Annotated in this window: 58 protein-coding genes and 4 tRNA genes (2 of these 62 only partly in view); 29 read left to right on the top strand and 33 right to left on the bottom strand. The window is 69.6% G+C overall.

Features of this window, described 5'->3' with window-relative positions:
* A protein-coding gene (locus ACZ3OF_RS12995) for a hypothetical protein (RefSeq protein ID WP_467304422.1) crosses the window boundary here: on the top strand, window positions 1-476 show its 3' portion. The gene continues 310 nt to the left of window position 1, outside the view; only the last 476 of its 786 coding nucleotides appear in the window; its start codon lies beyond the left edge, outside the window; the stop codon is at window positions 474-476.
* A 31-nt stretch (window positions 477-507) separates the two neighbouring features.
* Here the strand turns inward: ACZ3OF_RS12995 and ACZ3OF_RS12990 are convergent, their stop codons facing one another.
* A complete protein-coding gene (locus ACZ3OF_RS12990; protein ID WP_361667403.1) occupies window positions 508-1,752 on the bottom strand; it encodes an APC family permease in 1,245 nt (414 codons plus the stop codon).
* Window positions 1,753-1,821: 69 nt separating this feature from the next.
* Between ACZ3OF_RS12990 and ACZ3OF_RS12985 the strand changes: the two genes are divergently transcribed.
* Window positions 1,822-2,091, top strand: coding sequence for a GlsB/YeaQ/YmgE family stress response membrane protein (locus tag ACZ3OF_RS12985; protein WP_361667406.1), 270 nt, complete (start codon window positions 1,822-1,824; stop codon window positions 2,089-2,091).
* Here ACZ3OF_RS12985 and ACZ3OF_RS12980 read toward each other — a convergent pair.
* From ACZ3OF_RS12980 to ACZ3OF_RS12970, 3 genes are all read right to left on the bottom strand, one after another.
* Window positions 2,088-2,714: an alpha-ketoglutarate-dependent dioxygenase AlkB family protein gene (locus ACZ3OF_RS12980; protein ID WP_467304419.1), complete on the bottom strand. Its 627-nt coding sequence runs from the start codon at window positions 2,712-2,714 to the stop codon at window positions 2,088-2,090. The genes ACZ3OF_RS12985 and ACZ3OF_RS12980 overlap by 4 nt on opposite strands.
* Entirely contained in the window at window positions 2,714-3,208 is a 495-nt protein-coding gene (locus ACZ3OF_RS12975; RefSeq protein WP_467304418.1) for a methylated-DNA--[protein]-cysteine S-methyltransferase, read from the bottom strand. The genes ACZ3OF_RS12980 and ACZ3OF_RS12975 overlap by 1 nt, the downstream gene beginning before the upstream one ends.
* An 88-nt stretch (window positions 3,209-3,296) precedes the next feature.
* On the bottom strand, window positions 3,297-3,785 hold the full coding sequence (locus ACZ3OF_RS12970) for a YajQ family cyclic di-GMP-binding protein (RefSeq protein WP_147980723.1): 489 nt from the start codon (window positions 3,783-3,785) through the stop codon (window positions 3,297-3,299).
* Window positions 3,786-3,966: 181 nt separating this feature from the next.
* On the opposite strand from ACZ3OF_RS12970, the gene ACZ3OF_RS12965 reads away from it, so the two are divergent.
* A tRNA-Tyr gene (locus ACZ3OF_RS12965) sits at window positions 3,967-4,048 on the top strand.
* Between the two features lie 59 nt (window positions 4,049-4,107).
* On the opposite strand, the gene ACZ3OF_RS12960 is transcribed toward ACZ3OF_RS12965, so the two are convergent.
* Together ACZ3OF_RS12960 and ACZ3OF_RS12955 are read right to left on the bottom strand one after the other, a co-directional pair.
* On the bottom strand, window positions 4,108-4,764 hold the full coding sequence (locus ACZ3OF_RS12960; RefSeq protein WP_361667465.1) for an NAD(P)H-binding protein: 657 nt from the start codon (window positions 4,762-4,764) through the stop codon (window positions 4,108-4,110).
* Between the two features lie 2 nt (window positions 4,765-4,766).
* Window positions 4,767-6,044 carry an amidohydrolase family protein gene (locus tag ACZ3OF_RS12955; protein ID WP_361667468.1) on the bottom strand — a complete coding sequence of 426 codons (1,278 nt, stop codon included), beginning with the start codon at window positions 6,042-6,044 and terminating at the stop codon, window positions 4,767-4,769.
* A 252-nt stretch (window positions 6,045-6,296) separates the two neighbouring features.
* Here ACZ3OF_RS12955 and ACZ3OF_RS12950 point away from each other — a divergent pair.
* The 8 genes from ACZ3OF_RS12950 to ACZ3OF_RS12915 all read left to right on the top strand — a co-directional run bounded on the left by ACZ3OF_RS12950 (window position 6,297) and on the right by ACZ3OF_RS12915 (window position 10,477).
* Window positions 6,297-6,369, top strand: a tRNA-Thr gene (locus ACZ3OF_RS12950).
* 44 nt (window positions 6,370-6,413) lie between these two features.
* Window positions 6,414-6,486: transfer RNA gene (locus ACZ3OF_RS12945), tRNA-Met, on the top strand.
* A gap of 88 nt (window positions 6,487-6,574) precedes the next feature.
* Window positions 6,575-6,739 carry a 50S ribosomal protein L33 gene (gene rpmG / locus ACZ3OF_RS12940; protein ID WP_003956487.1) on the top strand — a complete coding sequence of 55 codons (165 nt, stop codon included), beginning with the start codon at window positions 6,575-6,577 and terminating at the stop codon, window positions 6,737-6,739.
* A gap of 83 nt (window positions 6,740-6,822) precedes the next feature.
* Window positions 6,823-7,275, top strand: a complete 453-nt coding sequence (locus ACZ3OF_RS12935) for a MaoC family dehydratase N-terminal domain-containing protein (RefSeq protein ID WP_361667471.1) — start codon at window positions 6,823-6,825, stop codon at window positions 7,273-7,275.
* A gap of 3 nt (window positions 7,276-7,278) precedes the next feature.
* The gene (locus tag ACZ3OF_RS12930) at window positions 7,279-7,707 is read left to right on the top strand and encodes a MaoC family dehydratase (RefSeq protein WP_361667474.1); all 429 of its coding nucleotides are present in this window, start codon (window positions 7,279-7,281) and stop codon (window positions 7,705-7,707) included.
* A gap of 166 nt (window positions 7,708-7,873) precedes the next feature.
* Entirely contained in the window at window positions 7,874-8,932 is a 1,059-nt protein-coding gene (locus tag ACZ3OF_RS12925; RefSeq protein ID WP_467304414.1) for a UDP-N-acetylmuramate dehydrogenase, read from the top strand.
* 91 nt (window positions 8,933-9,023) lie between these two features.
* Window positions 9,024-9,542, top strand: coding sequence for a SigE family RNA polymerase sigma factor (locus ACZ3OF_RS12920; RefSeq protein WP_361667479.1), 519 nt, complete (start codon window positions 9,024-9,026; stop codon window positions 9,540-9,542).
* Window positions 9,542-10,477: a hypothetical protein gene (locus ACZ3OF_RS12915; RefSeq protein WP_467304412.1), complete on the top strand. Its 936-nt coding sequence runs from the start codon at window positions 9,542-9,544 to the stop codon at window positions 10,475-10,477. Before ACZ3OF_RS12920 ends, ACZ3OF_RS12915 begins: the two co-directional genes overlap by 1 nt.
* Here the strand turns inward: ACZ3OF_RS12915 and ACZ3OF_RS12910 are convergent.
* Window positions 10,471-11,103, bottom strand: a complete 633-nt coding sequence (locus tag ACZ3OF_RS12910) for an NAD(P)-dependent oxidoreductase (RefSeq protein WP_467304410.1) — start codon at window positions 11,101-11,103, stop codon at window positions 10,471-10,473. The genes ACZ3OF_RS12915 and ACZ3OF_RS12910 overlap by 7 nt on opposite strands.
* A gap of 87 nt (window positions 11,104-11,190) precedes the next feature.
* Here ACZ3OF_RS12910 and ACZ3OF_RS12905 point away from each other — a divergent pair, with 87 nt between their 5' ends.
* Both ACZ3OF_RS12905 and ACZ3OF_RS12900 read left to right on the top strand, forming a co-directional pair.
* Entirely contained in the window at window positions 11,191-11,796 is a 606-nt protein-coding gene (locus tag ACZ3OF_RS12905; protein WP_361667486.1) for a TetR/AcrR family transcriptional regulator, read from the top strand.
* Between the two features lie 39 nt (window positions 11,797-11,835).
* Window positions 11,836-12,555, top strand: coding sequence for a hypothetical protein (locus tag ACZ3OF_RS12900; protein ID WP_361667488.1), 720 nt, complete (start codon window positions 11,836-11,838; stop codon window positions 12,553-12,555).
* Here ACZ3OF_RS12900 and ACZ3OF_RS12895 read toward each other — a convergent pair.
* Both ACZ3OF_RS12895 and ACZ3OF_RS12890 read right to left on the bottom strand, forming a co-directional pair.
* Window positions 12,500-13,555 carry an adenosine deaminase gene (locus ACZ3OF_RS12895; RefSeq protein ID WP_467304408.1) on the bottom strand — a complete coding sequence of 352 codons (1,056 nt, stop codon included), beginning with the start codon at window positions 13,553-13,555 and terminating at the stop codon, window positions 12,500-12,502. The genes ACZ3OF_RS12900 and ACZ3OF_RS12895 overlap by 56 nt on opposite strands.
* A gap of 121 nt (window positions 13,556-13,676) precedes the next feature.
* A complete protein-coding gene (locus tag ACZ3OF_RS12890; RefSeq protein ID WP_361606923.1) occupies window positions 13,677-14,903 on the bottom strand; it encodes a pyridoxal phosphate-dependent aminotransferase in 1,227 nt (408 codons plus the stop codon).
* 202 nt (window positions 14,904-15,105) lie between these two features.
* Between ACZ3OF_RS12890 and ACZ3OF_RS12885 the strand changes: the two genes are divergently transcribed.
* From ACZ3OF_RS12885 to ACZ3OF_RS12840, 10 genes are all read left to right on the top strand, one after another.
* Window positions 15,106-15,178, top strand: a tRNA-Trp gene (locus ACZ3OF_RS12885).
* Between the two features lie 103 nt (window positions 15,179-15,281).
* Entirely contained in the window at window positions 15,282-15,569 is a 288-nt protein-coding gene (secE, locus tag ACZ3OF_RS12880; RefSeq protein WP_137993978.1) for a preprotein translocase subunit SecE, read from the top strand.
* 43 nt (window positions 15,570-15,612) lie between these two features.
* Entirely contained in the window at window positions 15,613-16,518 is a 906-nt protein-coding gene (nusG, locus tag ACZ3OF_RS12875; protein ID WP_361667492.1) for a transcription termination/antitermination protein NusG, read from the top strand.
* 185 nt (window positions 16,519-16,703) lie between these two features.
* Window positions 16,704-17,138, top strand: coding sequence for a 50S ribosomal protein L11 (rplK, locus tag ACZ3OF_RS12870; RefSeq protein WP_030318720.1), 435 nt, complete (start codon window positions 16,704-16,706; stop codon window positions 17,136-17,138).
* An 81-nt stretch (window positions 17,139-17,219) separates the two neighbouring features.
* The gene (rplA, locus tag ACZ3OF_RS12865; RefSeq protein ID WP_361445285.1) at window positions 17,220-17,948 is read left to right on the top strand and encodes a 50S ribosomal protein L1; all 729 of its coding nucleotides are present in this window, start codon (window positions 17,220-17,222) and stop codon (window positions 17,946-17,948) included.
* Window positions 17,949-18,090: 142 nt separating this feature from the next.
* Complete coding sequence (locus tag ACZ3OF_RS12860) at window positions 18,091-19,005, top strand: SCO4651 family lipoprotein (protein ID WP_467304402.1); 915 nt, start codon at window positions 18,091-18,093, stop codon at window positions 19,003-19,005.
* 267 nt (window positions 19,006-19,272) lie between these two features.
* Window positions 19,273-19,803, top strand: coding sequence for a 50S ribosomal protein L10 (gene rplJ / locus ACZ3OF_RS12855; RefSeq protein ID WP_361667498.1), 531 nt, complete (start codon window positions 19,273-19,275; stop codon window positions 19,801-19,803).
* 111 nt (window positions 19,804-19,914) lie between these two features.
* On the top strand, window positions 19,915-20,295 hold the full coding sequence (rplL, locus tag ACZ3OF_RS12850) for a 50S ribosomal protein L7/L12 (protein ID WP_361667501.1): 381 nt from the start codon (window positions 19,915-19,917) through the stop codon (window positions 20,293-20,295).
* A gap of 542 nt (window positions 20,296-20,837) precedes the next feature.
* Window positions 20,838-24,320 (top strand): DNA-directed RNA polymerase subunit beta, encoded by a 3,483-nt coding sequence (rpoB, locus tag ACZ3OF_RS12845; protein WP_361445298.1) that lies wholly within the window; start codon window positions 20,838-20,840, stop codon window positions 24,318-24,320.
* Window positions 24,321-24,427: 107 nt separating this feature from the next.
* Window positions 24,428-28,327 carry a DNA-directed RNA polymerase subunit beta' gene (locus tag ACZ3OF_RS12840; RefSeq protein WP_361667504.1) on the top strand — a complete coding sequence of 1,300 codons (3,900 nt, stop codon included), beginning with the start codon at window positions 24,428-24,430 and terminating at the stop codon, window positions 28,325-28,327.
* A gap of 73 nt (window positions 28,328-28,400) precedes the next feature.
* On the opposite strand, the gene ACZ3OF_RS12835 is transcribed toward ACZ3OF_RS12840, so the two are convergent.
* The 14 genes from ACZ3OF_RS12835 to ACZ3OF_RS12770 all read right to left on the bottom strand — a co-directional run bounded on the left by ACZ3OF_RS12835 (window position 28,401) and on the right by ACZ3OF_RS12770 (window position 40,675).
* Window positions 28,401-28,664 carry a hypothetical protein gene (locus tag ACZ3OF_RS12835; RefSeq protein ID WP_361445304.1) on the bottom strand — a complete coding sequence of 88 codons (264 nt, stop codon included), beginning with the start codon at window positions 28,662-28,664 and terminating at the stop codon, window positions 28,401-28,403.
* The gene (locus tag ACZ3OF_RS12830; protein ID WP_361667506.1) at window positions 28,651-28,884 is read right to left on the bottom strand and encodes a hypothetical protein; all 234 of its coding nucleotides are present in this window, start codon (window positions 28,882-28,884) and stop codon (window positions 28,651-28,653) included. Before ACZ3OF_RS12830 ends, ACZ3OF_RS12835 begins: the two co-directional genes overlap by 14 nt.
* 64 nt (window positions 28,885-28,948) lie before the next feature.
* A complete protein-coding gene (locus ACZ3OF_RS12825) occupies window positions 28,949-29,860 on the bottom strand; it encodes a peptidoglycan-binding protein (RefSeq protein WP_361667509.1) in 912 nt (303 codons plus the stop codon).
* Window positions 29,861-30,018: 158 nt separating this feature from the next.
* Window positions 30,019-30,390: an ATP-binding protein gene (locus ACZ3OF_RS12820; RefSeq protein ID WP_467304395.1), complete on the bottom strand. Its 372-nt coding sequence runs from the start codon at window positions 30,388-30,390 to the stop codon at window positions 30,019-30,021.
* Between the two features lie 31 nt (window positions 30,391-30,421).
* A complete protein-coding gene (locus ACZ3OF_RS12815) occupies window positions 30,422-30,994 on the bottom strand; it encodes a hypothetical protein (RefSeq protein WP_467304393.1) in 573 nt (190 codons plus the stop codon).
* Entirely contained in the window at window positions 30,994-32,124 is a 1,131-nt protein-coding gene (locus ACZ3OF_RS12810; RefSeq protein ID WP_361667515.1) for a hypothetical protein, read from the bottom strand. Before ACZ3OF_RS12810 ends, ACZ3OF_RS12815 begins: the two co-directional genes overlap by 1 nt.
* Before the next feature lie 10 nt (window positions 32,125-32,134).
* Entirely contained in the window at window positions 32,135-33,274 is a 1,140-nt protein-coding gene (locus ACZ3OF_RS12805; RefSeq protein WP_361667517.1) for a hypothetical protein, read from the bottom strand.
* A 50-nt stretch (window positions 33,275-33,324) separates the two neighbouring features.
* Window positions 33,325-34,512, bottom strand: a complete 1,188-nt coding sequence (locus tag ACZ3OF_RS12800) for a hypothetical protein (protein WP_361667519.1) — start codon at window positions 34,510-34,512, stop codon at window positions 33,325-33,327.
* Between the two features lie 60 nt (window positions 34,513-34,572).
* Entirely contained in the window at window positions 34,573-35,772 is a 1,200-nt protein-coding gene (locus ACZ3OF_RS12795) for a hypothetical protein (RefSeq protein ID WP_361667522.1), read from the bottom strand.
* 56 nt (window positions 35,773-35,828) lie between these two features.
* Window positions 35,829-36,755, bottom strand: a complete 927-nt coding sequence (locus tag ACZ3OF_RS12790) for a phage distal tail protein (protein ID WP_361667524.1) — start codon at window positions 36,753-36,755, stop codon at window positions 35,829-35,831.
* Window positions 36,756-36,811: 56 nt separating this feature from the next.
* The gene (locus tag ACZ3OF_RS12785) at window positions 36,812-38,065 is read right to left on the bottom strand and encodes a phage tail protein (RefSeq protein WP_361667526.1); all 1,254 of its coding nucleotides are present in this window, start codon (window positions 38,063-38,065) and stop codon (window positions 36,812-36,814) included.
* A complete protein-coding gene (locus tag ACZ3OF_RS12780; protein WP_361667528.1) occupies window positions 38,062-39,264 on the bottom strand; it encodes a phage tail protein in 1,203 nt (400 codons plus the stop codon). The genes ACZ3OF_RS12785 and ACZ3OF_RS12780 overlap by 4 nt, the downstream gene beginning before the upstream one ends.
* Window positions 39,265-39,293: 29 nt before the next feature.
* Entirely contained in the window at window positions 39,294-40,364 is a 1,071-nt protein-coding gene (locus tag ACZ3OF_RS12775) for a hypothetical protein (protein WP_361667530.1), read from the bottom strand.
* Between the two features lie 98 nt (window positions 40,365-40,462).
* Window positions 40,463-40,675, bottom strand: coding sequence for a hypothetical protein (locus ACZ3OF_RS12770; RefSeq protein ID WP_361667532.1), 213 nt, complete (start codon window positions 40,673-40,675; stop codon window positions 40,463-40,465).
* Window positions 40,676-40,973: 298 nt separating this feature from the next.
* Here ACZ3OF_RS12770 and ACZ3OF_RS12765 point away from each other — a divergent pair, with 298 nt between their 5' ends.
* Window positions 40,974-41,792, top strand: a complete 819-nt coding sequence (locus ACZ3OF_RS12765; protein ID WP_361667534.1) for a hypothetical protein — start codon at window positions 40,974-40,976, stop codon at window positions 41,790-41,792.
* 34 nt (window positions 41,793-41,826) lie between these two features.
* Here the strand turns inward: ACZ3OF_RS12765 and ACZ3OF_RS12760 are convergent, their stop codons facing one another.
* From ACZ3OF_RS12760 to ACZ3OF_RS12725, 8 genes are all read right to left on the bottom strand, one after another.
* Entirely contained in the window at window positions 41,827-42,123 is a 297-nt protein-coding gene (locus ACZ3OF_RS12760; RefSeq protein ID WP_467304386.1) for a hypothetical protein, read from the bottom strand.
* Between the two features lie 113 nt (window positions 42,124-42,236).
* Entirely contained in the window at window positions 42,237-42,527 is a 291-nt protein-coding gene (locus tag ACZ3OF_RS12755; RefSeq protein WP_361667539.1) for a hypothetical protein, read from the bottom strand.
* Window positions 42,528-42,615: 88 nt separating this feature from the next.
* A complete protein-coding gene (locus ACZ3OF_RS12750; protein ID WP_361667542.1) occupies window positions 42,616-43,227 on the bottom strand; it encodes a phage tail tube protein in 612 nt (203 codons plus the stop codon).
* A 127-nt stretch (window positions 43,228-43,354) separates the two neighbouring features.
* Window positions 43,355-43,762, bottom strand: coding sequence for a hypothetical protein (locus ACZ3OF_RS12745; protein WP_389568698.1), 408 nt, complete (start codon window positions 43,760-43,762; stop codon window positions 43,355-43,357).
* A 300-nt stretch (window positions 43,763-44,062) separates the two neighbouring features.
* A complete protein-coding gene (locus ACZ3OF_RS12740) occupies window positions 44,063-44,407 on the bottom strand; it encodes a hypothetical protein (protein ID WP_361667547.1) in 345 nt (114 codons plus the stop codon).
* A 150-nt stretch (window positions 44,408-44,557) separates the two neighbouring features.
* Complete coding sequence (locus tag ACZ3OF_RS12735) at window positions 44,558-44,761, bottom strand: MerR family transcriptional regulator (protein WP_361667550.1); 204 nt, start codon at window positions 44,759-44,761, stop codon at window positions 44,558-44,560.
* Window positions 44,755-45,531 (bottom strand): hypothetical protein, encoded by a 777-nt coding sequence (locus ACZ3OF_RS12730; protein ID WP_467304381.1) that lies wholly within the window; start codon window positions 45,529-45,531, stop codon window positions 44,755-44,757. Before ACZ3OF_RS12730 ends, ACZ3OF_RS12735 begins: the two co-directional genes overlap by 7 nt.
* Window positions 45,524-45,802: a WhiB family transcriptional regulator gene (locus ACZ3OF_RS12725; RefSeq protein WP_361667556.1), complete on the bottom strand. Its 279-nt coding sequence runs from the start codon at window positions 45,800-45,802 to the stop codon at window positions 45,524-45,526. Before ACZ3OF_RS12725 ends, ACZ3OF_RS12730 begins: the two co-directional genes overlap by 8 nt.
* Window positions 45,803-46,040: 238 nt before the next feature.
* Between ACZ3OF_RS12725 and ACZ3OF_RS12720 the strand changes: the two genes are divergently transcribed.
* The 5 genes from ACZ3OF_RS12720 to tuf all read left to right on the top strand — a co-directional run bounded on the left by ACZ3OF_RS12720 (window position 46,041) and on the right by tuf (window position 51,311).
* On the top strand, window positions 46,041-46,490 hold the full coding sequence (locus ACZ3OF_RS12720; RefSeq protein WP_361667559.1) for a helix-turn-helix transcriptional regulator: 450 nt from the start codon (window positions 46,041-46,043) through the stop codon (window positions 46,488-46,490).
* Window positions 46,491-46,955: 465 nt separating this feature from the next.
* Complete coding sequence (gene rpsL / locus ACZ3OF_RS12715) at window positions 46,956-47,327, top strand: 30S ribosomal protein S12 (protein WP_003948652.1); 372 nt, start codon at window positions 46,956-46,958, stop codon at window positions 47,325-47,327.
* Window positions 47,328-47,329: 2 nt separating this feature from the next.
* On the top strand, window positions 47,330-47,800 hold the full coding sequence (gene rpsG / locus ACZ3OF_RS12710) for a 30S ribosomal protein S7 (RefSeq protein ID WP_003966970.1): 471 nt from the start codon (window positions 47,330-47,332) through the stop codon (window positions 47,798-47,800).
* Window positions 47,801-47,838: 38 nt separating this feature from the next.
* On the top strand, window positions 47,839-49,968 hold the full coding sequence (gene fusA / locus ACZ3OF_RS12705) for an elongation factor G (protein WP_355105089.1): 2,130 nt from the start codon (window positions 47,839-47,841) through the stop codon (window positions 49,966-49,968).
* 149 nt (window positions 49,969-50,117) lie between these two features.
* The gene (gene tuf, locus ACZ3OF_RS12700; protein ID WP_361445373.1) at window positions 50,118-51,311 is read left to right on the top strand and encodes an elongation factor Tu; all 1,194 of its coding nucleotides are present in this window, start codon (window positions 50,118-50,120) and stop codon (window positions 51,309-51,311) included.
* 140 nt (window positions 51,312-51,451) lie between these two features.
* Here the strand turns inward: tuf and ACZ3OF_RS12695 are convergent, their stop codons facing one another.
* On the bottom strand, window positions 51,452-53,506 hold the full coding sequence (locus tag ACZ3OF_RS12695) for a PIG-L family deacetylase (RefSeq protein ID WP_467304375.1): 2,055 nt from the start codon (window positions 53,504-53,506) through the stop codon (window positions 51,452-51,454).
* A 233-nt stretch (window positions 53,507-53,739) separates the two neighbouring features.
* Window positions 53,740-54,564: the 3' portion of a hypothetical protein gene (locus tag ACZ3OF_RS12690; RefSeq protein ID WP_467304372.1), read on the bottom strand. It continues 51 nt past the right edge of the window; only the last 825 of its 876 coding nucleotides appear in the window; its start codon lies beyond the right edge, outside the window — the gene reads right to left on this strand; the stop codon is at window positions 53,740-53,742.

The raw sequence follows: 54,564 nt of genomic DNA, 5'->3' as shown, positions 1-54,564 counted from the left end.
CCCGTCCCACCGCCCACGGCACGCGCTGGTACCGGATCGCGGTCGTCGCGGTCATCGCCATCGCCTACGCCGGCTACGGCATCTGGGCCGACGACTCCCCCGGTACGCGCGACCTCGGCGTGACCACCGGGCTCCTCCCGCTCTTCGTCGGGCTGTCCGTGTTCCTCCTCGCCGTCGAGGAGGTGCTCCGCCGGACCCGTCTCGCCCGGCACGGCGTGACCACGGACGCCGAGCCGGTCGGGACCGGCGACGCGCGTCCCCGGTACTACTTCAACGACTCCGCCGGCATCCCGCGCCCGTACGCCGGCGGTTCCGGTGCGTCCACCGTCACCGTCGTCTACGACCCGCGCCGGCCCGGCAGGGTCGCCCACGAGGCCCGGCCCGCCACGGTGATCCGCAAGGTGGCGCTGCTCCTGACCGGCGGGGGCCTCCTGCTCTGGCTCGGGGTGTGGCTGGCCTTCGGCCGGCTCTGGTGACCTCCGGCGTCCCACGGGGGGATCGCGCCCCTCACGTGCCGGTGTGCCGCCCCCGGCTGACCGCGTACGCGACCGTGCCCACCGCGAGGACCCCGACGCCGGCCAGGACGGACCCGGGGGGCAGCGCGAACGCCAGCGCACCGCAGCCGGCCAGGCCGGTCGCCGCGAGCACCCGGTTCGCGCGTCCCTGCGAGGGTCCCAGCGTCCACGCCGAGGCGTTGGCGATGCCGTAGTAGGCGAGTACGCCGAAGGACGAGAAGCCGATCGCGCCCCGCACGTCCGCCGTGGCCGCCACCACGGCCACCACCGCGCCCACCGCGAGCTCCGCCCGGTGCGGCACCCGGAAGCGCGGGTGCACGGCGGCCAGCCCGGACGGCAGATGGCCGTCCCGGGCCATCGCCAGGGTCGTACGGGAGACCCCGAGGATCAGCGAGAGCAGCGAGCCGAGGGCCGCGACGGCCGCGCCGACCGTGACGACGGGCACCAGCCATCCGGCGCCGGCCGCCCGGGCCGTGTCCACCAGCGGGGCGGGGGAGGCCGCGAGGGCCTGCGGCCCGAGGACGGCCAGGACGCTCACCGCCACCGCCGCGTAGACGGCCAGCGCGATCCCGAGGGCGAGCGGCACGGCCCGGGGGATGGTCCGGGCCGGATCGCGTACCTCCTCGCCGAGCGTGGCGATCCGCGCGTACCCCGCGAAGGCGAAGAACAGCAGCCCCGCCGCCTGGAGCACCCCGCTCGCCGTCACCTCCGCGTCGAGCGCGAGCCGTCCGAAGTCGACGGCGTCCGCGCTCAGCGAGGCGACGACGACGGCCGCCAGAACGGCCAGGACCAGCGCCACGACCACCCGGGTCAGCAGGGCGGACTTCTGCACACCGCCGTAGTTCACGGCCGTCAGCGCCACCACGGCGGCGACCGCCACCGCGTGCGCGTGCTCCGGCCACACGTACGCCCCGACCGTCAGCGCCATCGCCGCGCACGAGGCCGTCTTGCCGACGACGAACGCCCAGCCCGCCATGTACCCCCAGAACGGCCCGAGACGTTCGCGACCGTACACATAGGTGCCACCGGACGCGGGGTACAGCGCGGCGAGCCGGGCCGAGGCCATGGCGTTGCAGTACGCGACGATCGCCGCGATCCCGAGCGCGGGGAGCAGCCCGGCTCCGGCCGCCTCGGCCGCCGGGCCGAGCGCGACGAAGATCCCGGCGCCGACCATCGAGCCGAGCCCGATGACGACGGCGTCGAACACCCCGAGGGAGCGGCGCAGGCCCTGTGTCATGCACGGCACACTACGGGGCCCCGCGACCGCGACCGCAACCGCACCCGGCGCCCAGGCGTCCTCCCAGGCATGAACGTCATCAGCTGGATCGTCCTGGGCCTCATCGCGGGCGTCATAGCCAAGGTCCTGCTCCCGGGCCGCGACCCGGGCGGGCTCATCGGCACGACCGTCATCGGCATCGCCGGCGCCTTCGTCGGCGGCTGGCTCTCGTCCACGTTCCTGGACCGCCCGATCACCACCGGCTTCTACGACACGGCCACCTGGCTCTCGGCCGTCGGCGGCGCGCTGGTGCTGCTGATCGCGTACCGGATCCTCTTCGGCCACTCGCGCTCGCGCTAGAGCCCCGTCTCGCGCAGGGTGATGTTCAGGCGGCCCGTCAGTCCGAGCTCCGGATCGGCGGTGTCCGGAAGCACCTTGGGCACGCCGTGGTACGCGAAGCGCGAGGGCCCGCCGAAGACGAAGAGGTCACCGGACGCCAACTCCACGTCCGTGTAAGGCTTCCCCCGGGTTTCGGTGTTCCCGAACCGGAACACGCAACGGTCGCCGAGGCTCAGCGACACCACCGGCGCCCCGGACCGCTCCTCCTTGTCCTGGTGCAGCCCCATCTTCGCGCCGGCGCCCGCGTCGTAGAAGTTCACCAGGGCGGTGTCCGGCGCGAAGCCGCCGTCGTCCCCATAGGCCTCGGCCACGGCGTCACGTCCCAACTTGCCCAACCATCCGGGCAGTTCGACCTCGACCGTGTCGAGATACCGGTACGGAACCCAGCGTCGGCCGAGGCAGAGCGACCGCACCGACATCACCCCGCCGCCCGGCAACACGGTGTGCCGGTACGGGACGGGCCCGCGCCCCCACTCCCGGCAGGCGACCACCAACTCCCGCTGCCGACCGGGGGAGAGCCACCCGGGGACATGCACGGCGCCGGGGGCGATCTCCGCCCGCTCACGCGGAAACAGCGCGTCCATCACACGGCCCGCTCCAGGCCGAGCAGCCGCTCCTTGCGCTCCAGGCCGGCCGCGTACCCGCGCAGACTGCCGTCCGCGCCGATGACGCGGTGACAGGGCCGCACCACGAGCAGCGGGTTGCGTCCGATCGCGGTGCCGACGGCCCGCACCCCGGCCCCGGAGGACCCGACCGTCCGGGCGATGTCCCCGTACGAGAGGGTGGCGCCGTAGGGGATCTCCTCCAGGGCGCGCCAGACGCGCCGCTGGAAGTCCGTACCGCTCTGGGCGAACGGGATCTCGAACCGCTCCCGGCGCCCCGCGAAGTACTCGTCGAGCTGCCCGGCGATCTCCTCGAAGGCCTCGGGCGCGTGCCGCCAGCCGTCCTCGACGGCGGCACCGCCCTTCTGCCCGGGCAGCGACAGCGAGACCAGCTCGGTCCGTCCACCGTGACCGGCGCCCCGCCCGACGAGCAGCATCGGGCCCAGGGGCCCCTCGACGTATGCGTAGACCGTCATGACGGTTCCTTTCCTCGCGCTCACCTGTCGTCCAGTGTGCGAGGCCCGCCCGCCCGGAGCTGGCGGTTTTCGGACGCGCAGCTGGTGACTAGCGGTAGTTCACGAACTGGATCGCGAAGTCGAAGTCCTTGCCCTTGAGCAGCGCCTGCACGGCCTGAAGGTCGTCCCGGCTCTTCGAGCTGACCCGCAGCTCGTCACCCTGCACCTGCGCCTTGACGCCCTTGGGGCCCTCGTCGCGGATGGCCTTCGCGACCTTCTTGGCGTTCTCCTGGGAGATGCCCTCCTCGATCGTGGCGAAGATCTTGTACTCCTTGCCGGACAGCTGCGGCTCACCCGCGTCCAGCGACTTGAGCGAGATCCCGCGCTTGATCAGCTTGGTCTCGAAGATGTCGAGGATCGCCTTCACGCGCTCCTCGCCGTTCGCCTGCATCAGGATCTTCTCGCCCGACCAGGAGATCGAGGCGTCGGTGCCCTTGAAGTCGTAGCGCTGCGAGATCTCCTTCGCGGCCTGGTTGAGGGCGTTGTCGACCTCCTGCCGCTCGACCTTGGAGACGATGTCGAAACTGGAGTCGGCCATGACGTGTGGCTCCTTGCTCGGATGCGATGCGGTTGCGTGGCGTACGGCGCCAAGCCTAGTCATCCGATCGTGCCCGGACCGCTGATCAATCCGGTGGCGAAGCACCCCGGGGGATCAGGTATCGTTTACGTCGTTGCCACGGAGCACCGCCGAAAAGCGGCTCCGAGCAGCGACATCCCATGGCGGTGTGCCCGAGTGGCCAATGGGAGCGGACTGTAAATCCGTCGGCTTAGCCTACCCAGGTTCGAATCCTGGCGCCGCCACGCGATAGAGAAGGTCCCCGGTGTTCGCACCGGGGACCTTCTTCGTTCCGCGGGTGGGGCTACTCGCCCGCCACCGCCTTCACCGCCACCGTCACCGGCGTCGAGCCGCTGATCAGCTCCAGGGTCAGGCCCGCCGTGCCCGGGGTCTCCAGGAGTTCGGCCAGGACCGCCGCCACGTCGTCGCGGGGGATCGGGCCGCGGCCCGTCGAGGCCTCCAGACGGACCAGGCCCTTGCCCGCGTCGTTCGTGAGCATGCCGGGGCGCAGGATCGTCCAGTCCAGGGCCGTACGGGCGCGTACGGCGTCGTCGGCCGCGCCCTTGGCGCGGAGGTAGGCGTCGAAGACCTCGTCGCCCCGGTGGGCGGAGTCCGCGCCCATCGAGGAGACGACGATGAACCGGCGTACGCCCGCCCGTTCCGCCGCGTCGGCGAAGAGGACCGCCGCCGCGCGATCCACCGAGTCCTTGCGGTCCGCGCCGCTGCCCGGGCCCGCGCCGGCCGCGAAGACGGCCGCGTCGGCGCCCCGCAGGGCCGCGGCGACCTCGTCCACCGTGGCCGACTCCAGGTCCAGGACGATCGGTTCCGCGCCCGCCGCACGCAGGTCGTCGGCCTGTTCCGGTCTGCGGATGAGCCCCACCGGCTCGTGCCCCGCCGCCGAGAGCAGGCGCTCCAGACGCAGGGCGATCTGACCATGTCCTCCAGCGATGACAATGCGCATACTCACGACCGTACGACGGGACCGGCCGGAGGGCTTCCCGGATCGGGGCGTTCCGGCCGGGCCTGGCGCGGCAGATCGAGCGCCGCCGCCGAGTCGCAGTACTCGCGGACCGCGCTCGTCCGGGCCACCACCCGCCCCCGGTGCACGACGATCCGGCTGTACGCGAGGGACAGCACGCCCGAGAGGCGTTCGCCGCGCACGGCGAGCAGTTCGGCGGGGAACCCGGCCTCGACCCGTACCTCGGTCAGCCCCATCGCCGTACGCGCCGCCGCGCTCACCGCCCCGTACGCCTCCTCCGCCGGCAGCCCGCCGAGCGACGCCAGCAGATACGCGGCCTCCAGCGGGTCCCCGCGCCCCACCGGGTTGGCCACGTCCCGCAGCGCCCCGCTGCCGGCCGCGAGCCGTACCCCCGCGGCGCGCAGCAGCCGGACCGGTGCGGCGCCGCGCTGCTCCGTCGCCTCGCAGCCGCCCTGCGGCAGGCAGACCACCGTCACGCCGGCCGCCGCCAGCTGGTCCGCGGCCCGTCGCGCCGCGTCCGAGGGGAGCCGCGCGAGCCCCGCGCACGGGCCGATCGTCACACCGGGCCGCAGCCCGCCCGCCATGGCGGCGAACCGGGCGAGCCGCGCCGGGTCGTCCGCGTCCGTGTGCAGGTCCACCGGACAGCCCTGCTCGGCCGCCACCTCCAGGACCGCCTCCACGTACCCGGTCGGGTCGGGGTCCAGGTCCGGGCAGCCGCCCACCACGCTCGCGCCCATCTTCACCGCGTCCCGCAGCATCGCGAGCCCGTCCGCGCCCGCCACGCCGGTGAGCAGCCGGGGCACCGCGACCGTGGTCAGGTCCACCAGGCCGCGCAGCGAACGCCGGGCCTGGAGCACGGCTTCGAGCGGGCCGAGGCCGTGGACGTCGCCGATCCTGACGTGCGCGCGCTGCGCGGTGGCGCCGTGGCCGAGCTGGAGCAGCGCGGCCTCGGTGGCCCGCCGCTGCACCTCCTCGGGGGCGTACGAGACGGGGCCCGGGGTGTCGGCGCTGAGGGCGGTGTCGGCATGGGCGTGCGGCTCGGCGGGGGCGGGGAGCAGCAGATAGCCGGCGAGATCGACGCGGGCGCCGACGGCCGTGAGGCTGCCCGCCGTTCCGACGGCCTCGATCCGGCCGCCGACGAGCCGGACGTCCACCGTCCGGCCGTCGGTGAGGCGGGCGTTGGAGAGCAGGAGCGAGGTGGAGTCGGCGGTGGCAGCGGACCGGTCGTCGGGCGGCTGGGGCTGCTTGCTGTCGGCTGACATCGGGCTCCTCAAGGCTCCTCAAGTTCAAGCTCAAGATCAAGATCACGCAGCGTGGGGCCGAGCCTAGGGGCGGTCAGGCCGCCCTTCGAGGAGGAGCGCAATAGTCGTACTGATGAGGCCACGTGTGGCGTACCTGTGGCATACGAGTGGCGCACGGGACGGGGGTGACGGGTGCGCGCGCGTGCCCGCCCGAGGGGGCCGCGAAACGGATTTGGGCGATCGGCGGAGGACCGTGTAATGTCTTCATCGCTCGCCCCAATAGCTCAGTCGGTAGAGCGTCTCCATGGTAAGGAGAAGGTCTACGGTTCGATTCCGTATTGGGGCTCTGGTGAGAGGGAACCCGCCTTCGGGCGGGATCCGGATCATCAAAGCGGTGTAGCTCAGTCGGTAGAGCAAGCGGCTCATAATCGCTGTGTCACCGGTTCAAGTCCGGTCACCGCTACACACGGTAGCCGATTGTGGGGTCGGTCCTTCGATCGGCTACTCTTTTATGCGTTCATCCGTCCATCCGTCCGTCAAGGAGCACTCACGTGGCTGCCACCGACGTCCGCCCGAAGATCACGCTGGCCTGCGTGGAGTGCAAGGAGCGGAACTACATCACCAAGAAGAACCGGCGTAACAACCCGGACCGTCTTGAGATGAAGAAGCACTGCCCTCGCTGCAACTCGCACACTGCACACCGCGAGACGCGTTAATCAGGCTCGTACACGAGGCCGTCCCCGCTCAGGGGGCGGCCTCGTGTCGTTTGTCGGCAACAAATCCAGGAGGTATCGAGTCCATGGCGCTCGACCAGTCCTTCGTGGGCCGGACCTATCCGCCCACCGCGCCCTACGAGGTCGGACGCGAGAAGATCCGCGAGTTCGCCGAGGCGATCGGCGACGCGAATCCCGCCTATGCCGATCAGGAAGCCGCGAAGGCGCTCGGCCACCCCGATGTGATCGCCCCGCCGACCTTTGTGTTCGCGATCACGTTCAAGGCGGCCGGCCAGGTCGTCGAGGACCCGCAGCTGGGCCTGGACTACAGCCGCGTCGTGCACGGCGACCAGAAGTTCGCGTACACCCGGCCGGTGCGGGCGGGTGACCGGCTCTCGGTCACCTCGACCATCGAGGCGATCAAGACGATGGCCGGCAACGACATCCTGGACATCCGCGGTGAGGTCCACGACGAGACCGGCGAGCACGTCGTGACCGCCTGGACCAAGCTCGTCTCGCGCGCGCCCGAGGAGGCCTGAGTCATGGCAGCGAAGATCGCTTACGACGAGGTCGAGGTCGGCACGGAGCTGCCGGCGCAGTCCTTCCCCGTGACGCGCGCCACGCTGGTGCAGTACGCGGGCGCCTCCGGGGACTTCAACCCGATCCACTGGAACGAGAAGTTCGCCCGCGAGGTCGGCCTGCCGGACGTCATCGCGCACGGCATGTTCACCATGGCCGAGGCGATCCGCGTCGTGACGGACTGGGTCGGTGACCCGGCCGCTGTCGTCGAGTACGGCGTGCGCTTCACCAAGCCGGTGGTCGTGCCCAACGACGACGAGGGCGCGGTGATCGAGGTCGACGCCAAGGTGGCGGCGAAGCTGGACGACGGTCTGGTCCGGGTGGACCTGCTCGCGAAGTCGGCGGGGCAGAAGGTCCTGGGTGTGTCGCGGGCCGTGGTCAGGCTTGCGTAGCGTCACGATCGCTGATCGCTGATCGCTGATCGCTGAACGCGTGGGGACGGGTGGCCGCTGGGAGCGGCTGCCCGGCCTCCTTGGGCACGGGGGTGGCGGCGTCCCCGTTCTCCCGGGGTCGGGGCGTGGCCCGGGGCGGACGGGGGGAGCCCGTACTCTTGAGCGCGTGCAGGAACTCCACGACGCTCCCCTCGCTCCCCTCACCACCTTCCGGCTCGGCGGCCCCGCCGGGCGGCTTGTCACGGCCGGTACCGATGACGAGGTGATCGCCGTCGTCCGCGAGGCGGATGCCGCCGGGACACCGCTGCTCGTCGTCGGCGGTGGGTCCAATCTGGTCATCGGTGACAAGGGGTTCGACGGGACCGCCCTGCGGATCGCGACCAAGGGCTTCGCGCTCGACGGGACCACGCTCGAGCTCGCCGCCGGTGAGGTCTGGACGGACGCCGTGGCGCGGACCGTCGAGGCCGGACTCGCCGGGATCGAGTGTCTCGCCGGGATCCCCGGATCGGCCGGCGCGACCCCGATCCAGAACGTCGGCGCGTACGGCCAGGAGGTCTCCGCGACCATCACCGAGGTCGTCGCCTACGACCGCCGGGCCGACGAGACCGTCACCCTCTCCAACGCCGCATGTGACTTCTCCTACCGCCACAGCCGCTTCAAGGCCGACCCGGATCGCTACATCGTGCTGCGCGTCCGCTTCGAGCTGGAGGACGCGGCGGGGCTCTCCGCGCCGATCAAGTACGCCGAGACCGCCCGCGCCCTCGGCGTCGAGGCCGGTGACCGTGTCCCGCTCGCGCAGGCCCGGGAGACCGTCCTGAGGCTGCGGGCCGGGAAGGGCATGGTCCTGGATCCCGACGACCACGACACCTGGTCGGCCGGCTCCTTCTTCACCAACCCGATCCTCGGCGCGGCGGAGTACGAGACCTTCCTCGCCCGTGTCGCCGAGCGGCTCGGCGCCGACGTGACCCCGCCGGCGTTCCCCGCCGGCGCGGACGGCGCCGTGAAGACCTCGGCGGCCTGGCTCATCGACAAGGCCGGTTTCACCAAGGGCTACGGCTCCGGTCCCGCGCGTATCTCCACCAAGCACACCCTCGCCCTCACCAACCGTGGCGAGGCCACCACCGAGGACCTCCTCGCACTCGCCCGCGAGGTCGTCGTCGGCGTGCGGGACGCCTTCGGGATCACGCTCGTCAACGAGCCCGTCACCGTGGGCGTCAGCATCTGAGCATGTCCGTGGAACCCTCCGGGTTCCCCAGGTTGTCGAGTGGGTGACAGGCTCCCGGGAAGCGGGGCCGCACGCTCGTCGAGGGGGAGCCGTGGAGGGGACGGGCCCACCGGAGTTCGCCGCGTTCGCGGAGTCGGCGTACGCCTCACTCCTGCGCACCGCCCGGCTCCTGACCGGTGACCCGCACGCCGCCGAGGACCTCGTCCAGGCCGCGCTGGTCAAGGTCTATCTGCGCTGGGGCGGCTCGGCCGGCTGGGACTCGCCCCAGGCGTACGCCCGCAAGGTCGTCGTCAACCTCTACGCGACCTGGCGCCGCCGCCGCTGGCACACCGAGATCGTGCGCCCCGCGCACGACGGCGCGCCCTCGCCCGACCACCACGACATGGCCGGGGGCGCCGACGCCCGCCTCGAACTGGCCCGCGCGCTCGCCGCGCTGCCCCGCGCCCAGCGCGCGGTCGTGGTGCTCCGCTTCTACGAGGACCTGTCCGTCGAACAGACGGCCGAGCTGCTCGGCTGCTCGCCCGGGACGGTCAAGAGCCGGACCAACAGGGCCCTGGCACGGCTGCGCGCCGGGGGCGCGCTCGCCGGATACGCGGGAAGGGGTGCGTGATGGACGACTCCGAGGACTTCGTGAGGCTGCGACGCGGCCTGCGCGATCTCGCCGATGATCCGGTACGGGAGTCCGCGCCCGTCACGGCCGTCGTGGCACGCGGGCGGCGCATCCGGCACGTACGGCGATCGCTCGCGGCGGGGGCGGCCACGCTCGTGGTCGCCGGTGGCTCCGTCCTCGGCGTGAGCGGGAAGGACCGACCGGCCCCGCCCTCGGGCCCGACCGCCGGGCCGGTCACCCCCACCTACCCGTACCAGGGGAAGTACGCGCCCCAGCCCCCGTCCGGACCCCACGACCCCCTGGACACCGGGCCCGGGAGGCCGGTCGAGAACGTCCGCTACCGCTACGACCTCTCCGCCGTCTGCGACCTCCGCTACGCCGTCTTCGGCGGCCGGGTCTGGGAGCGGACCGACGGCGGCTCGTCGGTCACGGTGCGGTGGGCGGTCGACCGTATGCGCGGCTTCATGAGGTGGACGGACGGCGTCCGCTCCCGCTCCGAGCCCGACAAGGCCGTCTTCGAGACGGAGACCCCCGCCGCCCTGCCCGCGCTCCGCTTCCGCCCGCTGGCCGGACCCGCGCCGGAGTGCCTGGGCCAGGAGCCGGAGCGGCGGTACCGGGACGCCCCCGCCGCCACCCTCGGCCCCGAGCGCCCGGAACGGGGCGTCCGGTACCCGTACGACATGACCAAGGAGTGCGAGACGCGCTACGCGGTCTTCGCGGGCCGTCTGTGGCGGGCCGACGGCGAGGGCGACGGGCGGACGCAGACGATCGTCGACTGGGTGAACGACCTTCCGCTGGCGGGCTTCATGACCCTGACCTCGGAGCGGACCGCGGTCCTGGAGTGGCCGGGTGGCGCGTCGGCGGTCGGCCCGCGGACGACCACGTACCGCCCGGTTGAGAAGCGCGGCGACGACTGTCCCGGCGCCGGTCAGTAGGCGACCCCGACGCCCTGCTTCACCGTCGCCGGGTCGTCGACCATCGCCAGCATGGCGTGGGCGACGTCGGCCCGGGAGAGGGAGCGACCGCGGCGCGGGTTCCCGCCGACGACCGTGCGGTAGCGACCGCTGACCGGGGCGTTCGTGAGCTTGGGCGGGCGTACGGAGGTCCAGTCCGTGGCGCTCGACGCCAGGTCGCGCTCCATCACGCGCAGGTCGTCGTAGATGTCCTTCAGGACCGCGTTGACGATCCCGAGCACGGCCCTGTCGAGGACGGACTGCCCGTCCGGGGTGGGGCCGAGCGGGGCGGCGCTGACCACCAGCAGGCGCCGGACGCCCTCGGCGTCCATCGCGGCGAGGACCGAGCGGGTCAGCTTCGCGGCGATCCCCGCGTCCGCGCGGCCGCGGGCACCGAGGCCGGAGAGCACGGCGTCCTTGCCGGCGACCGCGCCGCGCAGCGTGTCCGGGTCGGTGAGGTCCGCGCGGTGGACCTCCAGGCGTTCGCCGGTGACCGTGAACCGTGCCGGATCGCGGACGACGGCCGTCACGTCGTGGCCGCCGGCCAGTGCCTGGCGGACGATCTCCTGGCCGATTCCGCCGGTCGCGCCGAAGACGGTGAGCTTCATGTCGCACCCTCCTAGGGGTGGGTAAGTGTTCACTCACCCCTAGAGTGAGTGTGTACTCACCCCTCCGTCAAGCCGGTTGGAGAACCCATGGAGCAGAAGCCCACGCGGGAACGGATCCTCGACGCGGCGCACGAGCTGTGGACCACCGTGGGCCTCGCCCGTACGACGACCAAGGAGATCGCGCGGGGAGCCGGCTGCTCGGAGGCGGCGCTCTACAAGTACTTCGCGGGCAAGGAGGAGCTCTTCGTCGCCGTCCTGTCCGAACGGCTCCCCAAGCTGGCGCCGCTGCTCGAATCGCTGGCCGCCGAACCGGGGCGGCGATCGGTGGAGGAGAACCTCACCGAGATCGCCCGCCGCGCCACCCTCTTCTACGCGGAGAGCTTCCCGATCGGCGCGTCCCTGTACGCCGAGACCCGGCTCAAGGCCCGTCACGACGCGGCGATGCTGCGGCTCGGCACCGGACCGCACCGGCCGCTGGAGAGCCTCGACGCGTATCTGCGCGCCGAGCAGGAGGCGGGGCGGGTCGGCCCCGGCGTCGACACGTTCGCGGCGGCGTCCCTGCTGCTGGGCGCGTGCTCGCAGCGGGCGTTCGCCTACGACGCGAAGGTCGGCAAGGAGCCTCCGCAGGACCTCGACACCTTCGCGAGCTCCCTCGCCCGCACCCTGCTGGCCGGGATCGCCGCACCGCAATGACGTTGCCGCGCGGGGTCCCGCCGGGTCACGCTGACGCCCATGCGTCTACGAGTCCGTGAATTCAGGCCCCGTACCGGCCCGTTGGAGCACCGGGTCGTACAGCCCTGGCACCCGCTGCGGCACACCACGCTCAACGACCCGCTCGGTGACCGCTGGGGCTATCTCCTCGGAGACCACGACGGGCTGTCCCGGCTCGCCGCCCTGTTCTCCTTCGCGGCCTTCTCCCGGCACACGATCGTCCACGTGCCGCTGCGCGAGAGCCTTCCGCGCACCTTCTCCCCCGGGGTGCCGGTCGACCTCGTCCTCGCCCACCCCTCGGCAGGCCTGCGTCCCTCCGCGTGGCCACGGCTCAGGGGCCGCCTCCGGGACGGCCGCCCGCTGACCGTCCGTACGAGCGAGGAGCGCACCGCCGCCCACGCGGCCGCCTGGCACGCGGAGTGGGAGCGGCGCCACCGGCGCGCGACGGAATGGCTCCGGCCCGAGGCGCACGCCCACACGCTCTTCCTCTTCGGCGGCCGGGACGTCTTCGCCGCCGCTGCCACGGCGGTCGGGACGGCGGCCGGCTTCGGGCCGCTGGAGAAGCGCGCACGGCAGGGGCACGACGCCCTCGTCGCCTCGCTCACCCCCTACCTGGAGCCCGACCACCGATGGGACCGGCCCGAGATCGACATCGGCTTCCAGGCCCACCCGCCCCTGCACCGCTTCACGCCGCCGGGGCGGCCAGCCAGTCGTCGACGCCCGCGAGCAGCTTCCGCCTGACGTCCTCCGGCGCCGCCGAGCCGTGGATCGACTGACGGGCCAGGGACGCCAGTTCCGCGTCCGTGAAGCCGTGGTGACGGCGGGCGATCTCGTACTGGGCCGCGAGCCGCGACCCGAAGAGCAGCGGGTCGTCCGCGCCCAGGGCCATCGGGACGCCCGCCTCGAAGAGCGTGCGCAGCGGGACGTCCTCGTGCTTCTCGTAAACCCCCAGCGCCACGTTCGACGCCGGGCAGACCTCGCAGGTCACGCCCCTCTCGGCGAGCTTGCGCAGGACCCGGGAGTCCTCCGCCGCCCGCACCCCGTGGCCGATCCGCGCCGCCCGGAGGTCGTCCAGACAGTCCCGTACCGACGAGGGCCCCGTCAGCTCACCGCCGTGCGGAGCCGCGAGCAGACCGCCCTCGCGGGCGATGGCGAACGCGCGGTCGAAGTCGCGGGCCATGCCCCGGCGCTCGTCGTTGGAGAGCCCGAAGCCGACCACGCCCCGGTCCGCGTAGCGCACCGCGAGCCGCGCGAGCGTGCGGGCCTCCAGCGGGTGCTTCATCCGGTTCGCCGCCACCAGGACCCGCATCCCGAGGCCCGTCTCGCGCGCGGCCGAGTCGACCGCGTCGAGGATGATCTCCATCGCCGGGATCAGACCGCCGAGCAGCGGTGCGTACGAGGTGGGGTCGACCTGGATCTCCAGCCATCCCGAGCCGTCCCGCACGTCCTCCTGGGCCGCCTCGCGGACCAGGCGCTGGATGTCCTCGGGCTCTCGCAGGCAGGACCGGGCGATGTCGTACAGCCGCTGGAAGCGGAACCAGCCGCGCTCGTCGGTGGCCCGCAGCTTGGGTGGTGTGCCGCTGCTCAGCGCCTCCGGGAGATGGACGCCGTACTTGTCCGCCAGCTCGATGAGCGTCGTGGGCCGCATCGAACCGGTGAAGTGCAGATGCAGATGCGCCTTGGGCAGCAGGCTGATGTCGCGGAAGACCTGTTCGGAAACGTGCTCGGAAACGTGCTCCATTGAAGGATCTTGCCGCACCCGAATGGCCGAACACAGCCCCTTTCCCCGATCGGGACCTTGCTAGAACGTAAAAACGGGCCCCCGGTTCCGGAGAACCAGGGGCCCGAGCGGGAACGCGGGACTAGTCGCGCGCCTCCGCCAGCAGCTTCTGGATCCGGGACACGCCCTCCACCAGGTCCTCGTCGCCCAGCGCGTACGAGAGCCGCAGGTAGCCCGGCGTGCCGAAGGCCTCGCCCGGGACGACCGCGACCTCGGCCTCGTCCAGGATCAGGGCCGCCAGCTCCACCGAGTTCTGCGGGCGCTTGCCGCGGATCTCCTTGCCGAGCAGCGCCTTCACCGACGGGTACACGTAGAACGCGCCCTCCGGGGTCGGGCAGAGCACGCCCTCGATCTCGTTGAGCATCCGCACGATGGTCTGGCGGCGCCGGTCGAAGGCGCGCCCCATCTCCTCGACCGCGTCCAGGTTGCCCGAGACGGCGGCGAGCGCGGCGGCCTGCGCCACGTTGCTCACGTTGGACGTGGCGTGCGACTGCAGGTTCGTCGCGGCCTTCACGACGTCCTTCGGGCCGATGATCCACCCCACGCGCCAGCCGGTCATCGCGTACGTCTTGGCGACACCGTTGACGACGATGCACTTGTCGCGCAGCTCGGGCATGACCGACGGCAGGGAGACGGCGGACGCGTCGCCGTACACGAGGTGCTCGTAGATCTCGTCCGTCAGCACCCACAGACCGTGCTCGACGGCCCAGCGGCCGATCGCCTCGGTCTCGGCCTCGCTGTAGACGGCGCCGGTCGGGTTGGAGGGGGAGACGAAGAGGACGACCTTGGTCTTCTCCGTGCGCGCCGCCTCCAGCTGCTCCACCGAGACGCGGTAGCCGGTGGTCTCGTCGGCGACGACGTCGACCGGGACACCGCCCGCGAGCCGGATCGACTCCGGGTACGTCGTCCAGTACGGGGCCGGGACGATGACCTCGTCGCCCGGGTCGAGGATCGCGGCGAACGCCTCGTAGATGGCCTGCTTGCCGCCGTTGGTCACCAGGACCTGGGAGGCGTCGACCTCGTAGCCGGAGTCCCGCAGGGTCTTGGCGGCGATCGCGGCCTTCAGCTCCGGCAGACCGCCGGCCGGCGTGTAGCGGTGGTACTTCGGGTTCTTGCACGCCTCGACGGCGGCTTCGACGATGTAGTCCGGCGTCGGGAAGTCGGGCTCACCCGCGCCGAACCCGATCACCGGGCGCCCGGCGGCCTTGAGGGCCTTGGCCTTGGCGTCGACGGCGAGGGTCGCGGACTCGGAGATCGCACCGACGCGGGCGGAGACCCGGCGCTCGGTCGGAGGGGTAGCAGCGCTCATACGGCCATGCTCCCAGACCGCCTTTCCGTCCGGCACACAGGTTTCAGGGTGCGGACAGGACCGGTCATTCTCGGTCGTACGAGGGTCCGCGGGGGCTCCGACGTGCTTTCTGTTCGACGCGACGCTCATGAACACGTACACTCACTGCTCGTTGGCCCTCACCGACCACATCTCACGATGCGGTAGGTTGGGGGAGCCACAAAGGGTCGTAGCTCAATTGGTAGAGCACCGGTCTCCAAAACCGGCGGTTGGGGGTTCAAGTCCCTCCGGCCCTGCTACACACACCGCCAGGATGTGTGCGCATGTACGTACTTCGATGCACCGCCGTGCGGATCCACCCGGCACGGCACTGCCATGACCCGGGATCAGGTGAGAAGCGTGACGGACGCCGTGGGCTCCATCGACATGCCTGATGCCGAGGACGAGGCTCCGGACTCGAAGAAGAAGGCCCGCAAGGGCGGCAAGCGCGGCAAGAAGGGCCCCCTGGGCCGCCTCGCGCTCTTCTACCGCCAGATCGTCGCGGAGCTTCGCAAGGTCGTCTGGCCCACTCGCAGCCAGCTGACGACGTACACCACGGTAGTGATTGTCTTCGTTGTCATCATGATCGGCCTTGTGACCGTGATTGACTATGGCTTCCAGGAAGCAGTCAAGTACGTCTTCGGCTGACTTCTTGTTCCACCCCATCTGTATCCAGGAAGAAGCAGCCACCGTGTCTGACCCGAACCTGAACGAGTCTGTTTCCGAGGACGAGCTCGACATCCTCGAGGCGGCCGACGAGGACCAGGCTGAGGCTGCTGACGCCGCTGCGGGCGAGGCTGCCGAAGAGGCCGCCCTCACCGTCGAGGACGACTCCGAGGAGTCGGACGAGGACGTCGAGGACGACACCGACGTCGAGTCCGGCGACGACGAGGCCGGCGAGGACGAGTCCGACGAGGACACCGACGTCGAGGCCGAGCTGGAAGAGGCCGAGGAGGCCGAGGAGGAGCCCGCCGCTCCCGTCGACCCGGTCCAGGCCCTCCGTGACGAGCTCCGCGGTCTGCCCGGCGAGTGGTACGTGATCCACACCTACGCGGGCTACGAGAAGCGCGTGAAGGCCAACCTCGAGCAGCGTGCCGTCTCGCTGAACGTCGAGGAGTTCATCTACCAGGCCGAGGTGCCCGAGGAAGAGATCGTCCAGATCAAGAACGGCGAGCGCAAGAACGTCCGGCAGAACAAGCTGCCCGGCTACGTGCTCGTCCGCATGGATCTGACGAACGAGTCCTGGGGCGTCGTCCGCAACACCCCCGGCGTCACCGGCTTCGTGGGCAACGCCTACGACCCGTACCCGCTGACCCTGGACGAGATCGTCAAGATGCTCGCCCCCGAGGCCGAGGAGAAGGCCGCCCGCGAGGCCGCCGAGGCCGAGGGCAAGCCGGCTCCGGCCCGCAAGGTCGAGGTCCAGGTCCTGGACTTCGAGGTCGGCGACTCGGTCACCGTCACCGACGGCCCCTTCGCCACCCTCCAGGCCACGATCAACGAGATCAACGCCGACTCGAAGAAGGTCAAGGGCCTCGTCGAGATCTTCGGCCGCGAGACTCCGGTCGAGCTCAGCTTCGACCAGATCCAGAAGAACTGACCCTCCCGGACCCTCACAGGTCGCAGGGTTCACCGGTTTCCGACCCAGGTCAGAGTGGCTCTCACAGCCGCTCTGACCTGCTCGGTTTTTAGCCGCACGTCTATACCCGTTATCGTTGTGCGGTATGCCTCCATCCGGATGACCGGATGGCGGCTGAACACTCTCACTAGGACCCGGAGAGAGCAATGCCTCCCAAGAAGAAGAAGGTCACGGGGCTTATCAAGCTCCAGATCAACGCCGGCGCGGCCAACCCGGCCCCGCCGGTCGGTCCCGCGCTGGGCCAGCACGGCGTCAACATCATGGAGTTCTGCAAGGCCTACAACGCCGCGACCGAGTCGCAGCGTGGCATGGTCGTGCCGGTGGAGATCACGGTCTACGAGGACCGTTCCTTCACCTTCATCACCAAGACTCCGCCGGCCGCCAAGCTGATCCTCAAGGCCGCGGGTGTGGACAAGGGCTCCGGCGAGCCGCACAAGACCAAGGTCGCGAAGCTCACGGCCGCCCAGGTCCGCGAGATCGCCACGGTCAAGCTCCCCGACCTGAACGCCAACGACCTGGACGCCGCGTCGAAGATCATCGCCGGCACCGCCCGTTCCATGGGCATCACGGTCGAGGGCTGATCAGCCCCCTTGTGACCTCAGTGGTAGGGCCAGCGCCGGCCCGCACCACGACTCCACACACCTGAACCAACAGGAGAAGCAGTGAAGCGCAGCAAGGCACTCCGCGCCGCGGACGCCAAGATCGACCGGGAGCGTAACTACGCCCCCCTCGAGGCCGTCCGTCTGGCCAAGGACACCGCCGCCACCAAGTTCGACGGCACCGTCGAGGTCGCCTTCCGCCTGGGCGTCGACCCGCGCAAGGCCGACCAGATGGTCCGTGGCACCGTGAACCTCCCGCACGGCACCGGTAAGACCGCCCGGGTCCTGGTCTTCGCGACCGGTGACCGTGCCGAGGCCGCGATCGCCGCTGGCGCCGACATCGTCGGCTCCGACGAGCTCATCGACGAGATCTCCAAGGGCCAGCGCCTGAACGAGTTCGACGCCGTTGTGGCCACCCCGGACCTCATGGGCAAGGTCGGCCGCCTCGGCCGCGTCCTCGGCCCGCGTGGTCTGATGCCGAACCCGAAGACCGGCACCGTCACCCCCGATGTCGCGAAGGCTGTCAACGACATCAAGGGCGGCAAGATCGAGTTCCGCGTCGACAAGCACTCGAACCTGCACTTCATCATCGGCAAGGTCTCCTTCGACGAGACGAAGCTGGTCGAGAACTACGCCGCGGCTCTGGAGGAGATCCTCCGTCTGAAGCCGTCCGCCGCCAAGGGCCGCTACATCAAGAAGGCGACCCTGACGACGACGATGGGCCCCGGCATCCCGCTGGACTCCAACCGCACCCGCAACCTCCTCGTCGAGGAGGACCCGGCCGCGGTCTGAGCCCACACGGCTCACTGAGTGGTCAGCCGGCCCCCGGCCCCTCTTCGGAGGGGCCGGGGGCCGGCTTTCTTCGTACGAGGCCTGCGGAGCCCTGGGTTACCGTTCAGTCGGACGACGGACGGAACACAAGGGGTGGGGACTCGTGGGCATCACCGCATGGAAGCGCGCGGGCGTCGCGCTGACGGCCGTGGCCGTCATCGCCGGTGTCGCGGGCTGTCAGGACGGCGAAGGGGCCGGGAAGGCCGCTGACGCCCCGGCGAGGGCGACGGCCGAGCCGCAGATCCAGACGCACGCGGCCGTCACGAAGGTGATCCGGGCCGCGTACGAGAAGACGTCGGCCGCCAAGTCCGCGAAGGTCCGGATGACCATGACGATGCCGGAGGCCGTGGACGGCGGCGGCACCATGGAGCTGACCGGCGTCCAGGGGTGGAACCCCGGGGCCATGGACATCACCATGAAGGGCTCCATGATGACGGCGGGCGACCCGGACGCCCCCGAGCGGATGCGCATGATCATGGTCGACGACGTCATGTACGTGGACATGGGCGCCGAGAAGTCCGTCGAGCTGGACGGCAAGCGCTGGATGAAGCTGGACCTCAAGGGCGGGCAGGCCCAGAAGGAGCTGACCGGCGGCCTGGAGAACAGCCTGAACCAGGACCCGGCCCAGCAGCTCGCCCTGCTCCTGGAGTCCCCGAACCTCAAGCACCTCGGCGCCGAGAAGGTCAACGGTGTCCAGGCCCAGCACTACAAGGGCACGCTCAGCTTCGAGCAGATGCTGGACTCCAACAAGGAGAAGTCCGCGCTGCTCTCGAAGGAGGAGCGCGAGAAGCTCGTCGCCAATGTCGAGAAGGTCGGTCTGAAGGGCTACGACACCGAGGTCTGGGTCGACGCGGCCGGCTACCCGGTCCGCATGGTCATCGGCATGGAGACGGGGGTGGGCACGATGCACATGAAGGCCGACTACACCGACTACGGCCCGAAGGCCGCCGTCGAGGCCCCGCCGGCCAAGGACACCTACGACCTGGCGGAGGCGCTCGCCGGGCTCGGCGGGAGCTGAGCCGTACGGGCGGATTTGCTCCCCGCCGCGAACGTCGCGTACTCTTCCACAGAAGCCAAAGACCGCTGGTCGTTGCCGTGCTCTCGCAAGAGGGTCCGGTGGCCGAAGGTTCGCTGAGATGCGAACGGCCCGCGCAGGTGTTCGTGGAAGAGTTCCCGGTTCGTTCCGATCCGGTCGAGCTGAGCCCCGTGCGCCTGCGCCGGGGCGTTTCTCTTTGTTCAGCCCCTTCTGAGCGGTCCTCATCACCCGGAAGGAGGCCGACGCTCTATGGCAAGGCCCGACAAGGCTGCCGCGGTAGCCGAGCTGGAGGACAAGTTCCGCAGCTCGAACGCCGTCGTGCTGACCTCGTACACGGGGCTCACCGTGGCGCAGCTCAAGACGCTGCGTCGTTCGCTCGGTGAGAACGCCCAGTACGCCGTGGTGAAGAACACGCTGACCAAGATTGCGGCCAACCAGGCCGGGATCGCGTCGCTCGACGACCAGCTCGCTGGTTCGACCGCGGCCGCCTTCGTCACCGGTGACCCGGTGGAGTCGGCGAAGGCTCTGCGTGACTTCGCCAAGGACAACCCGAACCTCGTCATCAAGGGCGGTGTCCTTGATGGCAAGGCGCTGTCCGCCGACGAGTTCAAGAAGCTTGCGGACCTCGAGTCCCGCGAGGTTCTGCTCAGCAAGCTGGCCGGCGCGTTCAAGGGCAAGCAGTCCCAGACTGCCTCGCTCCTGCAGGCGCTGCCGTCGAAGTTCGTCCGCACCGCGGAGGCGCTTCGCGTCAAGCTCGCCGAGCAGGGCGGTGCCGAGTAACTCGGCTCGCGCAATGATCGCCGCCCGCTAGGGCGACGGTCGCAGCGGGCCGAACGTACGCCCGCCTACATGTACATCCGGCACCTGCCGAATTAGTGGAAGGACGCCATCATGGCGAAGCTGTCCCAGGACGACCTGCTCGCGCAGTTCGAAGAGATGACCCTCATCGAGCTCTCCGAGTTCGTGAAGGCCTTCGAGGAGAAGTTCGACGTCACCGCCGCCGCGGCCGTCGCCGCCGCCCCCGCGGGCGTTGCCGCCCCGGCCGAGGCCGAGGCCGAGCAGGACGAGTTCGACGTCATCCTCGAGGGTGCGGGCGACAAGAAGATCCAGGTCATCAAGGTCGTGCGTGAGCTCACCTCCCTGGGCCTGAAGGAGGCCAAGGACCTCGTCGACGGCACCCCGAAGCCGGTCCTCGAGAAGGTCGCCAAGGAGGCCGCGGAGAAGGCTGCCGAGTCCCTCAAGGCCGCCGGCGCCTCCGTCACGGTCAAGTAAGACCCTGCGAGTCTCCTGACTCGCTCAGGCGCCTCTCAGGCGCCTTCGAAGGGCGATCACCCATCCGGGTGGTCGCCCTTCGGCGTACCCCGGGACGGGCGTGGCGCCGGGTGTGAGAGCCGCCCCTGGCGGAGTATGGTGATCTTCGCCGTGCGCCCCCGCTGACCGGGGGCCTTGACGAACCGCACGCAGCGCGCAATTCTCAGGACGCGTCGTCACAACGATCCGTATCCGAGGCATGGATCGACGGCGGAACGGGCAGTATCGAGGTGCGCCGCACGGCGCGAGGTACCGCGGAGTTGAGAACAACGAGGGTTGCGAATTACTCGCCCTGGACATCAGTGGGCCAAGTGGCTACACTGACCCTTTGCGCTGCCTGTTAGCTGCCCCCTGCCCGTCACCTGGGGCATACCCTCGCGAGAGCATTGTCGGCAGACCTGACCTGACCTGGACTTTTGGCCATATCGGGAATCGTCTGTCCCTCTGCATCGCTGGGGACCGGTACGCGCGTAGTGAGTCCGAGCCCTCGGAAGGACCCCCTCTTGGCCGCCTCGCGCAACGCCTCGACCAATACGAACAACGGCGCCAGCACCGCCCCGCTGCGCATCTCCTTTGCAAAGATCAAGGAGCCCCTCGAGGTTCCGAACCTCCTCGCGCTGCAGACCGAGAGTTTTGACTGGCTGCTCGGCAACGCCGCCTGGAAGGCTCGCGTCGAGGCAGCTCTCGAGTCGGGACAGGACGTCCCCAGGAAGTCGGGTCTGGAAGAGATCTTCGAGGAGATCTCTCCGATCGAGGACTTCTCCGGGTCGATGTCGCTGACCTTCCGCGACCACCGCTTCGAGCCCCCGAAGAACTCGATCGACGAGTGCAAGGACCGTGACTTCACGTACGGCGCCCCGCTCTTCGTCACGGCCGAGTTCACCAACAACGAGACCGGCGAGATCAAGTCCCAGACGGTCTTCATGGGCGACTTCCCGCTCATGACGAACAAGGGCACCTTCGTCATCAACGGCACCGAGCGTGTCGTGGTTTCGCAGCTTGTGCGTTCGCCGGGCGTCTACTTCGACTCCTCGATCGACAAGACGTCCGACAAGGACATCTTCTCGGCCAAGATCATCCCGTCCCGGGGTGCCTGGCTGGAGATGGAGATCGACAAGCGCGACATGGTCGGTGTCCGCATCGACCGCAAGCGCAAGCAGTCCGTGACCGTCCTCCTGAAGGCGCTCGGCTGGACCACCGAGCAGATCCTGCAGGAGTTCGGCGAGTACGAGTCCATGCGCGCCACCCTGGAGAAGGACCACACCCAGGGCCAGGACGACGCGCTGCTCGACATCTACCGCAAGCTCCGTCCGGGCGAGCCGCCGACCCGTGAGGCCGCTCAGACGCTGCTCGAGAACCTCTACTTCAACCCGAAGCGCTACGACCTCGCGAAGGTCGGCCGCTACAAGGTGAACAAGAAGCTCGGCGCGGACGAGCCGCTGGACGCCGGTGTCCTGACCACCGACGACATCATCGCCACGATCAAGTACCTCGTGAAGCTCCACGCGGGCGAGACCGAGACGATCGGCGAGTCGGGCCGGGACATCGTCGTCGAGACCGACGACATCGACCACTTCGGCAACCGTCGTCTGCGTAACGTCGGCGAGCTCATCCAGAACCAGGTCCGTACGGGTCTGGCTCGTATGGAGCGCGTCGTGCGTGAGCGCATGACCACGCAGGACGTCGAGGCGATCACGCCGCAGACCCTGATCAACATCCGGCCGGTCGTCGCCTCCATCAAGGAGTTCTTCGGCACCAGCCAGCTGTCGCAGTTCATGGACCAGAACAACCCGCTGTCGGGTCTGACGCACAAGCGTCGTCTCTCGGCGCTGGGCCCTGGTGGTCTGTCCCGTGAGCGGGCCGGCTTCGAGGTCCGAGACGTGCACCCGTCCCACTACGGACGTATGTGCCCGATCGAGACCCCCGAAGGCCCGAACATCGGTCTGATCGGTTCGCTCGCCTCGTACGGCCGCGTCAACGCGTTCGGCTTCATCGAGACGCCGTACCGCAAGGTCGTCGACGGTCAGGTCACCGACGAGGTCGACTACATCACCGCCGACGAGGAGGACCGCTTCGTCATCGCCCAGGCGAACGCGACCCTGAACGACGAGCTCCGCTTCACCGAGCCGCGCGTTCTGGTCCGCCGCCGTGGTGGCGAGGTCGACTACGTCCCGCCGACCGAGGTCGACTACATGGACGTCTCGCCGCGCCAGATGGTGTCGGTCGCGACGGCCATGATCCCCTTCCTCGAGCACGACGACGCCAACCGTGCCCTCATGGGCGCGAACATGATGCGTCAGGCGGTGCCGCTGATTAAGTCCGAGGCCCCGCTCGTCGGTACCGGCATGGAGTACCGCTGTGCCACCGACGCCGGTGACGTGCCGAAGGCCGACAAGGACGGTGTCGTCCAGGAGGTCTCGGCCGACTACATCACCGTCGCCAACGACGACGGCACGTACACCACGTACCGGATGGCCAAGTTCTCCCGCTCGAACCAGGGCACCTCGGTCAACCAGAAGGTCGTCGTCTCCGAGGGCGACCGGGTCATCGAGGGCCAGGTCCTCGCCGACGGTCCGGCCACCGAGAACGGTGAGATGGCGCTCGGCAAGAACCTGCTCGTGGCGTTCATGCCGTGGGAGGGTCACAACTACGAGGACGCGATCATCCTGTCGCAGCGCCTCGTGCAGGACGACGTCCTCTCCTCGATCCACATCGAGGAGCACGAGGTCGACGCCCGTGACACCAAGCTCGGCCCGGAGGAGATCACCCGGGACATCCCGAACGTCTCCGAGGAGGTCCTCGCCGACCTCGACGAGCGCGGCATCATCCGTATCGGTGCCGAGGTCGTCGCCGGCGACATCCTCGTCGGCAAGGTCACGCCCAAGGGTGAGACCGAGCTGACCCCGGAGGAGCGTCTGCTCCGCGCGATCTTCGGCGAGAAGGCGCGTGAGGTCCGTGACACCTCGCTGAAGGTGCCGCACGGCGAGACCGGCAAGGTCATCGGCGTCCGCGTCTTCGACCGCGAGGAGGGCGACGAGCTTCCCCCGGGCGTGAACCAGCTGGTCCGCGTCTACGTCGCCCAGAAGCGCAAGATCACCGATGGTGACAAGCTCGCCGGCCGTCACGGCAACAAGGGTGTCATCTCCAAGATCCTTCCGATCGAGGACATGCCCTTCCTCGAGGACGGCACCCCGGTCGACATCATCCTCAACCCGCTGGGTGTCCCGTCCCGAATGAACCCGGGACAGGTCCTGGAGATCCACCTCGGCTGGCTCGCCAGCCGCGGCTGGGACGTCTCCGGCCTCGCGGACGACTGGGCGAAGCGCCTGCAGGCCATCGGTGCCGACCAGGTCGCCCCGGGCACCAACGTCGCCACCCCCGTCTTCGACGGTGCGCGTGAGGACGAGCTCGCGGGTCTGCTCCAGCACACGATCCCGAACCGCGACGGCGAGCGCATGGTGCTCCCCTCCGGCAAGGCGCGTCTGTTCGACGGCCGCTCCGGCGAGCCGTTCCCGGACCCGATCTCGGTCGGGTACATGTACATCCTCAAGCTCCACCACCTGGTCGACGACAAGCTGCACGCCCGGTCGACCGGTCCGTACTCGATGATCACCCAGCAGCCGCTGGGTGGTAAGGCCCAGTTCGGTGGCCAGCGCTTCGGTGAGATGGAGGTGTGGGCGCTGGAGGCGTACGGCGCCGCTTACGCCCTCCAGGAGCTGCTGACGATCAAGTCCGACGACGTGACCGGCCGCGTGAAGGTCTACGAGGCCATCGTCAAGGGCGAGAACATCCCTGAGCCCGGCATCCCCGAGTCCTTCAAGGTGCTCATCAAGGAGATGCAGTCCCTGTGCCTCAACGTGGAGGTGCTGTCCTCGGACGGCATGTCCATCGAGATGCGCGACACCGACGAGGACGTCTTCCGCGCAGCGGAGGAGCTCGGTATCGACCTGTCCCGGCGCGAGCCGAGCAGCGTCGAAGAGGTCTGACGGGAGTCCGGTACGGGGACTCGGTGAATTCCGCTGAGTCCCCGGCCGGCCCCAGGACCCCCGTTTCAGACCCCAAGACTTACAACCCTGAGAGGGATTGACGCATAGTGCTCGACGTCAACTTCTTCGATGAGCTCCGGATCGGTCTGGCCACCGCTGACGACATCCGTCAGTGGAGCCACGGCGAGGTCAAGAAGCCCGAGACCATCAACTACCGCACGCTCAAGCCCGAGAAGGACGGACTCTTCTGCGAGAAGATCTTCGGTCCGACCCGGGACTGGGAGTGCTACTGCGGCAAGTACAAGCGTGTCCGCTTCAAGGGCATCATCTGTGAGCGGTGTGGCGTCGAGGTCACCCGCGCCAAGGTGCGTCGTGAGCGGATGGGCCACATCGAGCTCGCCGCCCCCGTCACCCACATCTGGTACTTCAAGGGCGTCCCGTCGCGCCTCGGATACCTGCTGGACCTCGCGCCGAAGGACCTCGAGAAGGTCATCTACTTCGCCGCGTACATGATCACGTTCGTGGACGACGAGCGTCGTACGCGTGACCTGCCCTCGCTGGAGGCGCACGTCTCCGTCGAGCGTCAGCAGATCGAGAACCGTCGCGACTCCGACCTGGAGGCCCGCGCCAAGAAGCTCGAGACCGACCTGGCCGAGCTCGAGGCCGAGGGTGCCAAGGCCGACGTGCGCCGCAAGGTGCGCGAGGGCGCCGAGCGTGAGATGAAGCAGCTGCGCGACCGTGCGCAGCGCGAGATCGACCGTCTCGACGAGGTCTGGTCCCGCTTCAAGAACCTCAAGGTCCAGGACCTGGAGGGCGACGAGCTCCTCTACCGCGAGCTGCGTGACCGCTTCGGCACGTACTTCGACGGTTCGATGGGTGCCGCGGCGCTGCAGAAGCGCCTGGAGTCCTTCGACCTCGAGGAGGAGGCCGAGCGCCTCCGCGAGATCATCCGTACCGGCAAGGGCCAGAAGAAGACCCGTGCGCTCAAGCGCCTCAAGGTCGTCTCCGCGTTCCTGCAGACCGCGAACAGCCCCAAGGGCATGGTTCTCGACTGCGTGCCGGTGATCCCGCCGGACCTGCGTCCGATGGTGCAGCTGGACGGTGGCCGCTTCGCGACCTCCGACCTGAACGACCTGTACCGCCGTGTGATCAACCGCAACAACCGTCTGAAGCGTCTGCTCGACCTCGGTGCCCCCGAGATCATCGTGAACAACGAGAAGCGGATGCTCCAGGAGGCGGTCGACGCCCTCTTCGACAACGGCCGTCGTGGTCGCCCGGTCACGGGCCCCGGCAACCGTCCGCTGAAGTCCCTCAGCGACATGCTGAAGGGCAAGCAGGGTCGATTCCGTCAGAACCTGCTCGGTAAGCGTGTGGACTACTCCGCGCGTTCCGTCATCGTCGTCGGTCCGCAGCTGAAGCTGCACCAGTGTGGTCTGCCGAAGGCCATGGCGCTGGAGCTCTTCAAGCCGTTCGTGATGAAGCGCCTGGTCGACCTGAACCACGCGCAGAACATCAAGAGCGCCAAGCGGATGGTCGAGCGCGGCCGCACGGTCGTGTACGACGTCCTCGAAGAGGTCATCGCCGAGCACCCGGTTCTGCTGAACCGTGCGCCCACGCTGCACCGCCTCGGCATCCAGGCCTTCGAGCCGCAGCTGGTCGAGGGCAAGGCCATCCAGATCCACCCGCTCGTCTGCACCGCGTTCAACGCGGACTTCGACGGTGACCAGATGGCCGTCCACCTGCCGCTCTCCGCGGAGGCGCAGGCCGAGGCCCGCATCCTGATGCTGTCCTCGAACAACATCCTCAAGCCGGCCGACGGCCGTCCGGTCACGATGCCGACCCAGGACATGGTCCTCGGTCTGTTCTTCCTGACCACCGACGGTGAGCTGCGTGACACCAAGGGCGAGGGCCGCGCGTTCGGCTCCACCGCGGAGGCCACCATGGCCTTCGACGCCGGCGAGCTCGCGCTGCAGTCCTCGGTCGACATCCGCTTCCCGATCGGCACCGTTCCGCCGCGCGGCTGGGTTCCCCCGGTCGCCGAGGAGGGCGAGCCGGAGTGGCAGCAGGGTGACTCGTTCCGCCTGCGTACGTCGCTGGGCCGCGCGCTCTTCAACGAGCTGCTGCCCGAGGACTACCCCTTCGTCGACTACTCGGTCGGCAAGAAGCAGCTCTCCGAGATCGTCAACGACCTCGCCGAGCGCTACCCCAAGGTCATCGTGGCGGCGACGCTCGACAACCTGAAGGCGGCGGGCTTCTACTGGGCGACCCGTTCCGGCGTCACCGTGGCCATCTCCGACGTCGTCGTGCCCGAGGCCAAGAAGGCCATCGTCAAGGGCTACGAGGAGCAGGACGAGAAGGTCCAGAAGCAGTACGAGCGCGGTCTCATCACCAAGGAAGAGCGCACTCAGGAGCTCATCGCGATCTGGACCAAGGCGACCAACGAGGTTGCCGAGGCCATGAACGAGAACTTCCCCAAGACGAACCCCATCTTCATGATGGTTGACTCGGGTGCCCGAGGAAACATGATGCAGATGCGTCAGATCGCCGGTATGCGTGGTCTGGTGTCGAACGCCAAGAACGAGACGATCCCGCGTCCCATCAAGGCGTCCTTCCGTGAGGGCCTCACCGTCCTCGAGTACTTCATCTCGACGCACGGTGCCCGTAAGGGTCTCGCCGACACCGCCCTGCGTACCGCCGACTCGGGTTACCTGACCCGTCGTCTGGTGGACGTCTCGCAGGACGTGATCATCCGCGAGGAGGACTGTGGCACCGAGCGCGGTCTGAAGCTGAAGATCGCCGAGAAGGGTGCCGACGGCATCCTGCGGAAGACGGACGACGTCGAGACCTCCGTGTACGCGCGGATGCTCGCCGAGGACGTCGTCGTGGACGGCAAGGTCATCGCGCCGGCCAACGTCGACCTGGGTGACGTGCTCATCGACGCCCTCGTGGGCGCCGGCGTGGAGGAGGTCAAGACCCGCTCGGTCCTGACCTGTGAGTCCGCCGTCGGTACCTGTGCCTTCTGCTACGGCCGTTCGCTGGCCACCGGCAAGCTGGTCGACATCGGTGAGGCCGTCGGCATCATCGCGGCCCAGTCCATCGGTGAGCCCGGTACCCAGCTGACGATGCGTACCTTCCACACCGGTGGTGTGGCCGGTGACGACATCACCCAGGGTCTGCCCCGTGTCGTCGAGCTCTTCGAGGCTCGTCAGCCCAAGGGTGTCGCCCCGATCTCGGAGGCGGCCGGCCGCGTCCGTATCGAGGAGACCGAGAAGACCAAGAAGATCGTCGTCACCCCGGACGACGGCAGCGACGAGACGGCGTTCCCGATCTCGAAGCGTGCTCGTCTGCTGGTGGGCGAGGGCGACCACGTCGAGGTGGGCCAGAAGCTCACCGTGGGTGCCACCAACCCGCACGACGTGCTGCGGATCCTCGGTCAGCGCGCGGTCCAGGTCCACCTGGTCGGCGAAGTCCAGAAGGTCTACAACTCGCAGGGTGTGTCGATCCACGACAAGCACATCGAGATCATCATCCGGCAGATGCTGCGCCGCGTGACGATCATCGAGTCCGGCGACGCGGAGCTGCTGCCGGGCGAGCTCGTCGAGCGCTCGAAGTTCGAGACCGAGAACCGTCGTGTGGTCACCGAGGGCGGTCACCCCGCCTCCGGCCGTCCGCAGCTGATGGGTATCACCAAGGCCTCGCTGGCGACGGAGTCCTGGCTGTCGGCCGCCTCCTTCCAGGAGACGACCCGAGTCCTGACGGATGCGGCGATCAACGCCAAGTCCGACAGCCTCATCGGCCTCAAGGAGAACGTCATCATCGGTAAGCTCATCCCGGCCGGTACGGGTCTGTCCCGCTACCGCAACATCCGGGTCGAGCCGACCGAGGAGGCCAAGGCCGCGATGTACTCGGCCGTCGGCTACGACGACATCGACTACTCGCCGTTCGGCACGGGCTCCGGCCAGGCCGTTCCGCTGGAGGACTACGACTACGGTCCGTACAACCAGTAAGCGAGTCGCCTGAAGTACCGCAGGGCGGTCACCCCCTTTCGTCGGGGGTGGCCGCCCTGCGGCGTTGTGGGTACTACCGGCCGGCCAGCTCCCAGACCGCGAGCATCAGGCCGGCGCTCGCCGTCAGCGCGGCGATGCTGGCCAGGGGCCAGCGGGCGCGCTCCAGGGCGTCGAGCCGGGTCTCCATGTCGGCGAGCTGTTTGTCGGTCTGGTCGCTGCGCTGGACGAGCAGGGCGAGGGAGCCGTCGACGCGGGCGAACCCGGCCTCCAGCGTGCCGCGCATCCGCTCCAGCTCGATGGCGACGGTGACCGGGTCGTGCTGCTCAGACTCGGTCATCGGCCGCTCCCGGGGAGGTGCGCAGCCAGGAGGGCAGCAGGTTCTGCACGGCCGGTACCGCCATCACCCGGGTCAGGGCGCCGGCGGCGGCGAGCGCTCCGGCGACCCAGGGGAGGGTCGCGGGGAGGCCGGAGGCGTCGACGATCGCGGGCAGGACGACGGCGAGGGCGACGGCGGTCTGGAGGACGGTACGGGCCGTCCGCTTGGCCTCGTCGGACATGGGGGCTCCTTACGTGAGGGGGCGGGACCGCTTCGGGGGCGGGACCGCTTCGAGGGGGGCGGGACTACTTCGTGTACGGGATCTTGAGCGCGTTCCAGGACATGGCGCCCGGCCAGCCGTCGGCGTCGGAGCCGCTGAAGCCGAGCTTGCGCTGCCACTTGGCGTAGCTGCGCCGGTCCGCCTCGCCCCAGCGGGGGGACGGGCCGACGGTGTACGCGGAGCAGCCCTCGGCGACCAGCCGGCGGCCCATCGCGGTGACGATCGGCGAGCTGGGGTTGTTCTTGAAGAACGACGTGCCGGGGAAGGGCTGGTAGCGCGGGGCGGCCGGCTTCTGCGGGGCCGGGGGCTGCTTCACCGGGGCCGCGGCGAGCCGCTTCTGCACCCGGTCGCGCATGCCCGGCATCGCGAAGCCGCGCGGGTCGCTCTTCCAGTCCGACCACTCCAGGTGTCCGATGACGGACTTGGCGCCCCAGCCGTGGGCCCGGCAGAGCGCGGCGGAGGTCCGCTCGATGGCGTCGAGCTGGGCGGCCGGCCAGGGGTCGTTGCCGTTGCCGAGGTTGATGCACTCGAAGCCGTAGAAGCGGGAGTTGCCGTCGACGGCGCCGGCGCTGCCCTGGTGCTCGCGGGGGGCCGGCGGCCGGGCCCCGTACGTCTCGGTGATCACGGCCTGGAGGACCGAGGGATCGCCGCCGCCGGCGTGGTTGGCGCGGCCGTTGGCGACGAGATGCACCGTGCCGTCCTTGGCGATGACGCCGTGGCAGAGCGGGCCCGGCAGGCCGGTGTAGCCGTTGTAGCAGAGCTCGACGGACGAGGCCGTGCCGCTGGAGACGGTGTGGTGGATCATCACGCCGACCACCGGTCCCCAGGCTCCCGCCCGGTTGCGGTGGTGGGTGCGCCAGCCGTCGTGCTCGACGACCTTGACGCCTTCGGCGCGGAGCGCGGCGACGAGCCGGTCCGCGGAGAGGGGAGTGGCCATGGGTGACCTCCAGGCTTGCGGGGGCATGAAAAAAGCCCGCACGGCGGCGGGCGTACGGGTGGGGCGGAGTCTCTTGGCCTCACGGAGCCTGGGCCGGCTCTGCGGGGCTGGGACCGGCTGCGGGGCCGGGGCCGGCGCTGCGGGGCCGGGGCTAGCTCTTACGGGGCCGGGGCCGGCGCCCAGGTCGCGCAGAGCGCGGCGTAAGCGGCCCGGCGGTTCTCGAAGTCGGCGAGGGCCGCGGCGACGGCCTGCTGGGCGGCGGTCGGGTCGGGGACGACGGGGAGCCCGTCCTTGGCGTGGACGATGATCAGGCCGGAGCCGCGCAGGGCGGTGTCGTCCGTGCCTTTCTCGGTGAGCTCGGCGGTGACGTACACCGACGGGTACTGCCCGGTGACCGGGTCGATCTCCAGGGTGTAGCCGAGGTTGTTGTCGTGGACACGGATGTTGAGGGTATGGCCGTTCTCGGTGACGACGGCGCGGCCGGCGTAGTCGATGGCCACGCCCCACGGCTGGGTGGGGTCGATGTTCATGGGGTGCTCCTCGTACTGCTCGGGGGACGGATCAGGTCTGGGCGCCGTGGATGAGGACGGGCTGGGCGTAGACCGTGCCGCCGCTGGCCATGGCCTGGATCTCGATGGTCATGGTCTGGCCGAACCTGGTCTTCATGTCGCCGGGCAGCAGGCCGAGGTGGTCGTAGGTGGTGCCCGCGGTGACCGTGGGACCGAACTGGACGTTGTCGACGAGCACCCGCACCTGGCCGGTGGCGCCCGACGACGCCGCCGTGTTGACCGCGAGCCGCAACTTCGGCTGCCAGATGGGGTTGGAGGACCTGGCGATGGTCGTGAAGGCGGCGGCGGTGGTGGAGGGCCACTTGGCCGGATCGGTCGGCAGCGGTGGCATCAGCTGCAGCCAGGGCCGGGCGAGACCCCCGGTCAGGATGTCGTCCGCGAAGATCTCGTGGTTGTAGCCGTCGAAGATCCGGAACAGCGGCCGCGTGACGGTGACGCTGCCGGACTGCGCGGCCGGGCGGAACTCGTTGACCGGAGGACGGGTGTTGACGGCCGTCGACAGGGTCTTCAGCCGGCGTTCCATCTGGTTGAGCCGGTCGATGATGTCCTCGGGCAGCTGGGGCATCAGGCCTCCTCAAGGTAGAGCTCGGCGGTGTCGGGACGGCCGCGCTCCGGGGGAGTGACCTTGACGCCGATGATGCGGTAACGGGCGTCCAGGCCCCGCGCGAACCACTCGTCGTGGATCCGGATACGGGCGGTACGCCCGATGAGGGCCGGCGGGACCATCCCACCGAGGTGGATGGTGATCGCCGGGATGACCACGGCACCGCGGGCCTGGGCGAGTTCCGCGGCGGCCAGCGACTCCAGGGTGAGGTCGTCGGTGATCTCGTTGTGGTCCGTGGACAGGTCGATCAGCGGCCAGCCGTCGACGAGCAGCGAGGTGTCGTACTGCTCCTTGCCGTACAGCGGCCGCGACTCGGCGGCCGCGTTGGAGTTCACCGACGCGCCACGGGCGACGGCGGTGGTGCCGCCGCGGGTCGCGTCGTACGGGAAGGAGTACGACAGGATGACGCCGGGCCGGTCGAAGAGCAGGTCGGTGGCGCCATTGATGATCTTGGGTTCGCCGAGCCGGAGCTGACGGACCCGCTGCCCGGAGATCGGGTCGCGGTAGACCAGGATCTGGTGCTCGAAGCCGTCCTGCATGCCGGCGATCTGGTTGAGCGCGTCCAGGTAGACGGTCTCGTCGCCTTTCCGCCAGGAGACGGTCCGCTTGATCTTGGCCGGCTCGTCCCCGTACGTGATCCCGAGGCGCTTGGGGTCCTGCTCCGGGGGGAGGCCGGGGTAGGTCTGGAGGTCGAGCTCCCTCCAGAGTCGGCGCGCGATCTCCAGCTGATAGGTCGGGGTGTCGTACGTGATGTCCGTGCGGATGCGCCTGCGGCCCGCGTACGAGTCGAACGTGGCGGCCTGGATGCCGAGGGTCAGCACCCCGCGGCCGCTGGACTGCAGGGTGGTGGTCCAGATGATGCCGCCCCACCACAGATCCCCGCCGCGCTCCAGATAGACCGCGGTGCGGCCTTCCCGGACCTGCTTGACCCGCTCGGCGATGTCCTGGTTGGGGATGGGGATGGTTCCGGAGAGGGAGCCGGCCTTGCCGATGTAGTCGTCGAAGGAGACGTCCCGCAGAGGCAGGATGTCCAGCGTCTGGTCGGTGAGCAGATCGCAGAAGATCGCCCGGTAGGGCGTGTCGAGGCTCATCGGGCTCCCTTCAGAGGACGTAGGTGGCGGAAACACGCACGTTGCGGCCGGCCATGAGCACGCCGGTGGGGGACCAGGTCCGCAGGTTGACCTGCCCGCTGGTCCAGATGTTGGCGCCGCCGTTGGCGAAGCCGTCGCAGGCGGAGACCTCCATGTCGAACGCCGGCCGCCAGCCCGCGGGCAGGGTGCACAGCTGCTCGTCGTCGATGTTGCCGGCGCTGTTGGCGGTGATCGTGGCGCCGTTGCGGGTGACGGACAGGAGCAGGGTGACGATGCCGCGGGTGCGGCGCGCGTTGAAGGACACCAGAGACCAGCCGGGCAGCATCGTGACGCCGCTGTTGAGGGTCTCCACCTCGACCGGCGGCTGGTAGTTCACCCAGGCGGTGCCGTTCCAGCGCTGGAGCACCCCGCCGGTCTCCCGGAACTGGCCCGGGTAGCTGCCGGTGGACAACGTGCCGCTGGGGGCGATGCCGCCGATCTCCTTGGGGTAGGCGATCCAGGTGGAGCCGCTCCAGCGCTGGAGGTAGTGCGAATCGTCGTTGTCCTGGTACTGGCCCGGGTAGGAGCCTTTCACCGTGGCGTTGTTGTAGGTGGGCAGGATGCCGCCGGCCGCGACGGTCGTGGTGCGCTTGTCGGTGACGGTGCCCGGAGTGCCCCAGGTGATGCCGCCGGTGCCCGCGGAGGCCCCGGCCTGCACCCGTACGGTGAACAGCGCCAGCGAGCGGGCCGGGGCGTCGGGCGGTACCGGAGCGGCCTTCGGTTCGCCCTTCACGATCTCGACGACGGCTTCGTACCTGCCCTGGAGGTCGGCGTCGTTGTCGTGCACGCGCAGGACGACGAGGTCGATGCGTGGGTTGAGCGGGTCGCCGTCGCCGAAGGTGATGGTCATGTCCTGGTCGAGGGCGACGGGGTAGGCGCCGTCGGAGTTGCCGCCCTGGATGACGGCCTTGCCGTGGTAGACGGTGGCCGTCATCGGGCCGGCCTGGCTCAGCCACAGGCCGCCGACGCGAAAGTCGCCGTTGTACGTTCCGGGCAGGATGCCGGACCGGACGCCGAGCGGGTTGACGGGCGTGGTGGCGCCGATGTTGGTGATACGGGTGTTCTGGCGGGTCTGGCCGTCGGGCAGCAGCCAGCCGGAGCGTACGGGCATGGGATCTCCTGGGGGAAGGATCGTTCGGGCAGCCGGTGGACGAGCGTGGCTCAGTGCTGCGGAACGACGTGGAGGAACGTGTTGTTGAACCAGGCCTGCAGCGCGGTGTTGGTGGTCCGGTAGTAGGCGGTGACCGTGTAGGTGGCGCCCGCCGTCAGGGTGTGCAGACGCTGGGTGGTGGAGGCCGAGATGTTGCCGGGGGACTGGCAGACCACCCCCCACCCGTCGCCGTTGTCGCGGTGGACGGTCGTGCCCTGCATGACCTTCACGCTCATGAAGCCGACACCGGAACCCGTGCCGACCAGCTGGATCCGCGAGCCGAAGGTGAGGATGGCCTGCCGTGAGGCCGGGGCGACGAAGGTGAGGGACAGCGAACCGGTCCGGTTGGTCAGCGTGTCCACCCAGGCCGTCGAGGTGGTGTAGCCGTCGTCCACCGTGTCGTTGAAGTACGGACCCGGGAAGGCCGGGGCCCACGCCGAGCCGGTCCAGCGCTCGAGGCGACCGCCCGCACCGTCCCGGTACTGGCCGGTGTACGTGCCCTGGGTGGAGGCGCTGACGGAGTTTGGGACGACGCCGCCGACGGCCTGCGGGTATGCCACCCACTTGCCGCCATCCCAGCGCTGCAGCTGGGCGTCCGGGGTGTCCTGGTACTGGCCGGGGTAGGCGCCCGGCTGGATCGGACCCTCGACCGGGAGAATGCCGCCGACGGAGGAGACGGTCGTGCGCAGGTCCTTGAGGGCGGTGGCCCACGGGATGCCGCCGTTGCCCGCGCTGGCGCCGGCCGGGACGGTCACCTCGTACAACGGCAGGCTGCGCGCCGGAACCGGCGGGGCCTTCGGGGACTGCTCCGGAACACCCTGGAGGATCTCGATGACGGCCTCGTTGCTGGTGCCCTCGTACAGCTTGTCGTAGATCTTCAGGACGACGAGGTCGACCCGGTTGTACTGGGCGTTTCCCGGGGCGAAGGTGACGACCTCGGAGGCCGGCAGCGTCACCGGGTAGGCGCCCTGGGAGATGTCGCCCTGGATGACGGCCCGACCCTCGGAGACCGTAGCCGACATGGCGGAGGCGTTGTTCATCCAGAAGCCGGACAGTCGGTACTTGCCGTCGTAGGAGCCGGGCAGGATGCCGGAGCGGACCTGGACGGGGTTGAGCGGGTTGGTGGCGCCGATCTGGGTGAGCCGGGTGTCCTCGCGGGTCTGGCCGGTCTCGGCGACCCAGCTGCTGCGCAGGTTCATGGGGTTCTCCGTTCGAATGGTCGGTGGACGATGAGGGGGCAGGGCGTGGACCGCCGAGGGTCAGGACTTGATCCACTCGGCGGTCAGGGTGCAGGCGTAGCCGGAGCCGCCGAGCGTTTTGACCGCCGCAGTGTGGCTCTGGTAGCCGGCCAGCTGGAGCGTGTTGCCGGCGGTGAGTCTGATCAGCCCCTGGCCGCCGACGGTGATGGCGCTGTTGGCCGCGGGGGTCAGCCAGGTCATGCGCTGCACACCGGCCCCGTTGACCAGGACGCGGGCGCCCCGGGCGCCGGTCTGGGCGTCGTTCTGCCAGACGGCGTGCGCGGCGATCCGCCACCAGCCCGTGCGCGGCACGACGAAGGTGTCGCTCCCGTTCCAGCCGGCGGCGTCGTCTGCGTCGACGGTGGGCAGGGTGATCACGGTCCAGGTGTTGGGCGCGACGCTCTGCTGCTGGGCCGACAGGGTCTGCGAGGCGCTGAAGAGCAGGGACGACCTGCCTTCCACGTACTGCCAGGCCGCGCCGTCCCAGCGCTGCAGGATCCCGTTGTTGTCCCGGTACTGGCCGGTGTAGCTGCCGTTCGAGACCAGGGAGCCGGGGGCGATCCCGCCCATCGCCTTGGGGTACGAGACCCAGGTCGTGCCGTCCCAGCGCTGGAGCATTCCGGCCGCGTCCCGGTACTGGCCGACGTACGCGCCCTTGAAACCGCTGGTCGGCAGGATGCCGCCGAGCGCCACCACCGGCCAGTGCAGCTGGGCGACTCCGGTGGTGGTCCAGGCGATGCCGCCGGTGCCGGCGGAGGTGCCCTTCGGCACGCGGATCGTGTACAGCGGGATGGTGCTGCCCTTGCCGCTCGCCGGCGTCACGGGGGTGGCGTGCGGGGTGCCCTTGACGAGCCGTACGACGGCCTCGGTTTCGCCCGTACGGTCGTAGAGGTCGTCGACGACGGCCAGTTCGACCAGGTCGATCCGGTCGTACTGCGGATCGCCGTCGGTGACGGTGAGGTTCGTCGGGGTCGTGACGGCGACCAGGTAGGCACCCTGGGCGGTGTCGTTGCCCTGCACGATCGCCCGGCCCGTGCCGATCGTGCACTGCATGGGGCCCGAGCCGGTCAGGAGCAGGCCGCCCGGTACGACGCCCGGCCGGGAACGGAGGGGGGTCTCCTCGGGGCTCTGTCCACTGGGGGTGAGCAGGGCGGCGAGGGTGAGGCGGGTGTCCTCTCGGGTCTGGCCGAGGGACTGGAGCCAGGCGGCCCGTACGGTCATGGGTTCACCTCTTCGTTGGGAGGAGCGGATCCGTCAGGAGCGGAAGGGGGCCTCGGTCACCACTCGGCGCTGCGCCAGCGGACCGTCATGAGTGCCTCCGGGGTTGCCTCGTCGGGCCGGAACGACAGCTCCGTACGGCCCGGTTCGAGCAGGAACAGCTCCTCCGGGCTGGAGTCCGCCATGGCGGTGTGGCGGCGGGAGGCGGAGTTGTTGAGCATGACCGTGCCGTTGGCGGTGTCGACGACCAGTTCGTCGCCGGAGGCCAGGTCGATCGCGTACCGCAGCCGGCGCTTGCTGACCCGCTCGGTGACGGTCGGCATGGAGCACGGGCCGCGGAAGGTGATCACCGGGTGGGTGGCGGCGGAGCCGGTGTTCTCGGCGATGGCGTCGCCGGTGCTCGTCGCCTGACCCCAGTCGAGCGGCCAGGTCAGCGGCCAGGTGAGGCCGGACTCGGGCTGCGGGGCCGTGGTGCCGGCGACCTGCTCGTTGACGACGTAGCGCCGCGGGTCGGCCGCCAGCCACTGGATGGACATCTTGGACGTGCCCTGGGTGGCGAAGCCCTGGTCGGCGGGGACCACGCGCTGGGCGATGCGGGCCCGCACGGCGAGCCGCTCTCCATGCAGCTGTACGGTCAGCCAGCGCTCCTCGTCGAGCAGGGCGAGTGCCTGGCGCAGGGCGCGAATGGCCTCGGGCGCCGCGCTGTACTCCGGCATCAGCACGATCGTGCCGCCGACCTTGCGCGGCTTGGCGTACCGGGAGCCCGGCCAGGCGCCGTGCGAGGTGGGGCGTTCGGCGTCGGAGGAGTCGTACTCGGGCAGGTCCTCCCAGCCGGTGAGCCCGGAGCGGTCGACGGCGAACGGGGTGCCGGGGCCGATGAGAAGCCCGGCCCACTGGATCTGCCCGTCCTGGGTGATCAGCGAGCCGGGCGCGACGTCGGCGGTGTAGCCGTTTCCGGTGGCGTATGCGGTTGTGGTCTCGGCCATGGGGGCCGTCACCTCACTTCTGAGAGGCTGTCAGATGGACGGTCGGCGCTGGGTGGTCAGCGGTGGGAGGCTGCGAGGAAGAGCAGGTCCTCGGCGGTCGACCGGGGCCCGGCGCCGGGCTGCTCGTAGAAGTCCCGTACGCGGTGCGGCGGTCGGGGCGGCTCGGTGATGGCCGGGACGCGGCGGTTCTCCAACTGGGAGAGCGAGTCGATGCGGTAGTCGTCCGCCGTGCCGGGCATGACGATGCCGCCCTCGGCGAGCATCGGGATCTTGTCGAGCTCGACGCCGAACTTCTTGCCGGTGAGGGGGATCTCGAAGCTGAGCTCGTTGAGCCCGTCGATGATCCAGTTGGCGAAGGCGATGAGTCCGTTGATCGGCCCCTTGACGACGCCGATGACGGCGCTCAGAGCCCCCTTGATGAGGTCGCCGATGCCGCGCAGAGCCTTGCTCACCGCGTCCTTGACGGTGCGGAAGAAGCCGGGGATCTTGTCGGTGATGAAGGACAGGACGGGCTTGACGGCGTCCTTGATCGCGCCCATGGTGCGGGAGGCGATCCCGCGCAGAGCGTTGGACGCCGAGGAGACGGCGGTCCGGACCTTGGTGATCCCGCTGATACCGGAACCGATGAGCTTCAGGGCGGTCTTGAACAGGGTCAGATACGCCTTGAAGTAGGTCCCGACCGCCTGGCCGAGCACCTTCATGATCGGCTGGAGGAACTTCCAGACCGCCTGGAAGCCCTTGAGGGCCTGCTGGAAGACCTGCCTGATGATCTTCTGGCCGGTCTCGGAGTTCACCGCGAGCTCGATGAGGTACGCGGCGATGGGCACGATGATGCCGACGACGAAGCCGAGCGGGTTGGCCCTCATGGCGACGTTGATGCCGGTCATGGCGATCGAGGCGATCGTCATGACCGTGCCGTAGGTCTCCATCAGCTTGCCGATGACGTCGGTGATCGGGACCAGCGGCGCCAGGATGGCGAGGATGCCGCCGACGGCGGGACCGAGCCTGCCGGCGGCGGTCCTCGCCCTGGCGGCCGCGGCGCCGAACTTCTGGATGCCGGTGGCCGCCTTGGACCGCTGGATCCGGCCGACGGAGGTCGCGGCACCGGAGGCGCCGGTTCCGAGCGTACGGACGGAGGAGCCGGCGGTACGCGCCTCACCCGCGAACCTGGAGACGTTGCCGGCCGCCCGCTGGACGTCCTCCTTGAGCCGCTTGAGGGTGCCGCCGGCTCCCTCGGCACCCCGCCGCAGCGAGGTCATCACCGGAGTGACCGCCCCGAACCGCGGCATGGCGACGACCGCGGCACTCATCCGCGCGCCTTCGCCAGGTACATCAGCGCGTCCGCCGTCGACTGCGGGTCACTGCCACGGGCCGCGTGGTAGTGCTCGATGTGCAGCCCGGCACCCGCGCCGCCGGCGCCCTGGGGGTTCGCCGCCATGCGGGCGCGGCGGGCGGTGAGGGCGAGCAGTCGGTCCAGCTTGGAGAGCGGGAGGACGGCCTCGGCCTCGCCGGCCTCGGCGAGGATCGCCGGGACGCCGCCGGTGCGGGGCATGACGACACCGCCGGTGGCGAGCATGGGGATGGTCGGGATGTTGACGCCGAAGGTCTTGCCGCCGACGATCGGCACCCAGCCGGGGACGCTGACCTTGACCCCGTTGACGGCTCTGATCATGCTGTTGATCAGGCCGATGACCGCGTTGATCGGGCCCTTGACGCCGCTCTTGATGCCCTCGAACGCCCGGGACGCGATGTCCTTGAGGCCGTTCCAGATGGACGACATCTTGTCCTTGACGGCGCTGAAGGCCTTCGGGATCGCGGTCTTGATCCAGTTCACCACCGGGGTGATGACGGCCTTGATGCCGTTCCAGACGGTGCTGATGACCGTCTTGATCGCCTTCATGACCGTGGTGATGACCGTCTTCCAGATCTTCACGTAGGTCTTGATGACGGTCGCGACGGCCTTGACGACGGTGGAGATGGCCTTCTTGATGCCGTTCCACACCGTCTTGATCAGCTGACCGGCCGTCTTCATGATCGGGCCGATGGCCTTCATGACCGAGCTGATCACGGTCTTGATGGCACTGAAGGCCTTCTTCATGATCGTCTGCATGGTCTTCGAGCGCATCGCCATCTCGACGATCTTCTCGATAAGCGGCATGAACAGCTCGATCAGACGGGCGAGGATGTTGCCCTTCATGGACCGGTTGAGCTTGTCCTGGCCCTTGGCGGCCTTGCCGGCGCCGGACTCGTACTTGCCCAGCTTCTTGCCGGCGGTCTCGGCGGTCCGGCCGGCGTTCGCCATGGACTTCTCGGCTTGGTCCGAGGCCGTCTTGAGGTTCTTGAGCTGGGTGGTGGAGCCCTGGGCGTTGGTCTTGAGGGTCTTGAGCTGCCCGGAAGCCGACCTGCCGGCGTCACCGACCTTCTTGATCGAGCCGCTGGTACCGGATGCCTGGGTCTTGAGGTTACCGAGGGCGGTCGACGCGGTCTTCAGGGATCTGACGAGAGACATGGGTTACCTCCTTTCTTGGTGGGGTGGGGTCAGCCGGTCGCCGCGCCGATGACCTGGTCGAGGCTCTGGACCGTCCTCGCGAACTCCTGCATCTTCGTGCGCAGGGTGCCGGTCGCCTGGGCGAGGTCGCTCATCTTGGTGGCCGCGGCCCCCAGGTCGGTCGACTTGGGAAGCTTGGTCGCGTCGAAGCCGACCATGGCGGTCTTGAGCTTCTCGGTGGCCTTGGCGACCTTCGTGACCTTGCGGGGGTCGGCGTTCCGCATGGCGTTGTTGATCTTGTTCACGCCCTCGGCGACGGGCTGCAGCCTTGAGTGGTCGACGCCCGTGACGGCGTCGGCGATCTTCTTGATCGCCTCCGCCGCCTTCTTGGCCTTGCTCTCGCTCGGCAGCTTGCGGAACTCCCTGATGAACGAAGGGGCGCGGTTGTTGAACTTGAGCAGTTCGGGGTTGATCTTTTCGAGCTGCTCGCGGAGGGCGCGGATCGCGTCCGGGGGAATGTCGGCGATGGCGGTGGCGGTCGGGTTCGCGCGCTTCTGGACCTCGTCCTTGGGCTGGAACCCCCAGCCGTCACCGTTGGCGTTCTTGGCCCAGATGTGGTCCTGCTTGCCGGTCAGCCCCTTGAAGAGGTTGAAGAACCAGGCCTGAAAGCCCTGCTGGATGGCGGTGAACCTGGTCAGCAGCACCAGGCCGATCCCAGCGAGGATCGCGGGGACGAGGAGGCTGGAGAGGGCGGCCACCCAGTACCTCCACGCATCCTTGTTGCCCTCGTGGACCTTCTCCACAGCGGCGCCGATCGTGTCGAAACCGGCGGCCTCCCAGAGCTCGGTGGACAGCTCCTTCTTGAGCTCCTGGTGCATCTCGTTGAACCGGCCGACGAAGTCGAACGGCAGCATGGCGTCCGTGACGAGCTTCGGCTGCCCCTCGGTGAGAGCCTTCTTGAGCGCAGAGACCATGGAGTCCACCGGCTCCGGCTCCTGCTTCTTCTTGTCCTTCGACGCGTAATCGCCCTGATACTGCACCTTGACGGGCACGTTGGACTCGAGGAGTGCCTTCCTGAGGCCTTCGATGTCACTGGCGACATCGTCGATCGTTTTTCCCATCGGTTGCTCCGCTTCCGGCCGGTGACGGCCAATCGCCGAAAAGCCCCTGCCGCAAGGAACTTCGGCAGGGGCTCGTGCGTAGGTGGGGCAGCTGGCGGCTAGGCGTCTTCGTCCCGGCGGGAGCCGCGCCGCACCGTCGAGAGGGCGTCGTTCCAGCCCGCCGCGTAGGCGACGGCCTCGCGGCGGTTGACCTCGGCGTACAGCGTGCCGAGCAACGCTCTCTTGTCGAGGGCGGCGGGTCCGTCGAGGAGCTGGCGGAGGCGGTCCTGAAGCGGGATGTGCGGTCGCGATGCCTCGGCCTGCTCAGTCATGGACGCCTGCCTTCCGTTGCTTGCCCGTGCGTGCGTGGCGGCGCCGCGGAGTGAGGCGGGGGCACCACATGTTCGAACTACTGTGCGAACAGATTGTGGAACACTTGTTCGGTGTTTGTCGAGCGCGAAACGCCTGACGGTATGTCTTCCTGCGGGCTCCTGGGGAGGGTTGGTCCCGGATCGGAGCGTCTGTTCGACCGGGGTACTCTGGATGGCGCGTTCCCCGGACCTGACACAGTCGGGGGGCGGGGGACGCGAGGGGCGCGTGGGGACCCCAGGGGGTTTGGAGTGCTGACGCATGGACACGGAGCCGGGTGCTGACCGGCGGGAGCGAGCCGTCGACTGGCTCGAATCCCACCCGGATCTGCCTCATCTCTTCGCACGGCTCTCCGAACTGGTCCACGTGTACGGATACGCGCCCGAGGACCTCCTCGTGATACCGCGTGCCGAGGTCGACCGGCGTGAAGCCTCAGCCTTCACCGCCGGCTGGGCCGAGGCGATGTCGGAGGAACTCCCGCGCATACGACGCGAGTACGAGAAGCGTGTGGCCGACGCCTACGCCCAGGGCCAGGGTGACGCGCGTGGAGTCCGCCGTCCCCAGCGGCGCGTGGACGCCGGCGAAGGCGACGGTGCCCGCGTCATTCCTCTGCCGTTCGCGCGGCTCCTCACGCCTCCCACCGCAGTCGTCCAGGCCGAGGATCGGATGCGCAAGGAGCGCGAACTCCTCGACCGAAGGCCGGAGTACGAGCTTCCGTCGGACGAGCCCCAGCACGCCACCGCGGCTTCCCCGCAGCAGGACGAGGAGGTCTCTCGCCCCCGCGCCGAGGAGCCCGTCACCGATCCCGACGTCCTGCTGACCGCGCAGGAGAGCCGCACCCGCAGGAACGCCCAGTCCGTACGGAAGGTCGTCCGCGGCAAGGGTGGTCGCCCGATCGTGCCGCCGCTCGCCGGTGTGCCTGGTCAGTCCGGCTCGGGCACCGAGCGTCGCGGCCCCGAGGCCGGCGAACCGGACGCGGGCGCGCGCAAGCAGCGTCGGCTGTCGGAGCGGGCCAGGGCTCTGGAGGAGGAACTGGTCGCCGAGCGAGCACAGGAAGCGCCCCCGGAGCCCGCTCCCTGACGGGAACGGGCTCCGGGGGCCGTGAGGATGCGGCTCAGCCGAAGAACCGGGCGAGGGCTCCGGGGGAGATCGCCTCAGCGCCCTCCTCCGTGGAGCCCTCCTCCGGATCCTCGCCGGTCTCGTCCTTGACGCCTGGACGCGGCACGGGCTTCGGCGGTTCGGGCGTGTCGTCGTCCTCGCTGGAGTTGACGCACTGGAACATCCAGTTGGCGACGGCCAGATGGTCCACCGTGGCCGCGAGGAGATGGTCGGAGATCGACCACTCCGCCGCCTCGCCGTGGATCTCGCGCTGCACGGCGCTGTCCTGCGGCAGGTTCTTGATCAGGATCATCAGGCGCCGGCTGGAGAACTCCCCCCGGTGCCAGTCGAGGAGATCGGCACCGTAGTAGCGGAGGAGATCCGCCTCAAGGGCCTCGGCGTGTTCTTCGACGAACTCGACGAGGCTCAGTCTTCCCCCAGGCCGAGCCCGGTCTCCTTGCCGTAGGCCTCCAGGATGGCGGCGATGTCCTGCATGGTGATGTCGTGCTGCTCGAACTGAGCGAACTGCTTCTCACCCATCAGGAGCGCGAGCAGGCCGTCCACGTCGTTGTCGTCGAGCTTGCGCAGTCCCTTGGCGGTCGCGCGGGAGAGCTCGGTGGGCAGGGTGAAGGACTCGCCGTCCAGCTCGAAGGACCAGGTGCGGCCGTGGGCCTCCAGGCGCTGGGCGCGGGCGGCGTTGACGTCGAAACGGGCCATGGTGATGCGTACTCCTTGTTCGAGTGAGTGAAGAGGAGAGGGGTGGGGCGGGACGGCGGTCGGCCGTCCCGCCCCGGGTGGGGAAGGATCAGACGGTCGCGGAGTACTGGCTGTCCTTCATGAGGAAGGTCGCCAGCGGCTTGCCGTCGCCCTTCGACATCGCCGAGAAGGTGATGCCGAGCTGGGCCGCGGCCTTGCGGGCCAGCTTGATGTCGTCGGTCGCGGTGACCTGGCCGCGCGGGATGATGAAGCGGTACCGGACCGCGGTCGTGCCGCCGGCCTTGACGTCGGTGAACTCCAGGCCGAGGGCGCGGACGTCGGCGAACGGACGCTCGGCGATCTCGTAGCGGTAGGTGTCGACCGCCGGGGTCGGCTCGGCCTTGACCGCGTCGCCGCCCATGAAGAACGGGAAGGTGTCCTCGTTGAACTGGAGCAGCGAGAACTTCAGCGAGAGGTCACGGGCCGAGTAGATGTAGTGGATCGGGGAGACCGACTGCCACGAGTCGATGGCCTCCAGCTTGTCCTTCTTCGAGAAGGTGACGCCGTCGCCGGACGTGAAGCCCAGGTCCTTCCAGCCCGCGCCGGACCAGTCGGCCGCGGAGTCGGTGCCGAAGGTGGCCGGGGCGGAGGTGCCGGCGTCGGCCACGTAGAGCTTGCCGGTGCCTGCGACGCGGATCTCGGCCGAGTTGTTTCCTGCCATGGTGGGGTTTCTCCTTGGGTTGAGGGAGCGCACCGTTCCCGGGCATCGGGCCCGGGTACGGCAAAGGCCCCGCCGGATGGCGAGGCCTGGTCTGTGGGGTGAGCGTCCGTCAGGGAGCCGGGAGGGCTCAGAAGACGCTCAGGGAGAGCTGGATCACGCAGAGGTAGCGGTTGGCGCCCCGGTAGAGGTAGTCGGGCAGCCAGCGCGGCCCGTCCATCTCCTCCACGTCGTGGACGAGGTTGACGCCGATCTGCTTGCCCATCGTGGCGAGCAGCGCGCGCCGGGCCGCGTTGGCGAGGATGTGGGCCGCGTTCTTGGTCGGCCCGTACACCTCGAACTCGATCAGCGGCTTGTCGACGTGCAGGTCGCCGATCCAGGCGCCGCCGCGGCGGTTCACCAGGACGGCGCTCTGCGTGCCGTCGAAGCCGGCCGGCGCCTGAACGGCGACCGTGACGCCGGCCAGGGCCGGGTCGGCCTTGAGGACGTCGACGACCAGCTTCTCGACGTCCGGGAACGCACTCGGGGGAGTGGTCATGACGGTTCTCCTCGGTGGAAGGGGAGGCGGGACGGGGGCGGTGCGTGGGCGGTGCGTGGGCCGTCCGGGGCCGTCCGGGGCGCTCGACGCGGGGAAGGGGGCGGGGGCGCGGAGCGCTCCCGGACGGCGAACGGCGGAGCTGCGGCCCGTCTCGCGGGCACAGCTCCGCCGCTGCCCCAACTGTGACAGAGAGCGTGCGCGCACGCAACTAGTTCGTCGATCTGCTGGGATCTCCCGGCCGGGAGAGCCGGTGACGGCTGCCGAGGCACCTCACCGGCTCGAACGGGCCACAGGCGGCGGCTACCTCCGCAGCCGGCCCTTCCTGGGGGGATCGAGGGGGGCCGGCTCCTTCGCCATCACGAGCTCGGCGACGCAGACGCGCATGTGCTCGGTGATCGTCTCCGGGGCGCCGGAGCGCTCGAGCTGCATCAAGCGGGACTGCTCCACGAGCCAGCTCGTCGGGGATGTACGGAACACGAGGCGGCCCTGCTGATCAGGGAAGGCGTCGCGCATATAGGTCCGGCTCATCTCCTCGGCCCGGGCGATGGCCGCTTCCCTGTCGCCTTCGACGGGGATCTTCGCCACCAGTTCCCATCTGCTGTCGCTGTACGAATCGTTGGCCTCCACCAGCACGTACCAGCTCATGACCCCGTACCCCCTGGGTTCCGTGTGCGCGTATCCGGCTGTCCGACGCTGCACCGGACTGTAGGGGTCAACCCCGGCGCATGACGAAGCGCCCCGTGTCTCTCCATGAGACACGGGGCGCTTCGTCATGCGGTGCTTACGGGCTACGGGCTATGCGGTACGAGGACGGCGGCGGGCGATCCGTTCCGCGGCGAAGACGTCCTCAAGGCGGAACAGTTGGGCCCTGCCCGCCTTGCCGGCCGCCCGCAGGTGGCCCAGCTGGACCCACTTACGGATCGTCGCCGGGGCGACCCCGGCCTCCTCGGCGGCCAGCGGGCCGGGGATCAGGGCCGGCAGGGGCAGGGACTTCAGCACGGGCTCTCCTCGGTTTCCTCGGAATCGGGTGTGCTCGCCGCGGTGGCTGCGGTGCCCGCGGTGGTATCCATCGCCGCTTCGATCTCTTGCATACGGGCGCCCGACGCGTCGGCCAGCTCGCCCCACCGCTCCTCCGGCCAGAGGTGCCGGTACGCCGGATCGTCCTGGCACCCGCACACCTCGTCCGTGCAGACGCACGCGGGGTTCACGCAGAGCACCGCCCGCCGGTCCGGGAACACCCGCAGCGATACCGAGTCGCACCACGGGCAGCGGCCGGAGACCCGGACGACCGTCTCCGTGTCCCCGAGCGTGCGCGCGCAGCGCCGTGCCATCCGGCGCAGCTCGTCGCGCACGTGCCGGGCCAGGTCGGGGTGGCCCGCGATCTCGTCGAGCAGTGCGGTGGTCCGCCGCAGCCGCTCCACGACCGTGGCGCGGCCGGGACGGGAGAGGCCGAGCCGGGTGCGTACGGCCTCCTCCAGCTCCACCACGCCGTCCGTGATGTCGCGGATCGCGTCGGACACGTGCAGCCGGATCGGCGCGGCGCCGTGGCCCGGGACCACCAGTCCGTGCCGCTGTCGGAGCAGCAGCGCCTCGCGGCGCTCCTCGCGGATGAGCTCGTCACGGCCGGGGTGCGGGGCGGTGGGCGCGGCGCCGGTGGGGGAGCGGCGTCCGGGCGCGAGCTCCTCGGCGAGCTCGGGGAACTGCCGGGCGAGGGAGGCGGTCCACAGGGCGATGTCGGTGAGGATCCGTTCGACGGCGGGCTCAGCCACGGACGCCTCCGGCGGTGATCGGTCCCATGACCTGGGCCGTACGCGACTCGGGTACGGGGCGGCCGTTGCGCCAGAGACGGCCCGCGCAGACGCCGTCGAAGAAGCTCTCCGCCGGGGCCACCGCCGCCTCGCACTCGCGGCGGACGAGACAGGCGGCGCAGGCGCGCAGCGCCGGAGCCGCCTGCTGGGCGCGGCGGGCGAAGACGACGGACGGGGAGAGGCCGACGCACGCGGCGGCGGCCTGCCATGAGGACGAGTCGGGCAGGAGCAAGGTTCTTCTCCACGGTCCGGGCCACCGAACCCCTGGGGCCGGTGCGACTCCTGGGACTCATGAGGCCGACGAGTGCGACGGCGAGTGAGAGAGTGACATGTTGCGTGCGGGCGCGCAACAAGTTTATGGAGCCTCCTTCACCGATTCGACACGATTGCGCGCTCAAAAGCACGTAATTCTTTGCGCGCAAGCACGCTAGAGTGTGGTCCCCGGAGGGTGGGGAGTTAGGGAGCGGTACATGAGCACTCAAGGGCTCGACGAGTTCGCAGGCTGGGTGGAAGGCCTGATGAGAGCGCGCGGCTACGACATCGACAGTCCGCGCGGTGGAGGAAAGTCCCGGATCGCGGACGAGGCCGGCGTGCACCGGGCTGCCGTGACCCGGCTGCTGCAGCGGCAGAGCATGCCCGACCTGGAGACCATGCGCAGGATCGCCCCCCTGCTCGGGGTCTCCGTCCGGGACATGCTGATCAGGTCGGGTCGGGTCACGCCCGACGAGCTGCCCCTGGCGGCGGACCTGCTGCCGCCCGGCGACTGGCAGCCCACCATGGAGGACTTCGCCCGCTGGCTCGGCGTACCCGACGAGCGGATGGGCGTGTTCGTCAAGGTCGTCAACCAGTTCCTGGAGCCCGGCGAGGAGGAGGTCGAGCCGCGAACCCCCGGCGAGCCGCGCCGCGCCAGCCGGGAGTGAGCCCCGCGCGACCGGAGCTCACGCCCGCGCCGCAGCACCGCCGGGAGGGGGAGTCCGTCGGGGCGGCAGACTCCCCGTGGCGTCCGCCGGAGGGAGGCTCCGCCGGGTCCACAGGCTCTTCGTGACGCCCGTCGGGGGGAAGATCCCGGCGGGCCCACAGGCTCTCCGTCACGGCCGGCGCACCGACGGTTCCGGGATTCGTTCTCCCGTGTCCGCCGGACCCTCGTACGCGTGGGCATTTGTTTTGACCGGAGTCCATGCGATAGGTACGCTCAGACCTTGTGCCTGGGGTGTGCCTGGGCTCGTGTGCGTGTCCTCAACCGCATGGCGAGTTCGTCAACGGCCACCGCAATCTGCGCTTTTTCCGCCCTCGGCGGAGGTCCGCAGTATTCGACACACCCGACCGCGTGGGTCGGACAGTGTTCCAGGTTAGTTTTACGACGGCACACAGAAACCGGAGAAGTAGTGCCTACGATCCAGCAGCTGGTCCGGAAGGGCCGGCAGGACAAGGTCGAGAAGAACAAGACGCCCGCACTCGAGGGTTCCCCTCAGCGTCGCGGCGTCTGCACGCGTGTGTTCACGACCACCCCGAAGAAGCCGAACTCGGCCCTCCGTAAGGTCGCGCGTGTGCGTCTGACCTCGGGCATCGAGGTCACGGCCTACATCCCGGGTGAGGGTCACAACCTGCAGGAGCACTCCATCGTGCTCGTGCGTGGTGGCCGTGTGAAGGACCTGCCGGGTGTTCGTTACAAGATCATCCGCGGTTCCCTCGACACGCAGGGCGTCAAGAACCGTAAGCAGGCTCGCAGCCGCTACGGCGCCAAGAAGGAGAAGTAAGAATGCCTCGTAAGGGCCCCGCCCCGAAGCGCCCGGTCATCATCGACCCGGTCTACAGCTCTCCTCTTGTCACCTCGCTGATCAACAAGATCCTGCTGGACGGCAAGCGTTCCACCGCCGAGCGCATCGTCTACGGCGCCATGGAAGGCCTCCGCGAGAAGACCGGCAACGACCCGGTCATCACGCTGAAGCGCGCCCTCGAGAACGTGAAGCCGTCCCTCGAGGTCAAGTCCCGCCGTGTCGGTGGCGCCACCTACCAGGTGCCGATCGAGGTCAAGCCCGGTCGCGCCTCCACCCTGGCTCTGCGCTGGCTCGTGGGTTACTCCCGCGCCCGTCGCGAGAAGACCATGACCGAGCGCCTCATGAACGAGCTCCTCGACGCCTCCAACGGCCTCGGTGCTTCGGTCAAGAAGCGCGAGGACACGCACAAGATGGCCGAGTCCAACAAGGCCTTCGCGCACTACCGCTGGTAGTCGCACCCACATCGAGACCGAGAGAAGACTGAGCCGATATGGCTACCACTTCGCTTGACCTGGCCAAGGTGCGCAACATCGGCATCATGGCCCACATCGACGCGGGCAAGACGACCACCACCGAGCGAATCCTGTTCTACACCGGTGTTTCGTACAAGATCGGTGAAGTCCACGACGGCGCTGCCACGATGGACTGGATGGAGCAGGAGCAGGAGCGCGGCATCACGATCACGTCCGCCGCGACGACCTGCCACTGGCCGCTCGAGGACGTCGACCACACCATCAACATCATCGACACCCCGGGTCACGTCGACTTCACCGTCGAGGTGGAGCGTTCGCTCCGCGTCCTCGACGGCGCCGTGACGGTGTTCGACGGCGTTGCCGGTGTGGAGCCGCAGTCGGAGACGGTGTGGCGTCAGGCCGACCGTTACGGCGTGCCCCGCATCTGCTTCGTGAACAAGCTCGACCGCACCGGTGCCGAGTTCCACCGCTGTGTCGACATGATCGTGGACCGCCTCGGCGCCGTCCCGATCGTCATGCAGCTCCCCATCGGTTCCGAGATGGACTTCCAGGGTGTTGTGGACCTCGTCCGCATGAAGGCCCTGGTCTGGTCCGCGGAAGCGACCAAGGGCGAGATGTACGACGTCGTCGACATCCCGGCCACGCACACCGAGGCCGCTGAAGAGTGGCGCGGCAAGCTGGTCGAGACCGTCGCCGAGAACGACGAAGAGATCATGGAGCTCTTCCTCGAGGGTCAGGAGCCCACCGAGGAGCAGCTGTACGCCGCGATCCGTCGTATCACCATCGCCTCCGGCAAGGGTGGCGGCGAGAAGACGATCACCCCCGTCTTCTGTGGCACCGCGTTCAAGAACAAGGGTGTTCAGCCCCTGCTCGACGCGGTCGTCCGCTACCTCCCCTCCCCCCTGGACGTCGAGGCCATCGAGGGCCACGACGTCAAGGACGCCGAGGTCGTCGTGAAGCGCAAGCCTTCCGAGGACGAGCCGCTCTCCGCGCTCGCCTTCAAGATCGCGAGCGACCCGCACCTCGGTAAGCTCACCTTCGTCCGGATCTACTCCGGTCGCCTGGAGGCCGGCACCTCGGTGCTGAACTCCGTCAAGGGCAAGAAGGAGCGCATCGGCAAGATCTACCGCATGCACGCGAACAAGCGTGAGGAGATCGACTCGGTGGGCGCCGGCGACATCGTCGCCGTCATGGGCCTGAAGCAGACCACCACCGGTGAGACGCTGTGCGACGAGAAGAACCCGGTCATCCTGGAGTCCATGGACTTCCCGGCGCCGGTCATTCAGGTCGCGATCGAGCCCAAGTCCAAGGGTGACCAGGAGAAGCTGGGTGTCGCCATCCAGCGTCTCGCGGAGGAGGACCCCTCCTTCCAGGTCCACTCGGACGAGGAGACCGGCCAGACCATCATCGGTGGTATGGGCGAGCTTCACCTCGACATCCTCGTCGACCGTATGCGTCGCGAGTTCAAGGTCGAGGCGAACGTCGGCAAGCCGCAGGTCGCGTACCGCGAGACGATCCGCAAGGCCGTCGAGCGCGTGGACTTCACCCACAAGAAGCAGACCGGTGGTACCGGTCAGTTCGCCAAGGTGCAGATCGCGATCGAGCCCATCGAGGGCGGCGACGCCTCGTACGAGTTCGTGAACAAGGTCACCGGTGGCCGCATCCCGAAGGAGTACATCCCTTCGGTCGACGCCGGTGCGCAGGAGGCCATGCAGTTCGGCATCCTGGCCGGCTACGAGATGACTGGCGTCCGCGTCATCCTTCTCGACGGTGCCTACCACGAGGTCGACTCCTCCGAGCTCGCCTTCAAGATCGCCGGTTCGCAGGCCTTCAAGGAGGCCGCGCGCAAGGCTTCCCCCGTCATCCTTGAGCCCATGATGGCCGTTGAGGTCGTCACGCCCGAGGACTACATGGGTGAGGTCATCGGCGACATCAACTCCCGCCGTGGTCAGATCCAGGCCATGGAGGAGCGCAGCGGCGCTCGCGTCGTGAAGGGCCTCGTGCCCCTCTCGGAGATGTTCGGCTACGTCGGAGACCTCCGCAGCAAGACCTCGGGTCGCGCAAGCTACTCGATGCAGTTCGACTCCTACGCCGAGGTTCCCCGGAACGTCGCCGAGGAGATCATCGCGAAGGCCAAGGGCGAGTAACTCTCCCAAGTTCACGCTTTAGGCTTGACACCAGTCGCCGGGGCTCAGCCCCCGAAACCCGAGGATCGGGTCCCGGCGCCTGGCATCCCAGCAAAGATCACCTGGCGCCGATGAAGCAAGGCGTTCAGAACCACTCCAGGAGGACCCCAGTGGCGAAGGCGAAGTTCGAGCGGACTAAGCCGCACGTCAACATCGGCACCATCGGTCACATTGACCACGGTAAGACGACCCTCACGGCCGCCATTACCAAGGTGCTGCACGACGCGTACCCGGACCTGAACGAGGCCTCGGCCTTCGACCAGATCGACAAGGCTCCTGAGGAGCGCCAGCGCGGTATCACCATCTCCATCGCGCACGTCGAGTACCAGACCGAGTCGCGTCACTACGCCCACGTCGACTGCCCCGGTCACGCGGACTACATCAAGAACATGATCACGGGTGCGGCGCAGATGGACGGCGCCATCCTCGTGGTCGCCGCCACCGACGGCCCGATGCCGCAGACCAAGGAGCACGTGCTCCTGGCCCGCCAGGTCGGCGTTCCGTACATCGTCGTCGCCCTGAACAAGGCCGACATGGTGGACGACGAGGAGATCCTGGAGCTCGTCGAGCTCGAGGTCCGTGAGCTCCTCTCCGAGTACGAGTTCCCGGGCGACGACCTGCCGGTCGTCAAGGTCTCGGCGCTCAAGGCGCTCGAGGGCGACAAGGAGTGGGGCCAGTCGGTCCTGAACCTGATGGCCGCCGTCGACGAGGCGATCCCGCAGCCCGAGCGTGACGTCGACAAGCCGTTCCTGATGCCGATCGAGGACGTCTTCACGATCACCGGTCGTGGCACCGTCGTCACCGGTCGTATCGAGCGTGGTGTCCTCAAGGTCAACGAGACCGTCGACATCGTCGGTATCAAGACCGAGAAGGTCACCACCACGGTCACCGGCATCGAGATGTTCCGCAAGCTGCTCGACGAGGGCCAGGCCGGTGAGAACGTCGGTCTGCTCCTCCGTGGCATCAAGCGCGAGGATGTCGAGCGCGGCCAGGTCATCATCAAGCCCGGTTCGGTCACGCCGCACACCGAGTTCGAGGCCCAGGCCTACATCCTGTCGAAGGACGAGGGTGGCCGTCACACCCCGTTCTTCAACAACTACCGCCCGCAGTTCTACTTCCGTACCACGGACGTGACCGGCGTCGTGACCCTCCCCGAGGGCACCGAGATGGTCATGCCGGGCGACAACACCGCCATGACCGTCGAGCTGATCCAGCCCGTCGCCATGGAGGAGGGCCTGAAGTTCGCCATCCGTGAGGGTGGCCGGACCGTGGGCGCCGGCCAGGTCGTCAAGATCAACAAGTAATTGTCGATCGCGTGACCTGTGCCGCTCCTGACGGAGCGTCACGAGAGGGCCCCCGGCCCGCCGTTCGCGGCGGGGCGGGGGCCCTTTTCTCTGTTCGTCCCTGTTCTTTCCCCGGTCTTCTTCGGTGCGGTCCCGCTTTCCTACTCGCTCTCGGCGAGCACGGACCGCTCCGTCGGCCGCCAGACCCACGGGTGGGCGTCCGCGCCCAGGCCGACCGCGACCGGGCCGCCCGGGAGCAGCCGCAGGGCCGCCGACTGGACGGCCGCCGTTCCCTGCGTACGGGTCCAGAGCCGGCCGCCCCGGCGCAGCTGGATCCGGCCGCGCAGGTCCCGGCCGAGAAGAACGGTTCCGCCGGTCCCGGCCGCCGCGGCCACGGAGCCGTATCCGTCGAAGGACGCGTTGCCCCGCCCCGACGACAGCAGCTGCTTCGCCGCAGGCCTGCGGTAGTACACCTCCACCCCGTCGGAGCCCCGGGCCGGAACGGCGGCGACCGGGTCGCCCGCGCCCGGGAGCGGGGTCGCGGGCGCGCCGTCGATCCAGTGCAGGACGGACTCCCGGGCCGCGGCGAGGACGTGGACGCGTCCGGTCGCGTCGACCACGGCGTCCAGGCCGTCCTGGACCTCCTCTGTACCGGTCAGGGCCCGCCACGGGGACCAGGTCCCGTTCGTGCCCCGTACCCGCGTCGACACGCCCTTGTCCGCGTTCCGTACGAAGAGATGGACCCGGCCGTCACGGGCGGACACGGCCACCGGCACGCCGAGCCGGCGGCCCCGGTCGTCGGTCCGCTCCGGATTGCCGAGTCCCCGCCAGGCGAGGAACGGACCGCCGGGGGAGCGCTGCTCCAGGAGGACGACCTCCCGCTTGTTGGGGGCGCCGTGGCCGCCGAACGCGGCGAACCGCACGCCGAAGAGCAGGGTCCGGCCGTCGGGGAGCGTGGCCGAGCCGAGCGCGGGCGCGAGCGGACCGCCGCCGAGGTCCTCCGGCTCGCCCCAGAGACCCGAGTCCTTCTCCGTCTCCCGCCAGCGGACGGCCCGCAGTCCGAGCACCCCGAAGGCGTCGAGCCGCCCGTCGGGGCGCGCGACGACGGCCGGGCCGGTGCCCGGCCAGCGGTGGTGGGTGGACCTGACCCACCCCTTGGGGTTGGTGAGGGGCCGGTCGCCGCCGACGCTGTAGTCGCCGCAGCCGGCCGGGTTGCCGCACTCCCAGGACGGGTCACCGCCGTACGGGACGAGGTGGCCTGCCTTCTCCTCGAGAACCTGGGGCGGGAGGTTCTTGGGCCAGTGGCGGTTGTAGTAGCCGCGGAACGCGGTCGCGACGAACGCCGGTATCGCCCCCGGACCCTTCTGCGCCTCGGCGACCCAGCGGATCAGCGCGGCCCAGGTGAAGCAGGCGGCGGCGGTGTGGTCGCCGTGGTCGGAGTAGCCGGGCTGCTCGCTGTCCCGCCTACGGGTGGCCTCGCTGCTGACCTGGATGTCCGGGTCGGGGTCGAGGGTCTGTACGACGGTCGGCCGGTAGCGGTCCAGGAGGCCGACGAGGACGTCGATCAGCTGGTCGTGGTCGTACGGGTCGGACCGCTCGACGGGGGAGCCGGCGGAGAGGTGCGTACGGACTTCGAGCGCGCGGTCGTGCCAGAGGGCGGGCAGGGCCATGTAGCGGCGGGGGGCGTGCATGGGCAGGTTGAGGAAGATCAGCTCCACGCGGCGTCCGCCGTGCACGAGCGTGTTGATCTCGGCGCTGCGCCCGCCGTGGAGGGTGGCGACGCCCTTCTGCCAGGGGGTGAACCTGTCGAGCCCGAGCAGCGTCGCGTACGTCTGGCGCAGGCCCTGGTGGCGGGCGGAGGAGTAGGCGGCCCGGTCCGGCTCGGTCTCGGGCATGCCCTTGATCCGGTTCACGCCCGTGTGCTCGCCGGCGGTGACGTAGACGGAGACGAGGGGAACACCGGCGTCGAGCATGCGCTGGGTGTCGGGGTTCATGAAGTACAGGTCGTCGTCCGGGTGCGCGGCGAACTGCATGAGCTGCGCGCGTCGCGTACTGGCGATCGGCACCCCGGGCGCGGGGTCGGCGGTGGGCCCGGTACGGCGCGGGGCGGGCACGGAACACCCGGCGAGCGCGGTGGCGCCGAGGGCGGCGGCGGTCGCGAGAACCCCCCGGCGTCCGGGCGTGCCGAACACCCCGGGCCTGGATATGTCGTCCACTGCTGCTTCCCCCGTACCGCACCGGTCCCTGACCACCCCTGAAACGACGGACGGCCTGGCCGGGGCCGAATCCGCGTCTGGCTAGACGGGTTTTCGGCGACGTGGGTTGCTGCACGGGTGTACGGACTTCGCGCACGGGAGCCCATGGGGTGTCCGCACGGGCTGTGAGGCCTGCGGGGTCCGTGAGGCCTGAGGGAGCCCCTGATCCCTCACGAGGGGATCAGGGGGGACCACTACTCCGGCTTGTACGCCCATGGAGCGCAGCTGGCGTACGTCCTGTTCTCGTAGCGGCAGGTCAGCCGGCCGTTCTCGAGATAGGGATGGGCCGAGTGCCTCGCCGTCCCGAGGGACACGGCGACCGTTCCGTCGGGGTCCTCGACCGCCGAGGCGGTCCCCTGGAAGTCCTTGCGGTTCAGGCCCGGCACGGAGCAACGTCCCAGGTCGCTGAACCAGGTGCCCCCGGGGTCGATCCGGATGCCGTCCTGAGAGCTCCCCAGCGGGCACTCGCCCACGGCGCCGGCCGTGTACATGACGTGCACATCGGCGGTCACCTGGCTCTTACCGACGTTCTCCACGATCACACCGAACATCGCCCGCGACTCGGCGGGGACGACCTGGACACAGGCCCGGAGCCGCAGGTTGGGCGACTGGCCCGAGCCCCTCCACTCCCCGCAGTAGATGTCGCCGCCCGAGTACGGCGTGCTGCCCGTCGGGGCCATGCGTGTGCTGGTGGCCTTAGGGGCGGCGGCGCTCGGTCCGGCGGCCGGTTCCTCCGTCCTCGACGGGCTGGAGGGGGACGGGCTCACCGCTGTGGACGTGGGCGCCGTCGTGGGTGTGCTCGGCGTCGGGGAAGAGGTCGGGGCCGCCCCCGCCGTGGTGGACGCGGGCGCCGCGGCCAGCTGATCGGGCCCTGAACCTCCCGTGCCGGTCAGGACGAGCGTCACCACCGCTCCCACGAGGGCGAGGGCCACGAGGGTGAGCCCCACCGAGCGGCCGCCGAAGTGGATGTTCCTGGCCTGGAAGGCGTTGCCCCCGACGTGCGATCCGCCGGAGATCTC

It is taken from the genome of Streptomyces sp. NPDC022552 (assembly GCF_055561875.1).
The sequence above is the reverse complement of the archived record's forward strand: the minus strand, read 5'-3'. Positions and strand labels throughout refer to the sequence as shown.

Excerpts from the sequence above, each read along its gene's own strand:
- ACZ3OF_RS12990 (WP_361667403.1), bottom strand. The coding sequence starts at position 1,752 with ATGACACAGGGCCTGCGCCGCTCCCTCGGGGTGTTCGACGCCGTCGTC.
- ACZ3OF_RS12985 (WP_361667406.1), top strand. The coding sequence starts at position 1,822 with ATGAACGTCATCAGCTGGATCGTCCTGGGCCTCATCGCGGGCGTCATA.
- ACZ3OF_RS12980 (WP_467304419.1), bottom strand. The coding sequence starts at position 2,714 with ATGGACGCGCTGTTTCCGCGTGAGCGGGCGGAGATCGCCCCCGGCGCC.
- ACZ3OF_RS12975 (WP_467304418.1), bottom strand. The coding sequence starts at position 3,208 with ATGACGGTCTACGCATACGTCGAGGGGCCCCTGGGCCCGATGCTGCTC.
- ACZ3OF_RS12970 (WP_147980723.1), bottom strand. The coding sequence starts at position 3,785 with ATGGCCGACTCCAGTTTCGACATCGTCTCCAAGGTCGAGCGGCAGGAG.
- ACZ3OF_RS12960 (WP_361667465.1), bottom strand. The coding sequence starts at position 4,764 with ATGCGCATTGTCATCGCTGGAGGACATGGTCAGATCGCCCTGCGTCTG.
- ACZ3OF_RS12955 (WP_361667468.1), bottom strand. The coding sequence starts at position 6,044 with ATGTCAGCCGACAGCAAGCAGCCCCAGCCGCCCGACGACCGGTCCGCT.
- ACZ3OF_RS12935 (WP_361667471.1), top strand. The coding sequence starts at position 6,823 with ATGGCGCTCGACCAGTCCTTCGTGGGCCGGACCTATCCGCCCACCGCG.
- ACZ3OF_RS12930 (WP_361667474.1), top strand. The coding sequence starts at position 7,279 with ATGGCAGCGAAGATCGCTTACGACGAGGTCGAGGTCGGCACGGAGCTG.
- ACZ3OF_RS12915 (WP_467304412.1), top strand. The coding sequence starts at position 9,542 with ATGGACGACTCCGAGGACTTCGTGAGGCTGCGACGCGGCCTGCGCGAT.
- ACZ3OF_RS12910 (WP_467304410.1), bottom strand. The coding sequence starts at position 11,103 with ATGAAGCTCACCGTCTTCGGCGCGACCGGCGGAATCGGCCAGGAGATC.
- ACZ3OF_RS12905 (WP_361667486.1), top strand. The coding sequence starts at position 11,191 with ATGGAGCAGAAGCCCACGCGGGAACGGATCCTCGACGCGGCGCACGAG.
- ACZ3OF_RS12900 (WP_361667488.1), top strand. The coding sequence starts at position 11,836 with ATGCGTCTACGAGTCCGTGAATTCAGGCCCCGTACCGGCCCGTTGGAG.
- ACZ3OF_RS12895 (WP_467304408.1), bottom strand. The coding sequence starts at position 13,555 with ATGGAGCACGTTTCCGAGCACGTTTCCGAACAGGTCTTCCGCGACATC.
- ACZ3OF_RS12890 (WP_361606923.1), bottom strand. The coding sequence starts at position 14,903 with ATGAGCGCTGCTACCCCTCCGACCGAGCGCCGGGTCTCCGCCCGCGTC.
- rplK (WP_030318720.1), top strand. The coding sequence starts at position 16,704 with ATGCCTCCCAAGAAGAAGAAGGTCACGGGGCTTATCAAGCTCCAGATC.
- rplJ (WP_361667498.1), top strand. The coding sequence starts at position 19,273 with ATGGCAAGGCCCGACAAGGCTGCCGCGGTAGCCGAGCTGGAGGACAAG.
- rplL (WP_361667501.1), top strand. The coding sequence starts at position 19,915 with ATGGCGAAGCTGTCCCAGGACGACCTGCTCGCGCAGTTCGAAGAGATG.
- ACZ3OF_RS12835 (WP_361445304.1), bottom strand. The coding sequence starts at position 28,664 with ATGACCGAGTCTGAGCAGCACGACCCGGTCACCGTCGCCATCGAGCTG.
- ACZ3OF_RS12830 (WP_361667506.1), bottom strand. The coding sequence starts at position 28,884 with ATGTCCGACGAGGCCAAGCGGACGGCCCGTACCGTCCTCCAGACCGCC.
- ACZ3OF_RS12825 (WP_361667509.1), bottom strand. The coding sequence starts at position 29,860 with ATGGCCACTCCCCTCTCCGCGGACCGGCTCGTCGCCGCGCTCCGCGCC.
- ACZ3OF_RS12820 (WP_467304395.1), bottom strand. The coding sequence starts at position 30,390 with ATGAACATCGACCCCACCCAGCCGTGGGGCGTGGCCATCGACTACGCC.
- ACZ3OF_RS12815 (WP_467304393.1), bottom strand. The coding sequence starts at position 30,994 with ATGCCCCAGCTGCCCGAGGACATCATCGACCGGCTCAACCAGATGGAA.
- ACZ3OF_RS12810 (WP_361667515.1), bottom strand. The coding sequence starts at position 32,124 with ATGAGCCTCGACACGCCCTACCGGGCGATCTTCTGCGATCTGCTCACC.
- ACZ3OF_RS12805 (WP_361667517.1), bottom strand. The coding sequence starts at position 33,274 with ATGCCCGTACGCTCCGGCTGGCTGCTGCCCGACGGCCAGACCCGCCAG.
- ACZ3OF_RS12800 (WP_361667519.1), bottom strand. The coding sequence starts at position 34,512 with ATGAACCTGCGCAGCAGCTGGGTCGCCGAGACCGGCCAGACCCGCGAG.
- ACZ3OF_RS12795 (WP_361667522.1), bottom strand. The coding sequence starts at position 35,772 with ATGACCGTACGGGCCGCCTGGCTCCAGTCCCTCGGCCAGACCCGAGAG.
- ACZ3OF_RS12790 (WP_361667524.1), bottom strand. The coding sequence starts at position 36,755 with ATGGCCGAGACCACAACCGCATACGCCACCGGAAACGGCTACACCGCC.
- ACZ3OF_RS12785 (WP_361667526.1), bottom strand. The coding sequence starts at position 38,065 with ATGAGTGCCGCGGTCGTCGCCATGCCGCGGTTCGGGGCGGTCACTCCG.
- ACZ3OF_RS12780 (WP_361667528.1), bottom strand. The coding sequence starts at position 39,264 with ATGTCTCTCGTCAGATCCCTGAAGACCGCGTCGACCGCCCTCGGTAAC.
- ACZ3OF_RS12775 (WP_361667530.1), bottom strand. The coding sequence starts at position 40,364 with ATGGGAAAAACGATCGACGATGTCGCCAGTGACATCGAAGGCCTCAGG.
- ACZ3OF_RS12770 (WP_361667532.1), bottom strand. The coding sequence starts at position 40,675 with ATGACTGAGCAGGCCGAGGCATCGCGACCGCACATCCCGCTTCAGGAC.
- ACZ3OF_RS12765 (WP_361667534.1), top strand. The coding sequence starts at position 40,974 with ATGGACACGGAGCCGGGTGCTGACCGGCGGGAGCGAGCCGTCGACTGG.
- ACZ3OF_RS12760 (WP_467304386.1), bottom strand. The coding sequence starts at position 42,123 with ATGATCCTGATCAAGAACCTGCCGCAGGACAGCGCCGTGCAGCGCGAG.
- ACZ3OF_RS12755 (WP_361667539.1), bottom strand. The coding sequence starts at position 42,527 with ATGGCCCGTTTCGACGTCAACGCCGCCCGCGCCCAGCGCCTGGAGGCC.
- ACZ3OF_RS12750 (WP_361667542.1), bottom strand. The coding sequence starts at position 43,227 with ATGGCAGGAAACAACTCGGCCGAGATCCGCGTCGCAGGCACCGGCAAG.
- ACZ3OF_RS12745 (WP_389568698.1), bottom strand. The coding sequence starts at position 43,762 with ATGACCACTCCCCCGAGTGCGTTCCCGGACGTCGAGAAGCTGGTCGTC.
- ACZ3OF_RS12740 (WP_361667547.1), bottom strand. The coding sequence starts at position 44,407 with ATGAGCTGGTACGTGCTGGTGGAGGCCAACGATTCGTACAGCGACAGC.
- ACZ3OF_RS12720 (WP_361667559.1), top strand. The coding sequence starts at position 46,041 with ATGAGCACTCAAGGGCTCGACGAGTTCGCAGGCTGGGTGGAAGGCCTG.
- rpsG (WP_003966970.1), top strand. The coding sequence starts at position 47,330 with ATGCCTCGTAAGGGCCCCGCCCCGAAGCGCCCGGTCATCATCGACCCG.
- fusA (WP_355105089.1), top strand. The coding sequence starts at position 47,839 with ATGGCTACCACTTCGCTTGACCTGGCCAAGGTGCGCAACATCGGCATC.